The sequence below is a fragment of the Enterobacter cloacae complex sp. IR5403 genome (genome assembly GCF_049238705.1).
Classification (GTDB): domain Bacteria; phylum Pseudomonadota; class Gammaproteobacteria; order Enterobacterales; family Enterobacteriaceae; genus Enterobacter; species Enterobacter hormaechei_C.
On sequence record NZ_JBMKHP010000006.1, the window covers coordinates 229,515 to 286,755 of the forward strand.

At 56.0% G+C, this 57,241-nt stretch carries 55 protein-coding genes, 1 pseudogene and 1 riboswitch (2 of these 57 only partly in view); of the genes and pseudogenes, 31 read left to right on the forward strand and 25 right to left on the reverse strand.

Annotation, left to right across the window (positions count from 1 at the left end; genetic code table 11):
* Together prc and htpX are read left to right on the forward strand one after the other, a co-directional pair.
* On the forward strand, positions 1–655 hold the end of the coding sequence (gene prc, locus ACOTW6_RS11450; protein ID WP_015570296.1) for a carboxy terminal-processing peptidase. The gene continues 1,394 nt to the left of window position 1, outside the view; the window shows 655 of its 2,049 coding nt (coding positions 1,395–2,049); the start codon falls outside the window, past its left edge; it ends in the stop codon at positions 653–655.
* Between the two features lie 193 nt (positions 656–848).
* The gene (htpX, locus tag ACOTW6_RS11455; RefSeq protein ID WP_121478818.1) at positions 849–1,730 is read left to right on the forward strand and encodes a protease HtpX; all 882 of its coding nucleotides are present in this window, start codon (positions 849–851) and stop codon (positions 1,728–1,730) included.
* A gap of 51 nt (positions 1,731–1,781) precedes the next feature.
* Here the strand turns inward: htpX and ACOTW6_RS11460 are convergent, their stop codons facing one another.
* Positions 1,782–3,155, reverse strand: a complete 1,374-nt coding sequence (locus tag ACOTW6_RS11460) for an MFS transporter (protein ID WP_121478819.1) — start codon at positions 3,153–3,155, stop codon at positions 1,782–1,784.
* 178 nt (positions 3,156–3,333) lie between these two features.
* Here ACOTW6_RS11460 and kdgR point away from each other — a divergent pair, with 178 nt between their 5' ends.
* Positions 3,334–4,125 (forward strand): DNA-binding transcriptional regulator KdgR, encoded by a 792-nt coding sequence (gene kdgR, locus ACOTW6_RS11465; protein ID WP_003859903.1) that lies wholly within the window; start codon positions 3,334–3,336, stop codon positions 4,123–4,125.
* 63 nt (positions 4,126–4,188) lie between these two features.
* Here kdgR and ACOTW6_RS11470 read toward each other — a convergent pair whose 3' ends face one another.
* On the reverse strand, positions 4,189–4,428 hold the full coding sequence (locus ACOTW6_RS11470; RefSeq protein ID WP_003859905.1) for a YobH family protein: 240 nt from the start codon (positions 4,426–4,428) through the stop codon (positions 4,189–4,191).
* A gap of 160 nt (positions 4,429–4,588) precedes the next feature.
* Between ACOTW6_RS11470 and mgrB the strand changes: the two genes are divergently transcribed.
* The 6 genes and pseudogenes from mgrB to rlmA all read left to right on the forward strand — a co-directional run bounded on the left by mgrB (position 4,589) and on the right by rlmA (position 8,947).
* Positions 4,589–4,732, forward strand: coding sequence for a PhoP/PhoQ regulator MgrB (gene mgrB / locus ACOTW6_RS11475; protein ID WP_003859906.1), 144 nt, complete (start codon positions 4,589–4,591; stop codon positions 4,730–4,732).
* Positions 4,733–4,806: 74 nt separating this feature from the next.
* Complete coding sequence (locus ACOTW6_RS11480; protein ID WP_121478820.1) at positions 4,807–5,094, forward strand: YebO family protein; 288 nt, start codon at positions 4,807–4,809, stop codon at positions 5,092–5,094.
* A 669-nt stretch (positions 5,095–5,763) separates the two neighbouring features.
* Positions 5,764–5,908, forward strand: a pseudogene (locus ACOTW6_RS11485) (DUF2627 domain-containing protein).
* A gap of 12 nt (positions 5,909–5,920) precedes the next feature.
* Positions 5,921–6,130 carry a transcription antiterminator/RNA stability regulator CspE gene (gene cspE / locus ACOTW6_RS11490; protein WP_001062678.1) on the forward strand — a complete coding sequence of 70 codons (210 nt, stop codon included), beginning with the start codon at positions 5,921–5,923 and terminating at the stop codon, positions 6,128–6,130.
* Between the two features lie 216 nt (positions 6,131–6,346).
* Positions 6,347–8,092 (forward strand): peptidoglycan glycosyltransferase FtsI, encoded by a 1,746-nt coding sequence (gene ftsI / locus ACOTW6_RS11495; RefSeq protein WP_121478821.1) that lies wholly within the window; start codon positions 6,347–6,349, stop codon positions 8,090–8,092.
* A gap of 39 nt (positions 8,093–8,131) precedes the next feature.
* Positions 8,132–8,947, forward strand: a complete 816-nt coding sequence (rlmA, locus tag ACOTW6_RS11500) for a 23S rRNA (guanine(745)-N(1))-methyltransferase (protein WP_121478822.1) — start codon at positions 8,132–8,134, stop codon at positions 8,945–8,947.
* On the opposite strand, the gene mntP is transcribed toward rlmA, so the two are convergent.
* From mntP to manX, 5 genes are all read right to left on the reverse strand, one after another.
* Positions 8,944–9,510 (reverse strand): manganese efflux pump MntP, encoded by a 567-nt coding sequence (gene mntP / locus ACOTW6_RS11505; RefSeq protein ID WP_139157934.1) that lies wholly within the window; start codon positions 9,508–9,510, stop codon positions 8,944–8,946. The genes rlmA and mntP overlap by 4 nt on opposite strands.
* Before the next feature lies 1 nt (position 9,511).
* A riboswitch (yybP-ykoY riboswitch) is annotated at positions 9,512–9,711 on the reverse strand.
* Between the two features lie 198 nt (positions 9,712–9,909).
* On the reverse strand, positions 9,910–10,368 hold the full coding sequence (locus ACOTW6_RS11510) for a DUF986 family protein (RefSeq protein ID WP_121478824.1): 459 nt from the start codon (positions 10,366–10,368) through the stop codon (positions 9,910–9,912).
* Positions 10,369–10,422: 54 nt separating this feature from the next.
* Positions 10,423–11,274 (reverse strand): PTS mannose transporter subunit IID, encoded by an 852-nt coding sequence (locus ACOTW6_RS11515; RefSeq protein WP_006810994.1) that lies wholly within the window; start codon positions 11,272–11,274, stop codon positions 10,423–10,425.
* Positions 11,275–11,286: 12 nt separating this feature from the next.
* Complete coding sequence (manY, locus tag ACOTW6_RS11520; RefSeq protein WP_063868486.1) at positions 11,287–12,087, reverse strand: PTS mannose transporter subunit IIC; 801 nt, start codon at positions 12,085–12,087, stop codon at positions 11,287–11,289.
* A gap of 47 nt (positions 12,088–12,134) precedes the next feature.
* A complete protein-coding gene (manX, locus tag ACOTW6_RS11525) occupies positions 12,135–13,109 on the reverse strand; it encodes a PTS mannose transporter subunit IIAB (RefSeq protein ID WP_121478825.1) in 975 nt (324 codons plus the stop codon).
* Positions 13,110–13,425: 316 nt separating this feature from the next.
* Here manX and ACOTW6_RS11530 point away from each other — a divergent pair, with 316 nt between their 5' ends.
* Both ACOTW6_RS11530 and yoaE read left to right on the forward strand, forming a co-directional pair.
* Positions 13,426–13,584 carry a protein YoaL gene (locus tag ACOTW6_RS11530; RefSeq protein WP_370883315.1) on the forward strand — a complete coding sequence of 53 codons (159 nt, stop codon included), beginning with the start codon at positions 13,426–13,428 and terminating at the stop codon, positions 13,582–13,584.
* Positions 13,572–15,131 (forward strand): CNNM family cation transport protein YoaE, encoded by a 1,560-nt coding sequence (yoaE, locus tag ACOTW6_RS11535; protein WP_006810992.1) that lies wholly within the window; start codon positions 13,572–13,574, stop codon positions 15,129–15,131. Before ACOTW6_RS11530 ends, yoaE begins: the two co-directional genes overlap by 13 nt.
* Before the next feature lie 6 nt (positions 15,132–15,137).
* Here the strand turns inward: yoaE and ACOTW6_RS11540 are convergent, their stop codons facing one another.
* From ACOTW6_RS11540 to pabB, 4 genes are all read right to left on the reverse strand, one after another.
* Positions 15,138–16,736, reverse strand: a complete 1,599-nt coding sequence (locus tag ACOTW6_RS11540) for an EAL domain-containing protein (protein ID WP_421766255.1) — start codon at positions 16,734–16,736, stop codon at positions 15,138–15,140.
* A gap of 129 nt (positions 16,737–16,865) precedes the next feature.
* The gene (gene sdaA, locus ACOTW6_RS11545) at positions 16,866–18,230 is read right to left on the reverse strand and encodes an L-serine ammonia-lyase (protein ID WP_003859920.1); all 1,365 of its coding nucleotides are present in this window, start codon (positions 18,228–18,230) and stop codon (positions 16,866–16,868) included.
* A 184-nt stretch (positions 18,231–18,414) separates the two neighbouring features.
* Complete coding sequence (locus tag ACOTW6_RS11550; protein WP_032671651.1) at positions 18,415–18,993, reverse strand: CoA pyrophosphatase; 579 nt, start codon at positions 18,991–18,993, stop codon at positions 18,415–18,417.
* Positions 18,990–20,324: an aminodeoxychorismate synthase component 1 gene (pabB, locus tag ACOTW6_RS11555; RefSeq protein WP_219241165.1), complete on the reverse strand. Its 1,335-nt coding sequence runs from the start codon at positions 20,322–20,324 to the stop codon at positions 18,990–18,992. Before pabB ends, ACOTW6_RS11550 begins: the two co-directional genes overlap by 4 nt.
* A gap of 61 nt (positions 20,325–20,385) precedes the next feature.
* Here pabB and ACOTW6_RS11560 point away from each other — a divergent pair, with 61 nt between their 5' ends.
* Positions 20,386–20,568, forward strand: a complete 183-nt coding sequence (locus ACOTW6_RS11560; RefSeq protein WP_003859925.1) for a YoaH family protein — start codon at positions 20,386–20,388, stop codon at positions 20,566–20,568.
* 5 nt (positions 20,569–20,573) lie between these two features.
* Here ACOTW6_RS11560 and ACOTW6_RS11565 read toward each other — a convergent pair whose 3' ends face one another.
* Positions 20,574–20,918, reverse strand: a complete 345-nt coding sequence (locus ACOTW6_RS11565; protein ID WP_003859927.1) for a RidA family protein — start codon at positions 20,916–20,918, stop codon at positions 20,574–20,576.
* 133 nt (positions 20,919–21,051) lie between these two features.
* Here ACOTW6_RS11565 and ACOTW6_RS11570 point away from each other — a divergent pair, with 133 nt between their 5' ends.
* The 5 genes from ACOTW6_RS11570 (at position 21,052) to rnd (ending at position 27,432) form a co-directional block, all read left to right on the forward strand.
* A complete protein-coding gene (locus ACOTW6_RS11570; protein WP_023303884.1) occupies positions 21,052–22,962 on the forward strand; it encodes an ATP-dependent DNA helicase in 1,911 nt (636 codons plus the stop codon).
* 66 nt (positions 22,963–23,028) lie between these two features.
* Entirely contained in the window at positions 23,029–23,724 is a 696-nt protein-coding gene (tsaB, locus tag ACOTW6_RS11575; RefSeq protein WP_213789259.1) for a tRNA (adenosine(37)-N6)-threonylcarbamoyltransferase complex dimerization subunit type 1 TsaB, read from the forward strand.
* Between the two features lie 37 nt (positions 23,725–23,761).
* The gene (locus tag ACOTW6_RS11580) at positions 23,762–24,343 is read left to right on the forward strand and encodes a Slp family lipoprotein (protein WP_003859931.1); all 582 of its coding nucleotides are present in this window, start codon (positions 23,762–23,764) and stop codon (positions 24,341–24,343) included.
* 204 nt (positions 24,344–24,547) lie between these two features.
* Positions 24,548–26,233 carry a long-chain-fatty-acid--CoA ligase FadD gene (fadD, locus tag ACOTW6_RS11585; protein WP_003859933.1) on the forward strand — a complete coding sequence of 562 codons (1,686 nt, stop codon included), beginning with the start codon at positions 24,548–24,550 and terminating at the stop codon, positions 26,231–26,233.
* A gap of 83 nt (positions 26,234–26,316) precedes the next feature.
* Positions 26,317–27,432, forward strand: a complete 1,116-nt coding sequence (gene rnd, locus ACOTW6_RS11590) for a ribonuclease D (RefSeq protein ID WP_213789272.1) — start codon at positions 26,317–26,319, stop codon at positions 27,430–27,432.
* 86 nt (positions 27,433–27,518) lie between these two features.
* On the opposite strand, the gene minE is transcribed toward rnd, so the two are convergent.
* Genes minE through minC form a run of 3 tightly spaced genes read right to left on the reverse strand, consistent with a single transcriptional unit; the run spans position 27,519 to position 29,331 of the window.
* The gene (minE, locus tag ACOTW6_RS11595) at positions 27,519–27,785 is read right to left on the reverse strand and encodes a cell division topological specificity factor MinE (RefSeq protein WP_003859937.1); all 267 of its coding nucleotides are present in this window, start codon (positions 27,783–27,785) and stop codon (positions 27,519–27,521) included.
* A gap of 3 nt (positions 27,786–27,788) precedes the next feature.
* A complete protein-coding gene (minD, locus tag ACOTW6_RS11600) occupies positions 27,789–28,601 on the reverse strand; it encodes a septum site-determining protein MinD (RefSeq protein WP_003859938.1) in 813 nt (270 codons plus the stop codon).
* Between the two features lie 22 nt (positions 28,602–28,623).
* Entirely contained in the window at positions 28,624–29,331 is a 708-nt protein-coding gene (gene minC / locus ACOTW6_RS11605) for a septum site-determining protein MinC (protein WP_015570311.1), read from the reverse strand.
* Between the two features lie 123 nt (positions 29,332–29,454).
* Between minC and ACOTW6_RS11610 the strand changes: the two genes are divergently transcribed.
* From ACOTW6_RS11610 to ACOTW6_RS11620, 3 genes are all read left to right on the forward strand, one after another.
* Complete coding sequence (locus ACOTW6_RS11610; protein ID WP_015570312.1) at positions 29,455–29,730, forward strand: YcgL domain-containing protein; 276 nt, start codon at positions 29,455–29,457, stop codon at positions 29,728–29,730.
* Positions 29,731–29,777: 47 nt separating this feature from the next.
* Entirely contained in the window at positions 29,778–30,437 is a 660-nt protein-coding gene (locus ACOTW6_RS11615; RefSeq protein ID WP_196083532.1) for a fumarylacetoacetate hydrolase family protein, read from the forward strand.
* Positions 30,438–30,530: 93 nt separating this feature from the next.
* A complete protein-coding gene (locus ACOTW6_RS11620; RefSeq protein WP_015570314.1) occupies positions 30,531–30,971 on the forward strand; it encodes a YcgN family cysteine cluster protein in 441 nt (146 codons plus the stop codon).
* Between the two features lie 99 nt (positions 30,972–31,070).
* Here the strand turns inward: ACOTW6_RS11620 and dsbB are convergent, their stop codons facing one another.
* Entirely contained in the window at positions 31,071–31,601 is a 531-nt protein-coding gene (gene dsbB / locus ACOTW6_RS11625; RefSeq protein ID WP_032622423.1) for a disulfide bond formation protein DsbB, read from the reverse strand.
* 46 nt (positions 31,602–31,647) lie between these two features.
* Complete coding sequence (gene nhaB / locus ACOTW6_RS11630) at positions 31,648–33,186, reverse strand: Na(+)/H(+) antiporter NhaB (RefSeq protein WP_047051749.1); 1,539 nt, start codon at positions 33,184–33,186, stop codon at positions 31,648–31,650.
* A gap of 201 nt (positions 33,187–33,387) precedes the next feature.
* On the opposite strand from nhaB, the gene fadR reads away from it, so the two are divergent.
* Positions 33,388–34,107, forward strand: coding sequence for a fatty acid metabolism transcriptional regulator FadR (gene fadR / locus ACOTW6_RS11635; RefSeq protein ID WP_003859951.1), 720 nt, complete (start codon positions 33,388–33,390; stop codon positions 34,105–34,107).
* A gap of 109 nt (positions 34,108–34,216) precedes the next feature.
* Here fadR and ACOTW6_RS11640 read toward each other — a convergent pair whose 3' ends face one another.
* Positions 34,217–35,749, reverse strand: a complete 1,533-nt coding sequence (locus ACOTW6_RS11640; protein ID WP_006810976.1) for a SpoVR family protein — start codon at positions 35,747–35,749, stop codon at positions 34,217–34,219.
* A gap of 321 nt (positions 35,750–36,070) precedes the next feature.
* On the opposite strand from ACOTW6_RS11640, the gene ACOTW6_RS11645 reads away from it, so the two are divergent.
* Complete coding sequence (locus tag ACOTW6_RS11645) at positions 36,071–37,369, forward strand: D-amino acid dehydrogenase (protein WP_015570317.1); 1,299 nt, start codon at positions 36,071–36,073, stop codon at positions 37,367–37,369.
* A gap of 9 nt (positions 37,370–37,378) precedes the next feature.
* Positions 37,379–38,449, forward strand: a complete 1,071-nt coding sequence (gene dadX, locus ACOTW6_RS11650) for a catabolic alanine racemase DadX (protein WP_194302675.1) — start codon at positions 37,379–37,381, stop codon at positions 38,447–38,449.
* A gap of 99 nt (positions 38,450–38,548) precedes the next feature.
* Here dadX and ACOTW6_RS11655 read toward each other — a convergent pair whose 3' ends face one another.
* Positions 38,549–40,282: a potassium/proton antiporter gene (locus ACOTW6_RS11655; RefSeq protein ID WP_017693270.1), complete on the reverse strand. Its 1,734-nt coding sequence runs from the start codon at positions 40,280–40,282 to the stop codon at positions 38,549–38,551.
* 97 nt (positions 40,283–40,379) lie between these two features.
* Positions 40,380–41,294 (reverse strand): muramoyltetrapeptide carboxypeptidase, encoded by a 915-nt coding sequence (ldcA, locus tag ACOTW6_RS11660; RefSeq protein ID WP_062933496.1) that lies wholly within the window; start codon positions 41,292–41,294, stop codon positions 40,380–40,382.
* Positions 41,295–41,401: 107 nt separating this feature from the next.
* Between ldcA and emtA the strand changes: the two genes are divergently transcribed.
* On the forward strand, positions 41,402–42,013 hold the full coding sequence (gene emtA / locus ACOTW6_RS11665; protein ID WP_017384310.1) for a membrane-bound lytic murein transglycosylase EmtA: 612 nt from the start codon (positions 41,402–41,404) through the stop codon (positions 42,011–42,013).
* Positions 42,014–42,050: 37 nt separating this feature from the next.
* On the opposite strand, the gene ycgR is transcribed toward emtA, so the two are convergent.
* Positions 42,051–42,782 (reverse strand): flagellar brake protein YcgR, encoded by a 732-nt coding sequence (gene ycgR, locus ACOTW6_RS11670; protein WP_022651421.1) that lies wholly within the window; start codon positions 42,780–42,782, stop codon positions 42,051–42,053.
* A gap of 160 nt (positions 42,783–42,942) precedes the next feature.
* Here ycgR and ACOTW6_RS11675 point away from each other — a divergent pair, with 160 nt between their 5' ends.
* The gene (locus ACOTW6_RS11675; RefSeq protein WP_213789260.1) at positions 42,943–45,045 is read left to right on the forward strand and encodes a TonB-dependent siderophore receptor; all 2,103 of its coding nucleotides are present in this window, start codon (positions 42,943–42,945) and stop codon (positions 45,043–45,045) included.
* 85 nt (positions 45,046–45,130) lie between these two features.
* On the opposite strand, the gene ACOTW6_RS11680 is transcribed toward ACOTW6_RS11675, so the two are convergent.
* Positions 45,131–46,813: an alpha,alpha-trehalase gene (locus ACOTW6_RS11680; RefSeq protein WP_219240894.1), complete on the reverse strand. Its 1,683-nt coding sequence runs from the start codon at positions 46,811–46,813 to the stop codon at positions 45,131–45,133.
* 160 nt (positions 46,814–46,973) lie between these two features.
* Complete coding sequence (locus ACOTW6_RS11685) at positions 46,974–47,930, reverse strand: AraC family transcriptional regulator (protein WP_213789262.1); 957 nt, start codon at positions 47,928–47,930, stop codon at positions 46,974–46,976.
* 115 nt (positions 47,931–48,045) lie between these two features.
* Between ACOTW6_RS11685 and ACOTW6_RS11690 the strand changes: the two genes are divergently transcribed.
* Positions 48,046–49,233, forward strand: a complete 1,188-nt coding sequence (locus ACOTW6_RS11690) for an MFS transporter (RefSeq protein ID WP_047051742.1) — start codon at positions 48,046–48,048, stop codon at positions 49,231–49,233.
* Positions 49,234–49,274: 41 nt separating this feature from the next.
* On the opposite strand, the gene gap is transcribed toward ACOTW6_RS11690, so the two are convergent.
* The gene (gene gap, locus ACOTW6_RS11695; protein ID WP_213789263.1) at positions 49,275–50,285 is read right to left on the reverse strand and encodes a type I glyceraldehyde-3-phosphate dehydrogenase; all 1,011 of its coding nucleotides are present in this window, start codon (positions 50,283–50,285) and stop codon (positions 49,275–49,277) included.
* A 78-nt stretch (positions 50,286–50,363) separates the two neighbouring features.
* Positions 50,364–51,344: a GlxA family transcriptional regulator gene (locus tag ACOTW6_RS11700; protein ID WP_213789264.1), complete on the reverse strand. Its 981-nt coding sequence runs from the start codon at positions 51,342–51,344 to the stop codon at positions 50,364–50,366.
* Positions 51,345–52,191: 847 nt separating this feature from the next.
* Here ACOTW6_RS11700 and ACOTW6_RS11705 point away from each other — a divergent pair.
* The 5 genes in view from ACOTW6_RS11705 to tssM are tightly spaced (at most 28 nt apart) and all read left to right on the forward strand, a layout consistent with a single transcriptional unit that may run on beyond the window.
* Positions 52,192–52,686: a hypothetical protein gene (locus tag ACOTW6_RS11705; protein ID WP_047719471.1), complete on the forward strand. Its 495-nt coding sequence runs from the start codon at positions 52,192–52,194 to the stop codon at positions 52,684–52,686.
* A 23-nt stretch (positions 52,687–52,709) separates the two neighbouring features.
* Positions 52,710–53,213 carry a type VI secretion system lipoprotein TssJ gene (gene tssJ / locus ACOTW6_RS11710; protein WP_015570327.1) on the forward strand — a complete coding sequence of 168 codons (504 nt, stop codon included), beginning with the start codon at positions 52,710–52,712 and terminating at the stop codon, positions 53,211–53,213.
* A 28-nt stretch (positions 53,214–53,241) separates the two neighbouring features.
* Complete coding sequence (tssK, locus tag ACOTW6_RS11715) at positions 53,242–54,585, forward strand: type VI secretion system baseplate subunit TssK (RefSeq protein ID WP_048219899.1); 1,344 nt, start codon at positions 53,242–53,244, stop codon at positions 54,583–54,585.
* A 17-nt stretch (positions 54,586–54,602) separates the two neighbouring features.
* Positions 54,603–55,841 (forward strand): DotU family type VI secretion system protein, encoded by a 1,239-nt coding sequence (locus ACOTW6_RS11720; protein WP_121478836.1) that lies wholly within the window; start codon positions 54,603–54,605, stop codon positions 55,839–55,841.
* 2 nt (positions 55,842–55,843) lie between these two features.
* Positions 55,844–57,241: the start of a type VI secretion system membrane subunit TssM gene (tssM, locus tag ACOTW6_RS11725; protein ID WP_213789265.1), read on the forward strand. The gene runs 2,223 nt beyond the window's last position; the window shows 1,398 of its 3,621 coding nt (coding positions 1–1,398); it begins with the start codon at positions 55,844–55,846; its stop codon lies off the right edge, out of view.

A 57,241-nucleotide genomic window follows, 5' to 3' on the forward strand; every position in this document is an offset into this window, starting at 1 on the left:
CCGGGCGTTAATCGTCGGCGAACCGACGTTTGGCAAGGGCACCGTTCAGCAGTACCGCTCTCTGAACCGTATTTATGACCAGATGCTGCGCCCTGAATGGCCTGCGCTGGGCTCAGTACAGTACACCATTCAGAAGTTTTACCGCGTCAACGGCGGCAGTACGCAGCGCAAAGGCGTGACGCCGGATATCATGATGCCGACAGGTACCGAAGAGACGGAAACGGGCGAGAAGTTTGAAGATAACGCGCTGCCGTGGGATAGCATTGATGCCGCGACATTCGTGAAATCGGGTGATATGAAACAGTTCGGACCGGAACTGCTGAAAAATCACAACGATCGCATCGGGAAGGATCCGGAGTTCCAGTACATCATGAAGGACATCGCGCGTTTTAACGCTCTGAAAGCGAAACGGAACATTGTGTCTCTGAACTACGCTCAGCGTGAGAAAGAGAACAATGAAGATGACGCGACACGTCTGGCGCGTATCAACGATCGCTTCAAACGTGAAGGCAAGCCTCTGCTCAAAAAACTGGACGATCTGCCTAAGGATTACCAGGAGCCCGATCCGTATCTGGACGAGACGGTGCATATCGCGCTTGATCTCGCGAAGCTGGAAAAAGAGAAACCTGCCCTGCAACCTGCTCCGACAAAATAATCCCCCAACAGGCACAAGAAATTGTGCCTGTTTCTTTTTGTTCTTCTTCCTTCCGTCAGGCAGATTTCCAATTGTGTAAAGTTGTGTCTTTCTGGTGACTTACGCCGTCTGGATGCTTGAAAATAGCCGTAATACCCATACGATGTGGGTAATCGCATAGTGCGTTTTGTTAAACTGAGGTTAAAAGAATATTATGATGCGAATCGCGCTCTTCCTGCTCACCAACCTGGCGGTGATGGTGGTATTCGGGCTGGTGCTAAGCCTGACGGGAATTCAGTCGAGCAGCGTTCAGGGTCTGTTGATTATGGCGCTGCTGTTTGGTTTCGGTGGCTCTTTCATTTCACTGCTGATGTCGAAGTGGATGGCATTGAAATCTGTGGGCGGTGAAGTTATTGAGCAACCGCGTAACGATATGGAGCAGTGGCTGATTAGCACGGTTGCTCAGCAGTCGAAGCAGGCGGGCATTGCCATGCCGCAGGTAGCCATCTACCACGCGCCGGATATCAACGCGTTTGCTACTGGTGCGCGTCGTGACGCGTCCCTGGTGGCCGTCAGCACCGGTCTGCTGCAAAACATGAGCCGTGACGAAGCAGAAGCGGTTATTGCTCACGAGATCAGCCACATCGCTAACGGCGATATGGTCACCATGACCCTGATCCAGGGCGTGGTGAACACCTTCGTAATCTTTATTTCCCGTATTCTGGCGCAGATTGCTGCCGGGTTTATGGGTGGCAACCGTGATGAGGGTGAAGAGAGCAACGGCAACCCGCTGATCTATTTTGCTGTTTCAATGGTGCTGGAGCTGGTGTTCGGTATCCTGGCAAGCATCATTACCATGTGGTTCTCCCGTCATCGTGAGTTCCACGCGGATGCCGGTTCCGCGAAACTGGTGGGTCGTGAGAAGATGATTGCTGCGCTGCAACGTCTGAAAACCAGCTACGAGCCGCAGGAAGCAAACAGCATGATGGCCTTCTGCATCAACGGCAAGTCAAAGTCGCTGAGCGAGCTGTTTATGTCTCACCCGCCGCTGGATAAACGTATTGAAGCGCTGCGTAGCGGCGAATACCTGAAGTAACGTAATCGGGTTGAAAACAACCGGGCAGGAGTCCTTCTCCGCCCGGTTTTTTTATGCCTGTGCCTTTGGCTGGGTGACACGTAGACCGCTAATGACAGCCGCGAGGGTCGCCAGGGTCCCTGCGGTAATCAGCGCAACGTGTGTCGCATTCTGCCCGGCCAGGTTAAACATCAAGGCCACCAGTGCGGCCCCGGTGCTTTGCCCTAACAGTCTTGCCGTGCCCAGCATCCCGCTGGCGCCACCGCTGCGATGACGTGGAGCAGAGGTGATAATCGTGTGGTTATTAGGGGACTGGAACAGACCAAAACCGGCCCCACACAGGATCATGCGCCAGATAATATCCAGATCCCCCGGCGAGGCGGGCAGGAGCGCCAGTGCAAATAGGCCCACCGCCATGACGACCAGTCCAATCGCCCCCAGAAGCCCGGCGTGGACGCGCTCAATAAGGTAACCGGCCAGCGGGGCCATCACCATGGTTGCCAGAGGCCAGGGCGTGAGCAGCAAGCCTGTCTCCACTTCTGAACGGCCAATCACGCTCTGCAAAAAGAACGGCAGCGCAACCAGCGCCAGCATCTGGGCGCAGAACGAGCAAATGGAGGTACAAATGGATAGCGAAAACAGCGGAATACGCAGCAAATCCACCGGCAGTAACGGCACGGGCAGCGCCAGCTGACGTCGTACAAAGAAAAAGCCGATGATAAGCATGGCAACGATTTCTGCGGTAATGAGCGACAGAGACTGCCCCTGCGCAAATCCGCTCAGCGCGGTAATCAGCAGGCCAAAGGTCAGCGCGTTCATCACGGCGCTGGGCAGATCGAAACGTGGCATGGTGCTTTTCGGACCATTTTCCGGAAGATAGCGCAGGGCGAAGAAGATCGCCACAATGCCCAGCGGCACGTTAATGGCAAACAGCCACTGCCACGAGGCAACGGACAGGATGGCGGCGGCAATCGTCGGCCCGGCGGCGGACGACACGGCCACAATAAAGGAGTTAATGCCCATCCCGCGCCCCAGGTGGCGGTGAGGGTAGATAAGCCGTATCAGGGCCGTGTTCACGCTCATTAGCGCCGCCCCGCCAAAACCCTGGGCGATACGCGCCAGCGTAAGGGTGTGCAGTGAATCTGAAAGGGCACAGAAGAGCGAGGTGAGGGTAAAGACCACCAGCCCGCACTGGTAAACCCGGCGATAACCAAACATATCACCCAGGAAAGAGAGCGACAGAAGAGAAATCACAATCGCTATCTGGTACGCGTTGACAATCCAGATAGAGCTGGCCGGCGAAGCATTCAGGTCTTTGGCAATGGTCGGAAGAGCCACGTTGGCAATCGCACCGTCAAGGACAGCCATCGAAATACCGATGACAATAGTGGCAATTGCCCCGTACCGCTGCGGTAAGGGCAGGCCATCAGAAACGTTTTTTTGCATGGGAAAAGAATGACTCAGCGTGAAATTATTTTCAGAGTAACTATTTTAGCATCGTTATTTCGGTTTTATGTCGCAGATTTGTAACGAAGTAAACCCAGATAGATTGCAGCACGCATCACACGAATTTATAATAAAAACCGGTTCTGATTTTTATAAAACACTCTCCATGAGGTGATAAATGGCAATCGCAGATTTGGATAAGCAGCCAGATTCTGTTTCTTCCGTGCTGAAGGTGTTTGGCATCTTGCAGGCGCTCGGAGAAGAGCGTGAAATTGGTATTACAGAGTTGTCGCAGCGTGTGATGATGTCGAAAAGCACCGTTTATCGCTTTTTGCAGACGATGAAATCATTGGGTTATGTCGCGCAGGAGGGAGAATCAGAAAAATATTCTCTGACCCTGAAACTGTTTGAACTGGGTGCCCGCGCCTTGCAGAACGTGGATCTGATCCGCAGCGCTGACATTCAGATGCGTGAACTTTCACGACTGACGAAAGAGACAATTCACCTCGGTGCGCTGGATGAAGACAGCATTGTTTACATCCACAAAATTGACTCCATGTACAACCTGCGCATGTATTCACGCATCGGTCGTCGTAACCCGCTCTACAGCACCGCAATTGGTAAAGTACTGCTGGCCTGGCGCGATCGCGAAGAGGTGAAGCAGATCCTTGACGGGGTGGAGTACAAACGCAGCACCGACCGCACCATTACCAGTACGGATGAGCTGCTGAGCGTGCTGGATAACGTGCGTGAGCAGGGTTACGGGGAAGATAACGAAGAGCAGGAAGAGGGACTGCGTTGCATCGGTGTACCGGTATTTGACCGCTTCGGCGTTGTCATTGCGGGCCTGAGTATTTCGTTCCCAACGCTGCGTTTCTCTGAAGAGCGTCTTCATGAATATGTGGCGATCCTGCATACCGCAGCGCGCAAAATTTCAGAGCAGATGGGCTATAACGATTATCCGTTCTGATCGACGCTTCCAATAAAAACGCCGCAACAATGCGGCGTTTTTGTAAGCGAAATTCAGCGCTGATTAACCGTTATCAATCACATCAGACGATTTACGCAGCACGGGGCAGTTGGTTAACCCGATGATCCCGCTGTCGGAATGGATGTACTGAGCCGTGCTTACCCCCCGGGCGGTAAGATATTTACACTGGATACCCAGACCCGCGGCATTTTCTTTGCTCCCCATTAATACGCCGTACCCACTTAATAACAGGCCGATCCACACAATGGCCAGTACAATTACTGTACGAATAAGTAAACGCATCGCTGCCTCTTTTTTCTTTGTTGTCATGGAGTAAGCGTAACGGGTTTACGCAGTGAAACAAGTGCACGATTCCGAAAAGCGTCTGTTGAAGGTACAGTTAGCCCCTGTTTAAGATAACCGTGATAACCTGGCTGCATCAGGTCATAAGACGGAGTGTGGAGTGAAAAAAATACGCTGGGTAATTCTGATTATAGTGTTGATAGCATGCGTGGTGCTGTGGACGCAGACTATCAATGTGATGTGCGATCAGGATGTACAGTTCTTTAGCGGCATTTGTTCAATCAATAAGTTTATCCCCTGGTAGAGGCCATTTTTACGCTGAGTGATGTCCTTACGTGGCGGCAGTGGTAAAATGACCGTTTTTACTGAGGTGGTGAAATGGGTGAGTTACTGAATTCGGGGCTGCTGAGCATTGCATCCCTGGTAATGTCTTTGGTGGTGCTGGTCGTTGGGCTGGTGCTGTGGTTCTTCGTTAACCGCGCCAGCTCCCGCACAAACGAGCAGATTGAACTGCTGGAAGCATTGCTCGATCAGCATAAACGGCAGACTGCGTTGCTGCGTCGTCTGTGCGAAGCCAACGAGCCGGAGGAGAAAGCGGTACCGAAGGACGCTGTTGCTCAACAACAGGACGAGGAAGACTTCATTCGCCTGGTAGCCGAACGATAGTCTGCCCGGAAAGGGAGGTGGCCTGACGTACGGTGTAAATCCCCTCCCTTATCAAATGTGATCCACACCATCCCAACATATAATTAAGCAGCAGTTAACTATTGTTTCAGCATACTGAAAACTGGCGAATATTTATCCTTATTCAATAATTACCGTTTCGTTGAATAAAATGTGTGTTTTATCTTTCCTGAAGTGTTTTATTTTTATCGAAACGTTTTGCTTGCCTTGTTTTGAGGCAGAGTCATAAAAATTTCATTATTTTGGTGCAGAATAACGCTAATTAAATGGTGGATTTTAATACAATTAGCAAAATGTAATTAACATCGTATATTCCCCTGACACATGTCGGTGCGTTGCAATGTTTTCAGCATAACTTTTCACAAAATGTTCTAACTCAGTCATTCTTTTAAAGAAAATCAGGGATTGGGATGGACGCTTTGAAATGATTGAGCTATGTTTAAAAAGTCTTTGATTACAGGGCGCGGCAACGCACCCTGCGGGCAGTGAGGTCAGGTGGCGCTTCATTTGACAATTCGCATAACTGTGCAGATTGTTATGGAGTAACACCTGAATTTGTGCGGCGGATCGAGACACGTTTAAAAATGGCTTGCCATATTAAACGTTGTGTGTGATAACACGTTTTGGGTCAAACGAGGTACAGTTCTGTTTATGTGTGGCATTTTCAGTAAAGAAGTCCTGAGTAAACACGTTGTCGTTGAATACCGCTTCTCTGCCGAACCTTATATTAGTGCCTCAAGCAGTAATGTCTCAGTTTTATCTATGTCAAAGCCCGCGGGCTAAGAAAACACTCTAAGGAATTTTGCAAATGGCAAAGATTAAAGGTCAAGTTAAGTGGTTCAACGAGTCTAAAGGTTTTGGTTTCATTACTCCTGCTGACGGCAGCAAAGACGTGTTCGTACACTTCTCTGCAATCCAGGGTAACGGCTTCAAAACTCTGGCTGAAGGCCAGAACGTTGAGTTCGAAATTCAGGATGGCCAGAAAGGCCCAGCTGCGGTTAACGTAACTGCTATCTGATCGAATCACTGCTGACTGAAGCGCTCAGCGCTTCGATCTCAGACATAAGCCTCGCCGATGCGGGGCTTTTTTATTCGCTTATTTTTCAAAATATTACGTAATCCTCCGCTGTTATTATCTTGTTGCAAACCCGCGAGATTATTAGCATTGTTTTCCCGCCTTATTATCTGCTTTTCCCGTTAAATCAGGGCGTTGATCAACAGCCCTGGGGTTAAGGTGAAAAAAAAGACAATAACCACCACCGGAAACTTTACTCCGGCACGTTTTGCACTTCTGTGTCTCGCTATCTTTTGTAGTCTTGCGTTTCTGCTGGGCCGCGTGGCGTGGCTGCAAATTATCAAACCGGATAATCTGGTGAAGCAGGAGGATATGCGCTCCCTGCGCGAAGTGGCGATAGACGCCCCGCGTGGGATGATTGTGGACCGTGAAGGGCGACCCCTTGCGGTGAGCGTACCTGTCCAGGCCGTCTGGGCCGATCCCAAAACAGTGCTGGAAAAAGGGGGGATCGGTTATGACTCGCGCTGGCAGGCCCTGGCAAATGCCTTACACCTTTCTCTGAGCACGCTCGCATCGCGCATCAACAGTAACCCGCACGGGCGATTTATTTACCTTGCCCGTCAGGTTGATCCCGCCCAGGCAAAGTGGATCGATAAGCTGCGTCTTCCCGGTATCAACCTTCGCGATGAGTCCCGCCGCTTTTATCCTGCCGGGCACGTGGCGGCGAACCTGATTGGCTTCACCAATATTGATGGTCAGGGCATTGAGGGCGTCGAGAAAAGCTTCAATACGCAGCTTACCGGTAAGGCAGGTGTGCGGCTGGTCAGGAAAGATCGCTACGGACATGTGGTGGAGAACCTCACGGAGGTGGCTCCCGTACCGGCACATAATATCCAGCTGAGTATCGATGAACGCCTGCAAACTATCACCGAAGACGCGCTGGATAATGCCGTGGCGTGGAACAAAGCCGAATCAGGCGCGTCGGTGCTGATTAATATCCAGACGGGCGAAATTCTGGCAATGGCGAGCTTCCCCGACTTCAACCCCAACAACCGGGAAGGGGCAACGCTGGATGATTTTCGCAATCGCGCGATCAGCGACACCTTTGAACCTGGCTCGACCGTTAAGCCTCTGGTGCTGATGACGGCGCTACAGCAGGGGCTGGTACAGCCTGACAGCGTCATAGACACGCATCCCTACACCATTGATGGTCATCGTATTCGTGATGTGGGCTACTACCCCGAGCTGACGATGACCGGGATCCTGCAAAAATCCAGTGACACGGGCGTGTCGCGTCTTTCGCTGGCGATGCCCGTGCAACGGTTGCTGGATACCTATAAACACTTTGGTTTTGGCGAGAGTACCGGGCTTGGCTTAACGGGAGAAAGCGCAGGTTTACTGCCGCAGCGAAAATTCTGGAGCCAGTTAGACCGGGCGACCTTTGCCTTTGGGTATGGCCTGATGGTCACCCCCCTCCAGCTGGCGCATGTGTATGCCACCATCGGCAGCTATGGCATTGAACGTCCTCTGTCCATCACCCGAATCGACCCGCCGGTGATTGGCAAGCGGGTGATGCCCGAGGAAATTGTTCACGAGGTGGAGCACATGATGGAGAGCGTTGCGTTACCCGGCGGTGGCGGGATCAAAGCGGCGGTGCGCAACTATCGCGTGGCGATAAAAACCGGAACGGCCAAAAAAATCGATGAACACGGTAAGTATGTGGATAAATACGTCGCCTATACCGCAGGCGTTGCGCCTGCCAGCGATCCCCGTTTTGCGCTGGTGGTGGTGATCAACGATCCGCAAAACGGTGCCTATTACGGCGGGGCCGTTTCCGCGCCCGTGTTCAGCGAAATTATGGGTAACGTTCTGCGCCTGGAAAACGTGAAGCCAGACGGGCTGCCGGCAGATTCTGACCATCTGATCGTGATGCATCACCCAGCCGTTTATAACCCTGGCGAATAGCGGTACACTTCGCCTTTTGGTTTACGCCCTGGAGCTGTCATGTCTTTCAGTTGTCCCCTTTGCCACGCGCCGCTGACGCGCGCGGAGAAAACGTTTATCTGTCCACAGGGACATCAGTTTGACCGGGCGAAAGAGGGCTATGTAAATCTTCTGCCGGTACAGCACAAGCGCTCCCGGGACCCGGGTGACAGCGCGGAGATGATGCAGGCGCGCCGGGCGTTTCTCGATGCCGGGCACTATCAACCGCTCAGGGATGCCGTTGTCGCCTTACTCCGTCAACATCTGACAGAAGGCGCATCCGCCATGCTGGATATCGGCTGCGGCGAAGGTTACTACACCGCCACGTTTGCTGACGTGGCGGCTGAGAAGGGTGCCGAAACTTACGGGCTGGACGTGTCGAAAGTGGCTATCCGTGCGGCAGCCAAACGCTACTCAGCGGTAACGTTCTGCGTGGCCTCCAGCCACCGCCTGCCGTTTGAGGAAGCGAGTATGGACGCCGTGGTGCGTATCTATGCGCCGTGCAAGGCAGAGGAGCTGGCGCGCGTCGTTAAGCCCGGCGGCTGGGTTATCACCGTCACGCCAGGGCCGCGTCATCTGCTGGAGCTAAAAGGGCTGATCTATGATGAAGTTCTCCTGCATGCGCCGCACTCTGAACAGCTGGCGGGCTTTGCGTTGAAGCAGGCGCAGTCGGTCGCGTATGAAATGACGTTGCAGGGAAGTGAAGCGGTGGCGTTACTGCAAATGACGCCGTTTGCGTGGCGGACAAAATCAGAGGTGTGGGAAACGCTGGCAGCGCAGTCAGAATTTCGCTGCCAGACGGATTTCAGCATCCATTGCTGGCAGCGCGAAGGTTAACCCGCGAAATGTGCCCAAAGGATTTGGGCACCAATCCCGATCAACACAATACCGCCCAGAATTTCGGCGCGTTTGCCTAACAGCGGGCCAATGAACCGACCCACCATCATCCCCAGCGTTGACATGATCAGCGTGGCGCAGCCAATCGCCAGCGCGGTGGTGATAATATTGACCTGCAAAAATGCCAGACCAACACCCACGGCCATTGCATCCAGGCTGGTTGCGATGGCGGTTGTCACCAGAAGCCAGAAGCCATGGCGTTGCAGCGGCGCATCGTCTTCATCGCCGTTGCCTCGAAAACCTTCAATTACCATGCGTCCGCCGAGGAACACCAGCAGCACGAAAGCAATCCAGTGATTCCACTCCAGCACAAACTGGCTGGCGAGCATCCCCAGACCCCAGCCGATAAGCGGCGTCAGCGTTTCGATAGCGCCAAAGATGAGACCGGTACGCAGGGCTTCGGAAAATTTAGGTTTATGGAGGGTGGCGCCTTTACCAATAGAGGCGGCAAATGCGTCCATGGACATGCCAAAAGCCAGAAGGATCGTAGCGGAGATATTCATAAGAGCGTCCAGACCGGGGATATCCATATGACACATCACTGCCCCCAGTAAACAGCAGTTGATGTATCTATGGTCTCGCCTGATCGCTTTGGCACAGTAAGTGTGCTGAAAACAATCCGTACGCGCCACGTTTTTCAACGAGTATGTTGACACGTACATTTCCCGCAGGCAGGAAATCGGCTACTCCCCAACGACGGGCGCAACCTTAACATATTTTGAGAATATAAAACAACAACGAAGATGGCTTTATATAGCCACTATATTGATAACGATTTTCATTTAGATTTATGCGTGAAAATATCGTTAATAAATATAAGTTAATTAACAGAGGAGATATAGCACCGGCTATATTGCTGGTTCAAGAATAATGCAATATATAGCCGATGCTATAATGCTAACTCATTGAGTTTTGACGAGTAATTTGTATATCTTTTCCAGGTCATCAATATTTTTGACCTGGATGAGCAGGCGGCGTTGTTCTAATTGCATCACCAGAACGCCGTCTTCGGATAAATTCATCTCTTTAATGCGGTTATATTCTATCCAGACATTGGCGAAGAAGAATCCGTGTTTTTTAAAAATGAGTTTTGGCGAGCGGATCCAGAACAGGTAAATCGCCATTAATGCCAGCGCACATAATAACCATGTGGTTAATATTGCGCCGTGGCTGGTCACATTATTGTAAATCAGGATGACTACCAGACCGGCGAAGATAAACGCATCAATGCGTCCACGGCGTAAGAGGGGAAGGGTCAGCAGCGTCTCGCCGTGGCGGCGAGGCATAATGAACTCGTCATAGATCGCGTAAGCCAGAAGGGCAACAATAAACAAAACCAGTACGGTGTCCGTGACAGTCATTCATCCTCCAGATAAAAAGACCGGGGGCAAGCCCCCGGTCGGTAACGCAGTTTATTACAGACCCAGCAGGCCGACGGCGTAGCCCGCGATACCGATGACGAAGAAGCCAACGATGATCCACAGCGGGTTCACTTTCTTACGCAGCAGCCACATACAGGCGAAGGTTAACAGCAGCGGTACCAGGCCCGGCATCAGCTGGTCCAGAATGGTCTGCACGGTGGTAACGCGTGTCTGACCATCCTGACCGGTGATCGTCGATACCACCAGCGGGATGTTCACGTGCGTCCACTTGTTAACCAGCGCCCCCATTACAAACAGGCCGAGGATTGACGCCCCCTCAGTCAGTTTTTGCAGGAAGCCGCCGCCCATATCCTTAACGATATCCACCCCTTTACGGTAACCGTACGCCACGCCGTAGTAACGGGTCAGCAGACGCACCGCGTTGAACAGGATGAAGAACAGTAGAGGACCGAGCAGGCTGCCGCTCATGGCGATCCCGGCGCCCAGCGCCGCAAAGACCGGACGCACGGTACCCCAGAAGATCGGGTCGCCCACGCCTGCCAGCGGCCCCATCAGACCAACTTTGATACCGTTGATAGCACCATCGTCGATCTCAGCTCCGTTCGCACGCTGCTCTTCCATCGCCAGCGTCACGCCCAGAACCGGCGCCGCAACATAAGGATGGGTGTTGAAGAATTCCAGGTGACGCTTAATTGCCTGACGGCGTGCTTCGTTGTTTTCCGGATACAGGCGTTTGATGGCCGGCACCATGGAGAAGCAGAAGCCGAGCGCCTGCATACGTTCGAAGTTCCATGAACCCTGAAACAGGTTAGAACGGATGAACACGCCACGAATATCACCCGGAGTGAGTTTTTTCTCAGTGGTAGTTTTTGTCATATCAACCATTTCGCTCACCTGTTAGTCCAGTTCGTTATCGAGATCGTTGTTACCAGCAGCCTGCGCAGGGGCACCCGCGACACGGTTGTATTTCGGGCTGAGCTGGATATAAAGAATCGCCATCACCGCACCAATCACACCCAGCGCAACCAGGTTGAAGTTGGTGAACGCAGCGGTAACAAAGCCGAGGTAGAAGAATGGCATCAGGTAGCCCGCGCGCATCATGTTGATGACCATCGCATAACCGACCACCACGATCATACCCCCGGCGATATTCAGACCGCTGGTGACCACTTCAGGGATCGCATTCAGCATGCTCTGAACTTCGCTGGTACCGACAGAGATCGCCACGATAACCGCAGGGATCGCGATACGCATCGCTTGCAGGAACAGGGAAGAAACGTGGATCCAGGAGAGCGCGGTGAGGTTGCCGTTTTCGGCCGCCTTATCCGCCGCGTGCTGGAAGGCAACGGTGATAGTACGGACGATAATGGTCAGCACCTGACCCGCTGCGGCCAGCGGGATGGCCAGCGCGATACCGGCACCAATACTCTGATGACCAGCGATAACCAGAACGGTTGAAATAATGGACGCCAGCGCAGCATCTGGCGCAACTGCCGCACCGATGTTCATCCAGCCGAGGGCGATCATTTCCAGGGTACCACCGATGATGATACCGGTTTTCATGTCACCGAGAACGGCGCCAATCAACGTACAGGCCACCAGAGGGCGGTGGAACTGAAATTCATCAAGTACGGACTCCATACCCGCAATACATGCGACGATGAACACCAGCACAATCTGAAGAGTAGTAATCTCCATTGCACTTCTCCTATTACATAAGCTCTATATGAAAAACCGGCCCGGGCTTATTTCCCCACTTTGCCGATCAAATCCATCATTTTCAGTTTCTGATCCGTGGAAACCTTACGGGCTTCCAGTTCGATACCGCGTGCATTCAGTTTGTTGAAGGCCTCGATATCTTTCGCATCCACTGAAATCGCGTTGTTGACCTGCGTTTTGCCCTGACGGAATGCCATACCGCCAATGTTAACGGAGGTGATTTTCACGCCGCCTTCAACAATGCGTTCGACGTCTGTCGGGTTGGTGAAGAGAAGCATCACGCGCTCACCCGCATATTTCGGGTTGTTGTAAACGCGGATCATTTTGGCGACATCCACGACGTGCGCGGTGACGCCCGGCGGTGCAACCTGGGTAAGAAGGGTTTTACGGACAGTGTCGGCGGCCACTTCGTCACTGACCACGATAATGCGTTGTACGTTGGTCTCTTTGGTCCAGCGTGTCGCCACCTGGCCGTGGATCAAACGGTCATCAATACGCGCAAGGCCGATAACCATGTAATCGTTCGGACCCATTGGCTTCGCCGGTGCTGCCGCCCTTGGCGCAGCAGGGGCGGGGGCAGGGGCAGGGGCAGGTTTTTCAACCGGCTGCGCTTTCAGCGCCTTCACGCCTTCGCGACCGGTTTCCACCGCCAGCGCCACCAGTTCATCAAAACCTGGATTGTCGTCACGCGCCATCAAGGTTTCCACCAACATCGGAATATTCACCCCGGCGACGACTTCATAATGCTCTTTATCGACGACAATGCGGCTGGCAGCGTTGAACGGGCTGCCGCCCCATGTATCCACGAGAAACAGCACGCCTTTGCTGGTATCCAGCTTCTCAAGCTGAGCAGTGTATTTTTCAATCAGCGTCTCGGCATTTTCACCGGGAACGAAATCGATCCAGCCGACGTTTTCCTGCTCGCCCAACAGCATTTCTGCCGTTTTGAGTAACTGCTCCGCAGCCCAACCATGTGTGCCTATGACAATAGCAATGGTCACTTGCTACCTCCTTTTATTATCATTTATACGTCTGCCAGGCAGGCGTACTGAGAATCGTATTGGCGAACCGAATCGATTCAGATAAGGGTTAGAGTTCAAAAAACTAAGACTTCCGCGAATTATTTTAGATAGTGAAAAAATAATTTATGTGATGAAGATCCGTAATTTAGCCACGCCTTACAGATTTTTCTCTAAGATAATCCGCGTGTGTTACAGAAGTTTGCAAAGGAACGTAAATCTTTGCTAAAAACCAATTGTCTCTGATATGTTTAGCGTCCGTTTAATTATTCAGGAGTATAGGGCTACAGCCCACTATATGGACCGTCACCGACGTCAGTCATCTTCCAGGCCATTCCGCGCCTTAATCACCGGCGATCTTCGCCACGCATCGACTCTCATTCCCTTTGAAATGCCCGACATTAGCGGGGCACCGTTTTGTCATTCCTTTAGCAGGAGCGTGTCATGGAATTCTTAATGGACCCGTCAATCTGGGTAGGCTTGCTTACGCTGGTCGTGCTGGAGATCGTTCTCGGTATTGATAACCTGGTGTTTATCGCCATCCTCGCGGATAAGCTGCCGCCGAAACAGCGTGATAAAGCCCGTCTGATCGGCCTCTCGCTGGCGCTGATCATGCGTCTGGGCTTGCTGTCTGTGATCTCGTGGATGGTCACCCTGACGAAGCCCCTGTTCACCGTCATGGATTTTACCTTCTCCGGCCGCGATTTAATCATGCTGGTGGGGGGACTGTTCCTGCTGTTCAAAGCCACAACAGAGCTGCATGAACGGCTGGAGAACCGGCAGCATGATGATGGCCACGGTAAGGGTTACGCCAGCTTCTGGGTGGTTGTTCTCCAGATTGTGGTGCTTGATGCGGTCTTCTCACTGGATGCGGTGATTACGGCGGTCGGCATGGTAAACCATCTGCCGGTGATGATGGCGGCGGTGGTGATTGCGATGGCGGTAATGCTGCTGGCCTCGAAGCCGCTGACGCGTTTCGTCAACCAGCACCCGACGGTAGTGGTGCTGTGTCTGAGCTTCCTGCTGATGATTGGTCTGAGCCTGGTGGCAGAAGGTTTTGGCTTCCATATTCCGAAAGGCTACCTGTACGCCGCGATTGGCTTCTCGATTCTGATCGAGCTGTTTAACCAGATTGCGCGCCGTAATTTTATTAAGCAGCAGTCGAATCAGCCGCTGCGCGCCCGTACCGCCGATGCGATCCTGCGCCTGATGGGCGGCCGTCGCCAGGTGAACGTGCAGGCTGATAACGAGAACCGCAACCCGGTTCCGGTGCCGGAAGGCGCGTTTGTGGAAGAAGAACGCTATATGATCAATGGCGTGCTTTCGCTGGCTTCCCGCTCCCTGCGCGGCATTATGACGCCGCGCGGCGAAATCAGCTGGGTGGACGCCAACCTGAGCGTCGACGAAATTCGTCAGCAGCTGCTCTCTTCGCCGCACAGCCTGTTCCCGGTCTGCCGGGGTGAGCTGGATGAGATCATCGGTGTGGTACGCGCGAAAGAGATGCTGGTGGCGCTGGAAGAGGGCGTTAACGTCGAGGCCGTAGCGGCCGCGTCGCCCGCTATCGTGGTGCCTGAAACGCTGGATCCGATCAACCTGCTGGGCGTATTGCGTCGTGCCCGCGGGAGCTTTGTTATCGTCACCAACGAATTTGGTGTAGTACAGGGCCTGGTGACGCCGCTGGACGTGCTGGAAGCCATTGCCGGTGAATTCCCTGATGCGGATGAAACGCCGGAAATCGTTGCCGACGGTGACGGCTGGCTGGTGAAAGGCACCACCGACCTGCATGCGCTCTCGCACACGCTGGGCGTCGAAAACGTGGTCAATGATGATGAAGACATTGCCACCGTGGCGGGGCTGGTGATTGCCGTTAACGGGCAGATCCCGCGTATTGGTGATGTGCTGGAGCTGCCGCCGCTGCAAATTACCATCGTCGAAGCCAACGACTATCGCGTTGATATGGTGCGTATTGTTAAAGAGCACTCTGCACACGACGAAGAAGAGTAACGCTATCTAGCGTAACGGCAGTAAGGGCACGATGTGTCCGTTGTGACGGGCTGGCGGAGAGTGACTTTCCGCCAGCCATTTCGGAGACTCGCGCAGCGGCATTGGCCGCGCATACAAGTACCCCTGCAAAATATGTACGCTGTGACGGCGCAGGTAGCGTGACTGCTCCTCGGTTTCCACCCCTTCCGCAACCAGTTCAATATTCAGCCGCTGACCCAGCGCAATAATAATATCCGTTACCGTTGAGTTCACGGCGTCGGTGCCGATCGCGGTGGTGAAGGATTTATCGATTTTCAGCACATCCGGATGCAGTTTTTCTAGCCATGAAAGTGAACTGTTGCCGGTCCCAAAATCATCAATCGCAAGTTTCACCCCTTTGCGGTGCAGCTCACGCACGATGCGGTAATCTACATCCAGCAACGCATCGCGTTCGGTTAACTCGACGATCAACTGTTGTACAGGGTTGGCGTTAAACCAGATGCGGTTGAGATCCCGGATCAGCGTCGCGCGGCGAAAATGGCTGGCGGCCACGTTAATGCCGATATGGAAATCGCGCGAGGCCGGGAAATAGCCTATCTGCCGCACCGTTTCGCTGATGACGTAGCGGGTAAGCGGAACAATCAGGTTATGTTCTTCGGCCAGAGGGATAAAGACATCGGGCGAAATCCATCCCTGACGCGGGTTGTTCCAGCGCAGGAGGATCTCGACGCCGACGCATTCCCGGGTGCGGGCATTCACCAGCGGCTGGCAGAAGAGCTCAAACTCCCGGGCCGCAATTCCCATATTGATTTCCCAGGTGAAACTGATGCGCCGCGCGGTGGCGAGCCAGGCGATATAGCCCATCAGTAAGCTGAGCATCAACGCCAGCGGCAACTGGGTGGGCAGATTTTTCAACGCCATTTCGCCAGGCCCGGGGCCGCTCACCGTGACGCTGAAAGGGTAATGCTGTGACGATTGTTCCAGCAGGGAGGCGTTTTCATCGAAGGTCGGCGTAGTCGTCACCTGTTGCCCGTCGCGCAGGAAGTTATTTCCCACTCTCAGGACAACGTCGGTGATCTGCGGCCGCTGTGGCTCGAGAATCATTTTAGTGATGAGATCGATATTCACCACCTCCATCACTCCGTTGTTGCCATCGCCCGCAACGGGAGACCACTGAATCAGTACCGGGCTGCCTTTTACCAGCCACCGGTCGGTCAACAGCAGCAGCCTGGATTCACTGACTGGCAGCTCCGGCACAAACTCACTGACGGGCACATTACGGCTGCCAAAGACGCTTGAGCAATACAGTATTCCGTCTTGAATGAGGGCGATGGAGCGTACGGTCTGGAGGATCGCCGCCTGTTTTCGCAGGATCAGATTTGCTTCGGAACAGGGTATGCCAACCAGTGAAAGTAGCGTTTCCCGCTGGGCCTCTAACGAAAGAAGCACCTTATCAAGCGCACGCACGGTGTGGTGGGTAAAGTCGTGGATCCGATCCTGATTTATGTTGCGCTGTGAAATAAAGCGAATACCCAGCGTCAGGACGAGCGTAACGAGCGCAACCGTGACACAGACGATAACGCGTTTTCGGCGATAGTCTTTAATGATCGTTTGTGCAGTTTGCATGAACGGTCGCCTGTTAAGCACCGGCCGGAAAAGCCAGACGCAACAGTGACAGTGTAGTGGGGAATACGGGAAGCGACGAGACGAGAGGGGAAAATTCGCCCATCCGTTGCAGATGGGCGAAAGGAAGGCTTAGTCGCACTGCACCTTAATGGCCAGACCGCCGCGCGAGGTCTCACGGTACTTCGCGTTCATGTCCTTGCCGGTTTCGTACATGGTTTCAATAACCTTATCCAGCGACACGCGTGGCTCGCTGGTACGGCGCATCGCCATACGTGAGGCGTTGATCGCTTTGACGGAGGCGATGGCGTTACGCTCAATGCACGGCACCTGCACCTGACCGGCAACCGGGTCACAGGTCAAGCCGAGGTTGTGTTCCATGCCGATTTCCGCCGCCACGCAGACCTGCTCAGGGCTTGCGCCCAGCAGTTCTGCCAGACCCGCTGCCGCCATGGAGCAGGCCACGCCCACTTCACCCTGACAGCCTACTTCGGCACCAGAGATGGACGCATTCATTTTGTACAGTGCGCCGATAGCGCCTGCCGCGAGGAAATAACGGATATAGATGTCCGGCGTCACGGGCTCAATAAAGTGATCGTAATAGGCCAGCACCGCCGGAACGATACCGCACGCGCCGTTGGTTGGCGCCGTCACCACGCGACCACCCGCGGCGTTCTCTTCGTTAACCGCGAGGGCAAACATGTTCACCCAGTCGACCACGTTCATTGGGTCATTGGAGAACTTGTCGGTAGTGACCAGCATGCGGCGCAGAGCAGAGGCACGACGCGGCACGCGCAGTGGCCCAGGCAGAACACCCTCGGTGTTCATCCCGCGGTCAATACAGGCGCGCATGGTTTGCCACACGTTAGCAAAATAGTCTTCAATCTCTTTCTTGCTGTGCAGCGCCAGTTCGTTCTGCATCACCATGCCGGACAGGGACAGACCGGTCTCTTTGCAGTAGCCCAGCATCTCGGTGGCCGATTTAAACGGATAGGGCACATTGACGTCGCCCGCACTCTCTTTACCAAAGTGTTCTTCGTCAACGATAAAGCCGCCGCCGATAGAGTAGTAAGTTTTGCTGTAGATCTCTTTTTCGCCACTCCAGGCGTGGATGGTCATGCCGTTTTCATGCAGCGGCAGGTTGTCGCTACGAAAACGCATCCCGTCATCCTGCGGGAAGTCCACTTCGTGCTGACCGTTAGCCAGCAGCAGGCGTCCGCGCGTTTCCACGTCGCGGATAAATGCCGGAATGGCATCAATATCAACAGTGTCCGGCATATTGCCTGCCAGACCCATAATAATGGCGATATCGGTGTGGTGGCCTTTACCCGTTAATGACAGTGAACCGTAAACGTCTACGGCGACACGGGTAACGCTTTCCAGTAATCCTTTTTCGACCAGATCATCGACGAACTGTTTACCGGCCTTCATCGGCCCTACAGTGTGGGAAGAGGAAGGACCAATCCCCACTTTGAACATGTCGAATATACTAATCACTTTCACACTCCTGACAGGGTTACTGGGGTTCCAGTAACGATGTTATAACTGCGCATAGTGTAAGAGGGAACACCAACCTCGGCTTAACTATTCACATGAATTAAACTAATGGTTAACGATGGTTTTGCTAATAGCGCGACGCCGATCGCAAACCTGCCAGAAAAGGGTGGAATGTAAAGTATAGTCAAGGCTTCAGGCCGATTTGCAGGGCCAGCTCACGAATGATGCCTGCCGTCATGCCCCAGACAAAATAATGCTGATACCACGACAGCCAGACCCGATGATCGTGTCCGCGGCGGTGAATATCCAGCGGGTGATAGCGGCCCAGACGAAGGGCCTCTTCCAGCGGCATTTCGAACACCGCTGAAACTTCATCGACGCTGGCGTGATACTGAAGATCGGGCGGAATAATGCCAACGACCGGCGTGACCTGAAAACCGGTTACGCTGTCCACTGGCGGCAGCACGCCGATCACCTCGACCGTCTCCGGGGGGATCGCCACTTCCTCATGCGCTTCGCGCAGCGCGGCGGCAATCAGGGATGCATCGGTGCTGTCCACCGCGCCGCCCGGGAACGCAACCTGACCGGCGTGTTTTCGCATATGCGGTGAGCGCTGGGTAAGCAACAGACCCGGCTGCTCACGACGCACGACCGGGATCAGCACCGCCGCCTGACGTTGATTCAGCGTGGCGCGGTTAACCTGGGGCCGCAGAAGCTGAAAGCGCGACAGAAAATCATCCAGCGTCAGGTTGTCTTTCTTCACCGTGAGTTCTCCAGTTGTTTCAGGATACGATTCACTTTATCAAAGGTTTCCTGAAATTCCGCCTCCGCCTGGCTGTCGGCCACAATGCCACCGCCTGCGGAACAGTACAGGTTACCGTCGCAGGCCGTCAGGGTGCGAATAGTGATGCTGGTATCCATGGTGCCGCAGAGGCTCACATAGCCGATGCTGCCGCACCAGGCGTTGCGCCGATGCGGTTCCAGTTCGTCGATGATCTCCATCGCCCGGACCTTCGGCGCGCCGGTGATGGAGCCGCCCGGAAACGCGGCGCGGAGCAGATCGCAGGCGGTTCGTGAGGCTGGCAGGCGTGCGGTGATGGTGCTGACCAGATGATGCACCGCCGGGAATGGCTCCACGACGAACAGCTCCGGCACGCGCACGCTGCCCGGCTCGGCGACGCGGCCAATATCATTGCGCATCAGATCGACAATCATCAGGTTTTCAGCGCGATCTTTCGGCGAAGCTGCCAGCGTCTTCGCCTGCTGGCGGTCGGCGTCGGGGTTGGCAAGGCGCGGCAGGGTGCCCTTTATCGGGCGGGTCTGAATCATACCGTCAGCCAGGTGAATAAAACGCTCAGGCGAAAGGCTGAGGATGGCGCCGTGTTCAAGGCGTAAAAATGCGCTGAACGGGGCCTTATTGCTGGCATTGAGGCGGGTAAAAGCCTGCCATTCGTCTCCCTCGTACGCCGCCTGGAAACGCTGGGCAAGGTTGACCTGATAACAGTCGCCGCTGTGAAGATACGCCTGCACGCGGGAGAATTTTTCCGCGTATTCCTCCGCGCTCATGTTCGAGCGCCAGCCGGAGGTCAGCATAAAGCGTTCCGGGGTGGCGGGCCGTTGCGCCTCAAGCCAGGCCAGACGCGCCTGCACGTCCCGGTGGCTCAGCAGGGAAACCGTCTGCTTACGGTGATCCACGATCAGCGCCCAGTCATACAGCCCCACCGCCATATCCGGCAGGGAAATATCCGCCTGCGCATGCTCGGGCAGCGTTTCGAAACGGCGACCCAGATCGTAACCAAACAGGCCCAGCGCGCCCCCCTGGAAAGGCAGATCCGGATCCGGTGTGGCAGATAAGCCCAGAGCCTGGATCTCGTTCTGAAGCCGCATCAGCGGATCGTCCGTTGGCGACAGCGCATCGGTCGTCAGCGTTTTAACCGGGTCGGCCACCAGAATATCAAAGCGGCTGTAGGGGTGATTCGCATGGCCGGAGTGCAGCAGCATGGCAAAAGGAAGGTGGCTCAGACGGGCAAACCAGAACTCGGCGGCGTCTGCACGCCAGGGCAAGGTCATAACAGTGGGGAAGCGCATGTTCATGTATGGCATACTACCGGGCAGCGTGAAATAATTAGCGCGAATAATTTAGCAGGAGTTAACGATGTTTGCAGGTTTACCTTCTCTCAGCCATGACCAACAGCAGAAAGCCGTTGAACGTATTCAGGAGCTGATGTCCCAGGGGATGAGCAGCGGACAGGCAATTTCTCAGGTTGCGGAAGAACTTCGCGCCACCCATACCGGCGAGCGGATCGTGGCGCGCTTTGAGGATGAAGATGAAGAATAACCGGCTTACACTGCCGCGATAATCTTGATCTCAACCTTATATTCCGGTTTCATCAGCGTGGCCTGTACGGTGCAGCGTACAGGCGCGTGCCCCGCCACCACCCACGCATCCCAGGCTTTATTCATCGCCGCAAAATCGTCTTTATTCGCCAGAAAAATTGTCGCATCCAGAATGCGGGATTTATCGCTGCCCTGTTTTTCCAGTACGGCGTCGATCTGCGCCAGGGTGTTCGCGGTCTGCTCGAAGGCGTCAGCGTCCAGGTTGGCAGGGACGCCGGTGTAGTACAGCGTCTGGTTGTGGATCACCACATCAGACCAGCGGGCTTCGGCATCAATGCGCGTAATTGTCATAAACGTATCCTCGTTATCTTTCGTCGTCAGGCGGCAAGACTGCCATAATGTTCCGCCGTCGTCACTATTTGGGGTGGCACCGGAGAGAAGGGGCTGACATAATCCCTGTGCAAAAATACAGTGAGAGAACACCGTGGCAGACGATTTTTCCCCAGAAGGTCAGTTAGCACAGGCTATTCCCGGCTTTAAACCGCGCGAACCCCAACGTCAGATGGCGCATGCCGTTGCGCACGCTATCGACAAGGCGCAGCCGTTGGTCGTGGAGGCCGGTACCGGTACGGGGAAAACCTACGCTTACCTCGCTCCTGCGCTGCGGGCGAAAAAAAAGGTGATCATCTCTACGGGATCAAAAGCGCTCCAGGATCAGCTCTACAGCCGCGACTTACCCACGGTGGCGAAAGCGCTGAAATACAAAGGGCGTCTGGCCTTGCTGAAAGGGCGTTCTAACTACCTGTGTCTGGAGCGTCTTGAACAGCAGGCGCTGGCGGGCGGCGACCTGCCGGTACAAACCCTGAGCGATGTGATCGTCCTGCGCGCCTGGGCCAACCAGACGGAGGAGGGGGACATCAGCACCTGCGCGAGCGTGCCGGAAGACTCCCCAGCCTGGCCGCTGGTGACCAGCACCAATGACAACTGCCTCGGCAGCGACTGCCCGCTGTATAAAGACTGTTTTGTAGTGAAAGCGCGTAAAACCGCGATGGACGCCGACGTGGTGGTGGTGAACCATCACCTGTTTCTTGCGGATATGGTGGTCAAGGACAGTGGTTTCGGCGAGCTAATCCCGGAGGCGGAGGTGATGATCTTCGATGAAGCCCATCAGCTACCGGACATCGCCAGCCAGTATTTTGGTCAGTCGCTCTCCAGCCGTCAGCTTCAGGATCTGGCGAAAGATATTACCATCGCCTATCGCACCGAACTCAAAGATACCCAGCAGTTGCAGAAGTGCGCGGACCGCCTGGCGCAATGCGCACAGGACTTCCGCTTACAGCTTGGCGAGCCGGGCTATCGCGGCAACCTGCGCGAACTGCTCGCAGACAAAAATATCCAGCGCGCGCTGCTGCTGCTCGACGATGCCCTTGAACTCTGTTACGACGTAGCGAAGCTGTCCCTCGGACGTTCAGCGCTGCTGGACGCCGCCTTCGAGCGCGCCACGCTCTACCGTGGGCGGCTGAAGCGGCTGAAAGAGATCAACCAGCCGGGCTATAGCTACTGGTACGAATGTACCTCGCGCCACTTCACCCTGGCGCTCACGCCGCTGACCGTTGCCGATAAATTCAAAGAGGTGATGGCGCAAAAGCCCGGCACCTGGGTCTTTACCTCGGCCACGCTGTCGGTCAATGACGATCTGCACCACTTTACCGAGCGCCTCGGCATTGAGCAGGCGGAATCCCTGCTTCTGCCGAGCCCGTTCGACTATGAGAAACAGGCGCTGCTGTGCGTGCCGCGCAATCTGCCGCTGCCTAACCAGCCGGGCGCGGCGCGCCATCTGGCGGCCATGCTGAAGCCGATGATCGAGGCCAACAACGGGCGCTGCTTTATGCTCTGCACCTCACACGCCATGATGCGCGATCTGGCCGAGCAGTTCCGCGCCACCATGACACTACCGGTGCTGTTGCAGGGGGAAACCAGCAAAGGCCAGCTGCTCCAGCAGTTTGTCAGCGCCGGTAATGCCCTGCTGGTGGCGACCAGCAGCTTCTGGGAAGGGGTGGACGTGCGCGGCGATACGCTCTCGCTGGTGATTATCGATAAGCTGCCGTTCACATCGCCGGACGATCCGCTCCTGAAAGCGCGCATGGAGGATTGCCGTCTGCGCGGGGGCGATCCGTTCGACGACGTCCAGCTGCCGGACGCGGTCATCACGCTTAAACAGGGAGTAGGGCGACTGATCCGCGACGTCACCGACCGCGGGGTGCTGGTGATCTGCGACAACCGCCTGGTGATGCGTCCCTACGGCGCGACCTTCCTCGCCAGCCTGCCGCCCGCGCCGCGCACGCGGGATATTAAACGCGCGGTCCGCTTCCTGGCGAACCCGACGGCGGAGTAATTCTTCCCGGAGTGTGTTAAGATGCGCGCCATTTTGTGACTGACCATTGCGAGAGCGCGACGACTGATGCGAATTCTGGCTATTGATACCGCGACAGAGGCCTGTTCCGTTGCCCTGTGGAACGACGGTACGACTTTTGCTCATTTCGAAGAGTGCCCACGGGAACACACCCAACGTATTCTGCCCCTGGTAAAAACCATTTTAACCGAGGGCAACACCGCCCTGACTGACCTCGACGCGCTGGCCTACGGCCGTGGCCCGGGCAGCTTTACGGGCGTACGTATCGGGATAGGCATTGCGCAGGGGCTGGCGCTGGGCGCTGACCTGCCGATGATCGGCGTCTCAACGCTTGCGACCATGGCTCAGGGCGCCTGGCGCATGACCGGTGCCACCCGCGTGCTGGCTGCGATTGATGCCCGCATGGGGGAAGTCTACTGGGCGGAGTACACCCGTGACGAAAACGGCGTCTGGCACGGCGAAGAGACGGAAGCGGTGCTTAAACCTGACGCCGTCACCGGGCGCCTGAAACAGCTCTCCGGTGAGTGGGCGACGGTCGGAACCGGTTGGCCGGCATGGCCTGAGATGGCGAAGGACACCGGCCTTACGCTGGTGGACGGTAACATGCTCCTGCCCGCTGCAGAAGATATGCTGCCGATTGCCTGTCAGCTACTTGCCGCAGGAAAAACCGTGGCGGTTGAACACGCGGAACCGGTTTATTTACGAAACACCGTCGCGTGGAAGAAACTTCCTGGCCGCGCGTGAATCTCAGTAACAGGAACTGAGAAAAAGGAGTCGCATCATGGCGGTTCAGACTAAAGTTGTACGCTTTTTTATGGCAGGCGCGGTTGCCATAGCACTGAGCGGGTGCGTCACCGTTCCTGATGCGATCAAGGGCACCAGCCCGACGCCACAGCAGGATCTGGTACGCGTGATGAATGCCCCGGAGCTGTATGTCGGGCAGGAAGCGCGGTTTGGCGGCAAGGTGGTTGAAGTGCTAAACCAGCAGGGGAAAACCCGGCTGGAGATTGCCACCGTTCCGCTGGACGACGGCGCGCGGCCTGTTCTGGGTGAAGCCTCGCGCGGGCGGATCTACGCTGACGTCAGCGGCTTCCTCGATCCGGTAGATTTCCGCGGGCAGCTGGTGACCGTCGTCGGGCCGATTACCGGTTCGGTGGCGGGGAAAATCGGCAATACGCCATACAAATTTATGACCATGCAGGTGAACGGCTACAAACGCTGGCGTATCGCCCAGCAGGTGGTGATGCCGCCACAGCCTATCGATCCGTGGATGTGGGGTCCGCATCCGTATCGTTACGGCTACGGTGGCTGGGGTTGGTACAATCCAGGCCCTGCACAGGTTCAAACAATCGTAACTGAGTAACTTACTGTTATTGTTAGGAAAGAGACAGCGGCTCAGCCGCTGTCTCTGTTTTTTTACGGATAAAACGAAAAAAAAAGAGTGACGCGCTTCGCAACCTGCAATCTGAACAATTAATAAACTGGTACGCTGAGTTAATATAATGTTAACAAACTGTTTATTATCGGGGCTGTGATGACGACGAACACTCATTTCAGAGGTGATGCATTGAAAAAGGTTTGGCTTAACCGTTATCCCGCGGATGTCCCTGCGGAGATCAATCCTGACCGTTATCAATCCCTGATTGAATTATTTGAACACTCGGTACGGCGCTACGCTGACCAGCCCGCATTTGTGAATATGGGCGAAGTGATGACCTTCCGTAAGCTGGAAGAGCGCAGCCGGGCGTTTGCAGCCTATTTACAGGAAGGGTTGGGCTTGCAGAAAGGGGATCGCGTCGCGCTGATGATGCCAAACCTGCTGCAATACCCGGTGGCGCTGTTCGGGATCCTCAGGGCAGGGATGATCGTGGTTAACGTTAACCCGCTCTATACCCCGCGCGAGCTGGAACATCAGTTGAATGACAGCGGTGCGGCGGCGATTGTGATTGTCTCCAACTTTGCCCACACGCTGGAAAAAGTGGTTGAAAAAACCCAGGTTAAGCACGTCATCCTGACGCGCATGGGCGACCAGCTCTCTACCGCGAAAGGTACGCTGGTCAACTTTGTCGTTAAATACGTTAAGCGGCTGGTGCCGAAATACCACCTGCCGGATGCCATCTCCTTCCGCCGTGCCCTGCATGCGGGCTACCGGATGCAGTACGTGAAGCCGGAGATCGTGTCTGAGGATCTGGCCTTCCTGCAATACACGGGCGGCACCACCGGCGTGGCGAAAGGGGCGATGCTGACCCACCGTAACATGCTGGCGAACCTTGAGCAGGTTAATGCCACCTACGGACCGCTGCTGCATCCAGGCAAGGAGCTGGTGATCACCGCGCTTCCGCTGTATCACATTTTTGCGCTGACCATGAACTGCCTGCTGTTTATCGAGCTTGGCGGTCAAAACGTATTGATCACCAACCCGCGCGACATTCCGGGGCTGGTCAAAGAGCTGGCGAAATACCCGTTCACCGCCATGACCGGCGTGAACACCCTTTTTAACGCGCTGCTTAACAATAAAGAGTTCCAGCAGCTCGATTTCTCCACGCTGCACCTCTCTGCGGGCGGCGGGATGCCGGTTCAGCAGGCGGTGGCCGAGCGCTGGGTGAAACTCACCGGGCAGTATCTGCTGGAAGGCTATGGTCTGACGGAGTGCGCCCCGCTGGTCAGCGTTAACCCGCATGATATCGACTACCACAGCGGCAGTATCGGTCTGCCGGTCCCGTCGACGGAAGCAAAACTGGTGGATGATGAGGATAACGAAGTGCCTCACGGCGAGCCAGGAGAGCTGTGCGTCAGAGGGCCGCAGGTGATGCTGGGCTACTGGCAACGTCCGGATGCCACGGATGAGATCATCAAAGACGGCTGGCTGCACACGGGCGACATCGCGGTGATGGATGACGAAGGCTTCCTGCGCATCGTCGATCGCAAGAAAGACATGATTCTGGTGTCAGGTTTCAACGTCTATCCGAACGAAATCGAAGACGTGGTGATGCAGCACAGCGGCGTGCTGGAAGTGGCGGCGGTGGGGGTTCCTTCCGGCAGCAGCGGTGAAGCGGTGAAGATATTTGTGGTCAAGAAAGATCCTTCGCTTACCGAGGATGCGCTGATAACGTTTTGTCGCCGTCAGCTGACGGGCTATAAAGTGCCGAAGCTGGTGGAATTTCGGGATGAGCTGCCGAAATCCAACGTCGGGAAGATATTACGACGAGAATTACGTGACGAAGCCCGTGCCAAAGTGGACAATAAGGCCTGAGCTTCACGTTAATCGCCCAGACGCCGGTTAAGCCGGCGTTTTTTATGGGCGCAAACAAAAGAGAGTCCGATTTGAATTACCAGATGATCACTACCAACGACGAGCTGGCTTCGCTGTGCGAGGTGACGCGTGAATTTCCCGCTATCGCCCTGGATACGGAATTTGTCCGCACCCGAACGTACTATCCGCAGCTGGGTCTGATTCAGATGTATGACGGCAAACACGTGTCGTTGATTGACCCCCTCGGCATTACTGACTGGGCGCCAATGCGCGAGCTGTTGCTGGATACCGCCGTGACCAAATATCTGCACGCGGGCAGTGAAGATCTGGAAGTCTTTCTCAACACCTTTGGCATTATGCCGCAGCCGCTGATTGATACCCAGATCCTCGCGGCGTTCAGCGGTCGTCCGCTCTCCTGGGGTTTTGCGGCGATGGTGGAAGAGTACACCGGTCTGACGCTGGATAAGACCGAATCGCGTACCGACTGGCTCGCACGTCCGCTAACGGCGCGTCAGCTTGAATACGCCGCGGCAGACGTCTTTTACCTTCTTCCAATTGCCGGCCAGCTCATGAAAGAGGCTGAGGCGTCCGGTTGGCTGTCTGCCGCACTGGACGAGTGCCGCATGACGCAGCAGCGTCGCCAGGAAGTGGTTGATCCGAAAGAAGCCTGGCGTGACATCACCAACGCCTGGCAGCTGCGCACCCGCCAGCTGGCCTGTCTGCAACTGCTGGCTGACTGGCGTCTGCGTAAAGCGCGTGAGCGCGATCTGGCGGTTAACTTCGTGGTGCGTGAAGAACACCTGTGGGCGGTGGCGCGCTATATGCCGGGTAGCCTTGGCGAACTGGATAGCATTGGCCTTTCCGGAAGTGAGATCCGTTTCCACGGTAAAACGCTGCTCGCGCTGGTAGAGAAAGCGCAGCAGCTGCCGGAGGACGCACTGCCAGAACCGCTGCTTAACCTGATGGATATGCCGGGCTACCGCAAGGCGTTCAAAGATATCAAAGCGCTGGTGCAGACGGTGGCGGGGGAAAGCAAACTGAGTGCCGAACTGCTGGCTTCACGTCGTCAGATTAACCAGCTGCTGAACTGGCACTGGAAGTTGAAACCGCAAAATGGTTTACCGGAGCTGGTCGCCGGATGGCGGGGGGAACTGATGGCCGAACGCCTGAATACCCTGCTGGAAGGGTATCCGCGCTAAAGAATTGTAGCCCCGGTAAGCGCAGCGCCACCGGGGGAATTACCGGGCGGCGCGATGCTTGCCCGGCCTACAAAACCACAAACGGATTAACGCGACTCTTCCGCTTCCGGAAGCGTCACGTTCAGCTCCAGAATCGAAATATCCCCGTCTTTTTGCTCCAGCTGAACGGTGACCATCTCCGGGTCAATCTGCACGTATTTGCAGATCACTTCCAGAATGTCTTTGCGCAGCTGCGGCAGGTAGTGCGGTTCGGCGTCGCTACGACGACGTTCCGCCACAATGATTTGCAGACGTTCTTTTGCGATGTTGGCGGTGCTTTTTTTCCGCGAGAGAAAAAAGTCCAGTAATGCCATAACTTATCCTCCGAACAGGCGTTTGAGGAAACCTTTCTTCTCTTCTTCAATGAAGCGGAAAGGACGTTCTTCTCCCAGCAGACGGTCAACGGTATCCGCATACGCTTTACCCGCGTCTGCCTGTGTATCCAGGATCACGGGCTCGCCCTGGTTAGAGGCGCGCAACACGGACTGATCTTCCGGGATCACGCCAACCAGTTTGATGCGCAGGATCTCCAGCACGTCTTCCATGCTCAGCATGTCACCTTTGTTCACCCGGCCCGGGTTGTAGCGGGTCAGCAGCAGGTGCTCTTTGATTGGCTCCTGGCCATTTTCCGCGCGACGGGATTTCGAGGCCAGAATGCCGAGAATACGGTCGGAGTCACGTACTGACGAGACTTCCGGGTTGGTGGTGATGATGGCTTCATCCGCGAAGTAGAGCGCCATCAAAGCCCCGGTTTCGATACCGGCCGGGGAGTCGCAGACCACGAAGTCGAACTCCATCTTTTTCAGATCGTCGAGCACCTTTTCCACGCCTTCGCGGGTCAGGGCGTCTTTATCACGGGTCTGGGACGCCGGAAGAATGTAGAGGTTCTCGGTACGCTTATCTTTAATCAGCGCCTGGTTAAGGGTGGCATCGCCCTGAATGACGTTCACGAAGTCATACACCACGCGACGCTCGCAACCCATGATCAGGTCCAGGTTACGCAGACCGATATCGAAGTCGATTACGACGGTTTTCTTTCCCTTCTGGGCCAAACCAGTAGCGATGGCCGCGCTGGAGGTGGTCTTGCCAACGCCTCCTTTACCCGAAGTCACAACAATAATGCGTGCCATAGAAATTCCTTGTTAAAAGGGATCAATTTAACGGTTGAACGGTCAAAGCGTTATCTGCCAGTTGCAGACGGGCCGCTTTGCCATAAAATTCGGCTGGGATTTTATCGCTCAGCCAATATTCACCTGCGATAGACACCAGTTCTGCCGTCAGGTGAGTACAAAAAATTTGTGCTTCTCGATCGCCGCTGGCGCCCGCAAGCGCACGCCCACGCATCATACCGTAAACGTGAATATTGCCATCTGCAATCAGTTCTGCGCCCGCACTGACGTGGCTTGTAACAATCAGATCACAGTTTGGCGCATAAATGCGCTGACCGGAACGAACCGGCAGATCAATCAATCGCGTTTTTGTGACTGGGGCTACATTTTGCGCCGGAGGCGGGGGAGCGGGAACGGTTGCAGGCGTTGCACGCGGGGCTTTTTCTTTGCCCTCGTTCAACAAGGGCAAACCCGCGCGTTCAATTTCGGCTTTTAACTCTGCGTCTTTGCAGCCGCTAATACCCACGATGCGCAACCCCGTGGAGACGACGGCCTGCTGGAGTCGCTTCCAGTTAACCGGCCCCTCAAGGTCGCTTACATTGACGACGACAGGAGCATGCTTAAGAAAAGCGGGAGCCTGCGCGATTTTGTCTTCTAACGCCTGACGAATAACCTCGGGTTTTGCATCATGCAAATGAACCACTGATAAGGTGAAGCTACTGCCTTTAAGCTCGATGGGCGTATTTGACATCCTGGCCTTACTCAATTTGCTATTAACCGCAACACATCGCCGCGATATTCCGAAGAGTATCAGGCATGTTATAGTCAGGAGTATATTGAGGCAAGCAACCACCCATTAATTCAGAGTAAAAACATGTTTTGTGTGATCTACAGAAGTACCAGCCGCGACCAGACCTACCTTTATGTCGAAAAGAAAGACGATTTTTCCCGCGTGCCTGAAGAATTAATGAAAAGCTTTGGCCGACCGCAGCTGGCGATGCTGCTGCCGCTGGACGGCCGTAAGAAGCTGGTGAACGCCGATCTTGAGAAAGTCAAAAAGGCGTTAATCGAGCAGGGCTATTATTTACAGCTTCCGCCGCCACCGGAGAATTTATTAAAACAGCACCTTGAGCTGAGCGGAAAGAAATAAGCCCGGGTCCTTCCGGGAACAACTCATCAACCGATTAGGGGTCGACCATGTATCAACATCATAACTGGCAAGGTGCATTACTGGATTATCCCGTCAGCAAAGTGGTCTGCGTAGGCAGCAACTATGCAAAACATATTCAGGAGATGGGCAGCGCCGTGCCGGAAGAGCCGGTTCTGTTTATTAAGCCAGAAACCGCACTGTGCGATATTCGCCAGCCGCTGGTTCTGCCGCAGGGACTGGGCTCGGTGCATCATGAAGTGGAGCTGGCGGTGCTGATCGGCGCGACGCTGCGCCAGGCAACTGAAGAGCATGTAGAGAAGGCGATTGCGGGTTACGGTGTCGCGCTCGACCTCACGCTGCGTGACGTCCAGGGCAAAATGAAGAAAGCGGGGCAGCCGTGGGAAAAAGCCAAGGGTTTTGATAATTCATGCCCGATTTCCGGTTTCGTTCCGGTGAGTGAATTTACCGACGATCCGCAGAACACGCCCCTCAGCCTGAAGGTCAATGGCGAGATCCGCCAGCAGGGAAAGACCGCTGACATGATCCATAAGATTGTTCCGCTGATTGCCTACATGAGCCGCTTCTTCACCCTGAAACCCGGCGACGTGATCCTCACCGGCACCCCGGAAGGTGTGGGGCCGCTGCACAGTGGCGACGAGCTGGACGTCAGTTTTAACGGCCTGTCACTGAAAACCCGCGTACTGTAAAAGCACCTTGCCGCCTGAAAAGGGCGGCAAAACTTGCATCAACGTGCCAGACTCGTTATAAGGTGCGCTCTATTTTGACGTGTGGACATCCCGATGAACGACATTCCTTTCTGGCAAAGCAAAACTCTCGACGACATGACCGACGCGGAGTGGGAATCGTTGTGTGACGGCTGCGGGCAGTGCTGCCTGCATAAGCTGATGGATGAAGATTCGGACGAGATCTATTTCACCAACGTTGCCTGCAAGCAGTTAAACATCAAAACCTGCCAGTGCCGCAACTACGAGCGCCGTTTCGAATATGAGCCGGACTGCATCAAGTTAACCCGTGAAAATCTGCCGACCTTTGAGTGGCTGCCGCATACCTGCGCGTATCGCCTGCTGGCGGAAGGGAAAGATCTGCCGACATGGCATCCGCTGTTGACGGGGTCGAAAGCGGCGATGCACGGCGAACGTATTTCCGTGCGCCACATTGCGGTGAAAGAGTCCGAGGTGCGGGACTGGGAAGACCACATTATGAATCACCCTAATCGGTGACAATAAAAAACCCGCCTCGGCGGGTTTTTTATTGTTCACAATTGTGTCGGGTGGCGCTGTGCTTACCCGACCTGCAAAACTGACGTTGCCGTTTTGCTTTTACCGTCCAAAAAGATCGCGTTTCTTTGGTTTGAACGGCTGGGCAATCAGCACCAGCAGCGCCACCACAAAGTAGGCGACAAAAATGCCCACTAGCCACTGCGGCATCTCCAGCGTCAGAAATTCCCACTGGCGTACAGAGCAGTCACCGGAAGCCACAAATACCTGCGGCAGCCATTTATCCAGCGGCAGCCAGCTCGGGAAGCGGGCGGCAAAATCGCAGGTCATAAACGGCGACGGGTGAAGCTGCATCTGGGTGTGCTCCCAGGCAAGCGCAATGCCTTTCCCGGCGCTGTACAGCCAGATGGCAATGGCCGCATAGCGTAACGGTGTTTTGGGTGCAATCGCACCTACCAGACCCGCGCCCATAATGCCGAACAGCGCACAACGCTCATAAATACACAGTACGCAAGGTTTCAGCCCCATCACATGCTGAAACCACAGCGCAACCATTTCCAGCGCAAAGGCGGTCAGGGCCATCAACAACCACGCTCCGCGACCGCGTGAGCACTGGTTCAAAAATCGCAACATAATCATTTCCCTGGAACATGCTTAGACAGCGCAGTGTAAACGAATTTTAATGCGCCGCAAGTATACCTGCTTGCAACAACCATTGCGTACAGGGAACGAGAGTAATTTTGATGCACAACAAACCAACCAGGGTAAGCACCAGCGTATACGGCAGCGCCATCCAGACCATTCTTCCATAAGAAAGTCGTATGAGTGGCGCCAGCGCCGAGGTCAGCAGGAAGAGGAATGCCGCCTGACCGTTCGGGGTTGCCACGGAGGGGAGATTGGTTCCGGTGTTGATCGCCACCGCCAGCAGCTCGAACTGTTCACTGCTGACAATCCCTTGCTCCATCGCGGCTTTGGCCTCATTGATGTATACCGTACCGACAAAGACGTTATCGGATATAGAGGACAACAGACCGTTAAACAAATAGAACAGCGTTAGCTGCGAATCTGGCGTGGCCTGAAGCACAAACGCGATGATCGGCGCGAACAGATGTTGGTCAATAATCACCGCCACGACGGCGAAAAACACCGCCAGCAGGGCGGTAAACGGCAGCGCTTCGGTAAAGGCTTTTCCGATAGCATGTTCGTCCGTAACGCCGCTCAGGCTGGTTGCAAGGATAATTACCGACAGGCCAATCAGCCCCACCTCGGCAAGGTGGAAGGCCAGCGCAGCGATAAGCCACACGCCGATGAAACCCTGTGCAATCAGGCGCAGCGTCTCCTGGCGCGTGCGCTGTTTGCGGCTCTGCTCGTCAAACTTATGCAGCTCCTGGCGGACCTGATCGGGCAACTTCGCGCCATACCCAAAGAGGTTGAATTTTTCGACCAGCACACAGGTTGCTAACCCGCAGACCAGCACGGGCACGCTGACCGGCGCCATGCGCAGGAAAAATTCGCCAAAATGCCACTCAGCCGCTTTGGCGATAATCAGGTTTTGCGGCTCCCCGACCATGGTCATCACGCCGCCCAGCGCCGTCCCCACGCCCGCATGCATCATCAGGCTGCGCAGAAACGCGCGGAACTGTTCCAGCACATCGCGGTTGTGCGCCTCAACGTGGCTGTCGTCCTGCAAGTTATCGCCAGGACGAGACGAGGCCACCCGGTGGTAAATCCCGTAAAAGCCGACGGCGACGCTGATCACCACCGCAACCACCGTCAGCGCATCGAGGAAGGCAGAGAGGAAGGCCGCGGCGAGGCAAAACGCCAGCGAGAGCAGCGTTTTCGACGGAATGCTCAGCAGCAAACGGGTGAAGATAAACAGCAGAAGCTGCTTCATAAAGTAGATCCCCGCCACCATGAAGATCAGCAGCAGCAGGACTTCAAGATTCGACGCAATCTCGTTTTTAACATGCTCCGCGCTGGTCATGCCGATGACCACGGCTTCCAGCGCCAGCAGCCCGCCGGGCAACAGCGGATAGCACTTCAGCGCCATCGCCAGGGTAAAGATAAACTCGGCGACCAACATCCACCCGGCAACGAAGGGATCCAGCAAAAAGATAACGGGATTAACGACCAGGAATACCAGTAAAGTGAGTTTGTACCAGTCAGGTGACTGACCTAAAAAGTTGCGCCACAGCGCGCGCCCAAATGAAATTTCCACGACAGACGTCCTTTCCCCGTCAAATAAGACAAGACATCAGTATACGCAAAAATGGCAGCAGAGCGGGGGATTAAGCCATTTGTAAATTTCATAAAAATGAAACGGCGATCCCTCTTTTCTGTCTCTGCTGCGCTACCTGCCTCTGCACGCCTCTGGTATGATGAGTGCAATTTGCTAAAGCTGTGTAATGGAAATCTCACTATGGTCATTAAGGCGCAGAGCCCGGCGGGTTTCGCGGAAGAGTACATCATTGAAAGCATCTGGAATAATCGTTTCCCTGCGGGATCAATTCTACCTGCTGAACGCGAACTCTCTGAACTGATTGGCGTCACCCGTACCACGCTGCGAGAAGTGCTCCAGCGTCTGGCGCGCGATGGCTGGTTGACGATACAGCATGGCAAACCCACTAAGGTGAACAACTTCTGGGAAACGTCCGGGCTGAACATTCTGGAAACGCTGGCGCGCCTCGACCACGAAAGCGTACCGCAGCTGATTGATAATCTGCTTTCCGTGCGCACCAACATCGCCACCATTTTCATCCGCACCGCGTTTCGCCAGCACCCTGAAGATGCGCTGAAGGTGCTTGCCACCGCTAATGAGGTGGAAGACCACGCGGATGCCTTTGCGACCCTGGATTACAACGTGTTCCGCGGCCTGGCGTTTGCTTCCGGCAATCCGGTTTACGGTCTGATCCTGAATGGAATGAAGGGGTTATATACGCGCATTGGTCGTCACTACTTTGCTAACCCTGAAGCCCGCAGCCTGGCGCTCGGCTTCTACCATAAACTGAGCAAACTCTGCACCGAAGGGCTGCACGATCAGGTCTATGAAACGGTGCGTCGTTACGGCCACGACTCCGGTGAAATCTGGCACCGAATGCAGAAAACGCTGCCGGGTGATTTAGCGATTCAGGGCCGGTAAAAGAAAAAACCTCTCGATTGAGAGGTTTTTTTTCGCCCGGTGGCGCTTCGCTTACCGGGCCTACAAAACCCGTAGGCCGGGTAAGGCGTAGCCGCCACCCGGCAACAAACTACAGCGTATTCATCCGCGCCGGACACCGCTCCAGCAGCTCCACACTGCCATCTTCGTTCTGCTGCTCCAGCAACACGTCAAATCCCCACAGGCGATGCACATGCTTCAGCACTTCCTTACGCCCCTTATCCAGCGGCGCGCGGTTGTGCGGAATATAGCGCAACGTCAGGGAGCGATCGCCGCGCAGATCCACGTTCCAGACCTGAATATTCGGTTCAAGATTACTCAGGTTGTACTGGGACGACAGGCGCGAGCGGATCTCGCGATAGCCCTCTTCGTTGTGGATCGCGGAGATCTCCAGGTAGTTGTTGCGGTCATCATCCAGTACGGTAAAGAAGCGGAAATCACGCATGATCTTCGGCGACATGAACTGGCTGATAAAGCTCTCATCCTTAAAATCACGCATCGCGAAGTGCAGCGTTTCCAGCCAGTCGGAACCGGCAATATCCGGGAACCAGTATTTGTCCTCTTCGGTGGGCGACTGACAAATACGCTTGATATCCTGGAACATGGCAAAGCCGAGCGCGTACGGATTAATGCCGCTGTACCACGGGCTGTTATATGCCGGCTGGAACACCACGTTGGTGTGGCTGTGCAGAAACTCCATCATAAACCGCTCGGTGACTTTTCCTTCGTCGTACAGGTGGTTAAGAATGGTGTAGTGCCAGAAGGTCGCCCAGCCTTCGTTCATCACCTGGGTCTGCTTCTGCGGATAGAAATACTGGCTCACCTTGCGCACGATGCGCAGGATCTCACGCTGCCACGGCTCCAGCAGCGGGGCGTTTTTCTCCATAAAGTAGAGCAGGTTTTCCTGCGGCTCGGAAGGGTAGCGACGCGCCTCGGCGACGGTTTTCTCCTCTTCACGTTTTGGCAGGGTGCGCCACAGCATATTCACCTGGCTTTGCAGATACTCCTCGCGGCTCTTCTGCCGGGCTTTCTCTTCCTGCAATGAGATCTTCTGCGGACGCTTATAGCGGTCAACGCCGTAGTTCATCAGCGCGTGGCAGGAATCCAGCAGCTTCTCCACCTCGTCCACGCCGTAGCGCTCTTCGCAGTCGGTAATGTATTTGCGGGCGAAGATTAGATAATCGACGATGGAGCTGGCGTCCGTCCAGCTGCGGAACAGGTAGTTATTTTTGAAGAACGAGTTATGTCCATAGCAGGCGTGCGCCATCACCAGCGCCTGCATGGTAATGGTGTTCTCCTCCATCAGATAGGCAATACACGGGTTAGAGTTAATGACGATTTCATACGCCAGTCCCTGCTGCCCGTGCTTATACAGCCGCTCTGTCTCAATGAATTTTTTGCCAAACGACCAGTGCGGATAGTTAATCGGCATCCCGACGCTGGAGTAAGCGTCCATCATCTGTTCCGAGGTGATGACTTCAATCTGATGGGGGTAGGTATCCAGACGATAGAGTTTGGCCACCCGGTCGATCTCCGCCAGGTAGACATCCAGCAACTCGAAGGTCCAGTCGGGTCCATCGCTCAGACGGGTGCTGTCCCTGGACATGGAATCTAGTGTAGCCATTAGCGCGCCCTCGTTGTTGGTCGCTCTCTCTGACTGGAGAGCCTCCTTTCAAGCATAGATCACCCCATTCAAATACGCGGGGCGCAGAAATTTTTTCTTTGCGATTTCGCGTTTTCGATACGGCAAAAAAAGCGGTGCTCACAGAATTTTCTACTGGTTAAAAATAACGCGCAGCAGGAGATCCCAAATAAGCGCCATCCCCTTATACAGCGGGATATGTGAGTTGAGTCACCATAAAAAAGTCATATGTTGAATAATATTTTCAACTAGGTTATCAATCTGTAATTAGATGATTGTTCTTTTGCTCATAATGGAGTGGCTATGCGTGTTGTCATACTGGGAAGTGGTGTCGTTGGCGTAACCAGCGCCTGGTATTTAAGTCAGGCGGGACATGAGGTTACCGTTATCGATCGCGAATCCGGTCCGGCGCTGGAAACCAGTGCGGCGAATGCGGGGCAAATCTCCCCGGGCTACGCTGCGCCGTGGGCGGCCCCGGGCGTTCCGCTGAAGGCGATCAAATGGATGTTTCAGCGACATGCGCCGCTGGCGATAAGTCTTGACGGCACGCAGTTCCAGCTTAAGTGGATGTGGCAGATGCTGCGCAACTGCGACACCCGCCACTACATGGAAAACAAAGGGCGCATGGTGCGGCTGGCGGAATACAGCCGTGATTGCCTGAAAGCGCTGCGTGCCTCAACGGGCATTGAATATGAAGGGCGTCAGGGCGGCACGCTTCAGCTGTTCCGTACCGCGCAACAGTACGAAAACGCGACCCGCGATATCGCCGTGCTTGAAGATGCGGGCGTACCGTATCAGCTGCTGGAAGCCAGCCAGCTGGCGCAGGTGGAACCAGCGCTTGCCGAGGTCGCGCATAAGCTGACGGGCGGTCTGCGTTTACCGAACGATGAAACCGGCGACTGCCAGCTTTTCACCCAGCGTCTGGCGCGCATGTGTGAACAGGCCGGGGTGAAATTCCGCTTCAATACTTCTGTCGACAAACTGCTGTCGGAAGGGGAGAAGATTTACGGCGTGAAGTGTGGGGAAGAGGTAATTAAAGCCGATGCCTACGTGATGGCGTTTGGTTCCTACTCAACCGCGATGCTGAAAGGCATCCTGGATATCCCGGTCTATCCGCTGAAAGGCTACTCCCTGACCATTCCTGTGAAAGAGGACAGCGGCGCGCCGGTCTCGACCATTCTTGATGAAACCTACAAAATCGCCATCACCCGCTTCGATAACCGGATCCGCGTCGGCGGCATGGCGGAAATCGTGGGCTTCAATACCGAGCTGCTCAAACCGCGTCGTGAAACGCTGGAGATGGTCGTGGGCGATCTCTTCCCGCGCGGCGGCTTCATTGAGCAGGCAACGTTCTGGACCGGCCTGCGCCCAATGACCCCGGACGGCACGCCGATTGTGGGCCGTACGCCATACAAAAATCTGTGGACCAACACCGGCCACGGCACGCTTGGCTGGACCATGGCCTGCGGTTCGGGCCAGCTGCTGAGCGACCTGATCTCCGGGCGGACGCCGGCAATTCCGTTTGACGATTTGAGCGCCGCACGCTATCAATCAGGATTTACCCCATCGCGTCCACAACACCTGCACGGCGCGCATAATTAAGGAGTCGCAATGTCCCGTCCTATTCTGGCCCAGCTGGATTTGCAGGCGCTGAAGGATAACCTGCAAATTGTTCGCCGTGCTGCGCCGGGTTCTCGTATCTGGTCGGTGGTGAAAGCCAACGCTTACGGTCATGGTATCGACCGTATCTGGAGTGCGCTCGGTGCCACCGATGGTTTTGCCTTGCTGAATCTGGAAGAGGCCATCCTGCTGCGCGAGCGCGGCTGGAAAGGACCGATCCTGCTGCTGGAAGGATTCTTTCATGCGCAGGATCTGCCTCTGCTGGATAAGTACCGCCTGACGACCAGCGTTCACAGTAACTGGCAGATCAAGGCCATCCAGGACGCGAAGCTGCATGCCCCGCTGGATATCTATCTCAAAGTGAACAGTGGGATGAACCGTCTGGGCTTCCAGCCTGAACGGGTGCACACGGTCTGGCAGCAGCTTCGTGCGCTGAAAAATGTCGGTGAGATGACGCTGATGGCGCATTTCGCCGATGCGGAAAAGCCGGACGGCATTGCCGATGCCATGGTCCGCATTGAGCAGGCGGCAGAAGGGCTGGACTGTCCGCGCTCGCTGTCGAACTCGGCGGCAACGCTCTGGCATCCTGAAGCGCACTACAACTGGGTACGTCCGGGGATCGTTCTGTACGGCGCGTCACCCTCAGGTCAGTGGCAGGATATCGCCAACAGCGGCCTGAAGCCGGTGATGACGTTACGAAGCGAGATTATCGGCGTGCAGACGTTAAAAGCGGGCGATACGGTGGGTTATGGCAGCCGCTATCGGGCAGCGGGCGAGCAGCGCATCGGTATCGTGGCAGGGGGCTATGCAGATGGTTATCCGCGCATCGCCCCGAGCGGCACGCCGGTGTGGGTCGATGGCGTGCGCACCGGCACGGTAGGCACCGTCTCAATGGACATGCTGGCCATTGATTTAACGCCGTGTCCCCAGGCGGGGATCGGGTCACCGGTTGAGCTGTGGGGCAACGAGGTTAAAATTGATGATGTGGCCGCTGCGGCGGGCACCGTCGGGTATGAACTGATGTGCGCGCTGGCGCCAAGAGTGCCTGTTGTGACGGTGTAACTTGTGTGTGTGTGTGCCGGGTGACGCTAACGCTTACCCGGCCTACAAAAGCCCGAATGTAGGCCGGGTAAGCGTTAGCGTCACCCGGCAAAAAAGCAGCTACTCCGCCTCCTCCTCCATCGGCCTGACGCCGACTTTACGCACCGCGTTATCTTCTTTCTCCGCTACCGTCCAGATCATCCCGGCAAACTCCACCTGGTCACCGACGACCGGCGCAGCCCCTAATAATTGCTGAATAATTTCACCCAGGGTTTGCTGGTTATCGCGATTCTCCAGTCCACCTTCCAGGCCATAAATCAGCGCCACATCCGCAAAGCGGGCGCTGGCTTCGAGGATAAAATCGCCGAAGAAACGCTGATCCAGGGCCACCGGGGGCGACTGGCTGAACAGCTTGCCGAGGGCAGGCAGGTCGCGCTCGCGGCCAATCACGCAGAGAATATCGTTCTCACGCAGCCGCGTGCTGCCGGTCGGGTGCAGCAGGGCGTTATCCCGGAACAGGGCGGCAATGCGCGTTTCAGCGGGCATATGCAGATCGCGCAGGGACGCCCCCACGCACCACTTATCGGCGCTTAGCTGGTAGACAAACTGTTCCCAGGGGTTCTCAGGGTGAATATCCAGCCCCACGCGGGAGACCGGCCAGCCAATGGGCGGTACCACCACTTTGGCTTTTTTCGCCGCCCAGCCCAGCGACGTCCCCTGGAACAGCAGCGACACCAGCACCACGAAGAAGGCGACGTTGAAGAACAGGCGGGCGTTGTCCAGCCCGGCCATCATCGGGAACACGGCCAGAATAATCGGCACCGCGCCGCGCAGCCCCACCCAACTGATAAATATCCGCTCACGCAGGTTAAACCCGCGGAAAGGCAGCAGCCCGGCAAACACCGACAGCGGACGGGCGAAGAAGATCATCCAGGCCGACAAAAGCAGCGCCGGTACGGCGATAGGCAGCAGGTCCGACGGCGTCACCAGCAGGCCCAGCACCAGGAACATGGCGATCTGCGCCAGCCAGGCCAGACCGTCGAAGTTCTGCAAAATGGCGTGACGGTTGCGAATCGGTCGGTTGCCCAACAGGAAACCACAAAGGTAAACCGCCAGAATACCGCTGCCGTCCAGCGCGGTGGTGACGGCAAAGATCAGGATCCCACCGCTCAGGGCCAGCAGCGGGTAAAGGCCGGAAGGCAGCGTAATACGGTTGATCGTCTGCTGTAACAGGTAACCGCCGCCGAGACCAATGATAATCCCGAGGCCAAACTGCTGGAGGATGTGCCAGGCGAACATCCAGCTCAGGCCGGTTTCGTGCTGCTGGATCATCTCAATCAGGGTGATGGTCAGGAACACCGCCATCGGATCGTTGCTGCCGGATTCAATCTCCAGCGTGGAGCCAACGCGTTCGTTCAGCCCCTTGCCGCCGAGCAGGGAGAAAACCGCCGCCGCATCGGTAGAGCCGACAATCGCGCCAATCAGCAGGCCTTCCATTATATCGAGGTTAAACAGCCAGGCCGCCATCATACCGGTCAGGCCGGAGGTGATCAGCACGCCGACGGTCGCCAGAGACAGCGCCGGACCTAAGGCAACGCGAAACGAACTTGCCTGGGTGCGCATGCCGCCGTCCAGCAGAATCACCGCCAGCGCGAGGTTACTCACCATATAGGCGAAAGGGTAATTATCGAAGGGGATACCGCCGATACCGTCGATCCCGGCAAGCATGCCGATAGCCAGGAAAATGACAAGAATAGGTATGCCAAGACGCGATGAAAATGAACTTAATAAAATGCTGAAGGTTACCAGGATGGAACCCAGAATGAAAAGACTGATTATCGCTGTGGCACCCAATGTTGTCTTACTCCCACCTCAATGTGAACGCTGTTATTAAAACCCTAACATATTAACAACGTTAACAGCGTTTTATTGAGGGGGAATAACGGCTTTTTTATGCCTTTAAGACCGGATGACCGCTGATTGTTAACCGACTGCCTGCATTATCGTGTACAAGGTGCGCCCGGGCACCCAGCGGCAGCGTAACGGTTTGCTGCTCATGGCCGAAATCCAGACCGGCGATCACCGGGATATCCAGTCGGGAACGAATGAAATCAATCATCGTCTCCAGGGAATAGCCCGCATCGTAATCGTTAGGGGCTGAACCGCTAAAACTGCCCAGCACAATGGCCGACTGCCGATCCAGGATCCCGGCGTGATACAGCTGCAACAGCATACGTTCGACGCGGAACGGGTGTTCATTGATATCTTCCAGCACCAGTATGCCGTCCGCGATCTGCGGCAGCCACGGCGTGCCAATCAGCGACACCAGCATCGCGAGGTTGCCGCCCCACAGCTGTCCTTCACATTCCCAGTACGGTCCATTGCCTTGCCACTCGACGGTGAACGTCGGGTTTAGCATGGCGCGCCAGAAATGGTCCTGGGTAAACGCATCCAGATCCGGCGCACCAAAGTTGCCGGCCAGCATCGGGCCGCTAAAGGTAATGACGTTATGCAACGCCAGCAGGCCGAGCTGGATCGCCGTGAAATCGCTGTGTCCGCAGATTAACAGAGGATCCTGCTGCTGGCGCGCGGCCAGCCCTGCCCAGTCGATGCTCTCCAGCAACCGGCTTGCGCCATAGCCGCCGCGCACGGCCAGCACAATGGTGTTTTCACCTTCCAGCGTCGCCAGGCTGTTGATATCGCTCAGTCTCTGCGCCTCCGTACCGGCAAAACGCTGCATGCGGCGGGGGATAATTGTCTGATTTTCTACCTGATGGCCCATTTCCAGCAGGCGCTGAACGCCCCGCTGTGCCGCCTCCTGGTTGATGCAGTAGCCTGACGGTGCGATGAGATGAAACTGAGGCATGGCAATTCCTTGCTGAATGAGAATCTAATTGTCTATATCATGCCGCTTATACGCCGCCTGCTTCAAGGGGCGACGTACCGCGATGACCGGCTATAAGGATAGATGACGTGAAATTGAGATGGTTTGCTTTTTTGATTGTGCTGCTCGCTGGCTGTAGTTCAAAACATGATTATCAAAATCCCCCCTGGAACCCTGAAGTGCCGGTAAAGCGGGCCATGCAGTGGATGCCGATCAGCGAACAAGCCGGGAAGGCCTGGGGCGTGAGCCCGCGTCTGATCACGGCGATCATTGCCGTGGAGTCCGGCGGCAACCCGACGCTGGTGAGTAAATCGAATGCGGTGGGGCTGATGCAGTTAAAAGCCTCGACGGCGGGAAGAGAGGTCTATCGCTACATGGGCTGGAAGGGTCAGCCATCCACCAGCGAGCTGAAAAACCCGGAGCGTAACATCTCTATGGGAACCGCTTACCTGAGCATTCTCGAGCATGGCATTCTGAAGGGGATTGACGATCCGGAAGTGATGCAATATGCGCTGGTGGTGTCGTACGTTAACGGAGCCGGTGCGCTGCTCCGAACCTTCTCATCCGATCGCAAAGAGGCGATAGAAGAGATTAACGATATGGATAAAGATGAATTCTTCGAGCACGTGGTGAAGAATCATCCGTCAGCACAGGCTCCACGTTATATCTGGAAAGTACAGAAAGCGATGGACGCCATGTAACGCCTTTGTCGGGCGGCTGCACGCTGCCCGACGCCTTTCAGCGCACTTTATTCGCGCGTTCCCGCGCTTCACGCTCCAGTGAGAAGATGATGCGCTGGAGCTCGCGTTCGGCGCCTGGCCCGACATTCAGAAAGCGAAAGCTCAGTCGCGGCGTGGTAATGGTTTCGTTTTTGCTGTCCACCACCTTGCGCTCGCTGATGGCAATCAGCTGGGCGTCAAACCAGAAGCGTCCCCATCCGCCCATATCCAGCTCAATCTGACTAAAACGCATGCCTTCCACCAGTCCTTCCGGCTTCGGCGTATCCATTAACGCGCCCATCCCGCCCAGTGACAGGTCGAAGAGACGAAAGCGGATCTCTTTTTTATCCGGCATTTTTGCCTTACAGAAATAGGCCGGGTGAAGCGGGGCGCTGATGCGAAAAAACTCGCGGCGTTGCACGAACCAGAGGTTAGCGGGCAGGGGAGCGATAAACGCAGGCAAACCCTGGTACGCGATCGTGGTCAGGCGAGGCAGCACAAACTCGACTTTCGCCCCCTGCGTTTCAGCCATCACCGAGAGGTTTTCTGCCTGTAGCGCGGCACGGTTTTCATCGCTCTGGCTACCCAGATCGACGATCAGGTGTTCTGCCGTCACGTCCAGGATCTTGCTGATAAACTGGCTGGTTGACCAGTTGATGCGCAGCGGCACCTCGCCTTTTTTCAGGTCGCGTAACACCCCTAATACAGCCAGCGGATTTTGTTTCAGGAACTGCTCACTGTAGCTACTCACGCCAGATGGCTCCTCGATAGATGACAGACTGTCTCTGGGTTATCGGCACGCTGGCATGAAACTTAATACAAACGATCTGTTTTTCTCCGCTGATATTGATTTGCTAATGGAAATGATAATAATTGTCGTTCCTAATACCATCTAATAACAAGACGACACTATGAGCACTTCACGTTTTGCGTTATGCGCGTTGGCAGGCGCCGTCACGCTGGCATTGCAAACACAGGCTTTCGCAGAAGAATCCACCATCGTGGTGACAGGCACAGAGCAGGGCAGCGCGCTCCCTGCCTGGACCAACAGCGCCACGAAATCAGCCGTCGCGGAAAGTAAAACGCCGCAGGTGATCAACACCATTGCCGCTAAAGAGATTGAGCAGCGGCACGCCAGTTCGGTAAACGAGATCCTGCGCTATGCGCCGGGCGTTTCCACGGAGGTGCGCGGGAGCACCTCTTACATGAGCGAGTACAAAATCCGCGGGTTCAACGTCGATCAGGAGTTCTACAACGGCCTGCAACTTCCCTATAACGTCACCGGGAACACTAAAGCGCGAATCGATCCGCTGCTGATTGAGAGCGTCGATATCCTGAAGGGGCCGTCATCCGTGCTGTATGGCGGCGGCTCCCCGGGCGGGCTGGTCAATATCCAGAGTAAAAAGCCGCAGAAAGAGGCGAAAACGGAACTGGGCTTTAATACCGGAAACCGCAATCTGAAAGAGGGATACCTGGACTCCACGGGGCAAATCGCGACCAGCGACTGGAACTATCGCCTGCTGGGTAAAGCGACAGAGAGTGACGAACAGGCGCACACCACGCGCTATGAAAACTATCTGGTGGCCCCCTCCGTGACCTGGCAGCCGGATGACAAAACGCGCCTGACCATTGACGCGTTGGCGCAAAATACGCCGAGCCTGACGCCGTCTGATCCGATGCCGCTTAGCTATCTGCGGTCTAAATACGCCGATCGTCGTGACTATGCCGGGGATGAGTGGAGCGGCTTTAAGCAGCGCCAGTGGATGCTGGGCTACAGCTTTGAGCATGAGTTTGACAGTGGCTGGGGCTTTAACCAGAAAGCGCGCTACTTTGACGTGGACACCCACCAGCGCAGCGCCTATTCCACCGGGACGGGCAGCGAGGTCTACCAGCTAAACCGCTTTGCCTATACCACGGATGAAGATTTGCAGAGCTTCAATATTGATAACCAGGTCACCCGAACCGTCGCGCTGGGTGACTGGAAACATCATCTGCTGGCGGGCTTTGACTACCAGAAGCTGAACTCTCACTTCCATTATCGTTACGCCTCGTCCACACCGGGTATCGATATGCGTCATCCGGATCACTCGCAGATCGATAACGATGCGCTGGGGCTTTACACCGCGCAGAAAAACCGTCTCAGCTATCAGCAGAATGGCTATTACTTCCAGGATCAGATTGCGTTTGGCGGGCTGAACGTGCTGGCCAGCCTGCGCTATGACGACTACCGTTCCGTCACTACCAACTATCTGCAAAACGGTGACAAAGCCTGGGTATCGCAGGATCGCCTCACCAAGCGACTGGGCGCGCTTTATGCCTTCGACAATGGCCTCTCGCCGTTTATCAGCTATTCGGAAGGGTTCGCCCCGGTATCGCCGCAGGGCACGCTGACCGCGAAAGACGTCAAGCCCACCACCAGCAAGCAGGTGGAGGGTGGGGTGAAATACCTGCTGGCGGAATACGCAACCACCTTCACCGCCTCGGTGTTTAACATTCGTCAGAAAAATGTGGTGACCAGCGATCCGGGCTTCCTCAACTATCGCCAGACCGGGGAAGTGGAATCGAAAGGCGCGGAGCTTTCCGCGATGAGTCGTCCAACGGATAACCTGACGCTGATTGCCAACTACGCCTATACCCACGCCATCAATACCGAAGATGACAAGTACCAGGGCAAACGACCGACGCAGGTCCCTGAGAACGCCTTTAATCTGTGGGGGGATTACACCTTTGACAGCACGCCGCTGAGAGGGTTAACGCTGGGGGCAGGGGCACGCTACACCGGGCCGATGGAGATCTCGCCAGCCAACGATGCAGGCAAGCTGGGCGGTACGACGCAGTACGATCTGGCGGCATCCTACCGCATGGGCGAACTGGCGCCATCGCTGGAGGGGCTGACGCTGAAAGCGAGCGCGCAGAACGTCACCAACAAAGAGACGCTCACCTGCTATGACGCGACCAACTGCTGGATAGGCCGCGACCGGACGTTCCAGGTCGGGGCAAGCTACAGCTTCTGAAAAAAGCCCGGTAACGCTACCGGGCCACTTTATTGCACGGAACCGTCCCCTCGCCCCACCGGGGAGAGGGTCAGTGTTAGGGGCGCTACTGCGCCGCCTGTTTTGCAGGCGCGACATCATCGTTTGCCGCAGGCTGATTCTCCGGTACGCTGTCGCACGGCTTCTCTTTCGGGCAGACCATGTCCAGCATCCTGAGCGTCACGCCGTTACTCCAGCCGAAACCGTCCTGCAACGGATACTCACCGCCGCCACCGCCGGTACCGGTCGAAGAGACATCGTACTTCTCAACCAGTTTCTTCTCGCGATCGTAGGTATGCTGAACGTTTTTCAGGAAACGCCAGGTTACGTCCATCGCCACTTTCTGCTGACCATAGTTCTGCAACCCTTCCACCGCGACCCACTGCAACGGCGCCCAGCCGTTCGGCGCATCCCACTGCTGCCCGCTGTTGATGGTGGTGGTAGAAATACCGCCCGGTTTCAGCAGGCGTGACGACGCGGCTGCGGCCACTTTATCGGCGCGATCCTGTGATGCGGCCTTCACATACAGCGGGAAGAGGGCTGCGGCCGTCAGCTGATTACGTACCTTCCTGGTTTTCAGATCGTAATCCGCATACCAGCCCTCTTTATCGTTCCACAGGTGGCTCTCCATGGCTTTCTGGCGTGCGGAGGCCAGCGCATCGTATTTACTTGCGCTGGCGGTATCGCCGTCTTCCTGGCTGGCGCGGGCCAGCAGTTTTTCCATCTTAAACATCAGCGCATTCAGATCCACCGGCACGATGCTGGTGGTGCGGATGGTACCCAGCTTCTGTGGATCGTCCATCCAGCGGGAGCTGAAATCCCAGCCCGAGGCCGCGGCAGAGCGCAGATCGCGGTAAATCTCGGTGGCCGGACGGTTAGGGTTATTTTTGGCGGTGGTCACGTCATCCAGCCACGACTCAGGGCGCGGCGTGTCCCGATCGTCCCAGTAGCGGTTGAGGATCGAGCCATCATCCAGCTTCACCACGCGTTTGTTCGCCTGACCAGGCTGGAGCCCATCAGCCCCCTCCATCCAGTAAGCGTACTCTTTCTCCATCTGCCGACGGTATTTCTTCAACGCGTCGCTGTCATGCGTGGCCAGCAATTCCACCATCAGCGATAAGAACGGCGGCTGAGAGCGGCTCAGGTAGTAGCTGCGGTTACCGTTAGGGATATGGCCCCAGGTATCAAGCTCGTAAGCGAAGTTGTCTACCATGTCGCCGATCTTATCCCAGTGACCGCTCTCGGCCAGCCCCAGCATGGTGAAATAGCTGTCCCAGTAATAGACTTCGCGGAAGCGTCCTCCCGGCACGACATAGGGTTTTGGCAGGGGCAGGAGGGAGTCCCATTTGTTCGCTTTGTCGGTGGTGCGGGTCAGTACAGGCCACAGATCGTCTATGTGTTCGCGCAGGCTCTGGCCCTCAGGGGGAACGTATTTCTCACCCTCCTTTGGCAGGATAAAGTTCATCTCCACGAAGTGGCGCAGGTCAAAACCGGACTGGGTATGCTGCATCCGGTAATCCGCCAGGATGGTTAGCGGGTCGCTTTTGGGAACGGCATCCGCAAAGGTTTTCTGATCCGGGAACAGTCTGGCGCTCTGTACTTCGTTAAAGAGGGGGCCAAGAAGAATATCAGGTGAGCTTTGCTGGCTCGTTGGCTGGTCTTCAGCATAACCAAATGCGGTAACACCGAGTAGTGCGCCTGCCAACGCAAGGGGTAAAAAAGCGGGGCGTCGTGCGCGAGGTCTTATCATCGGTTCGTCTCCTGTCTTCACTGAGCAGCGTGACCGCTGTTGTCAATTACCTGAAAACCTTAGACGAATATCGTTAACTTCGCGTGTTGTATATCCCATTTTTCACATAACCAGATAATTCGGGTGCGCTTTAACGCTCTCTTTTGCTGTCGCAGGAAGGTCAGATCGCTTCCGGGGGCTGGCTGGCCTCCTTCAGCGCGCCCGGCGCATGCCCGACAATACGCTTAAACGCCCGACTAAACGCCGCCAGCGATCCATATCCCAGACGTAACGCCACCGTTTCAATCGCCTGATTTTCATGGCGAATATACTGTATGGCCAGGCGCATCCTCAGCTCAGTCAGGTACCTGGCTGGCGTGGTGCCCGTGGCGGACAGAAAACGTTCGGCGAAGACGGAGCGTGATGTACCGGCTTCTTTTGCCAGATCCGCCACGCTCCAGTTCTGGCCCGGTTGCTGGTGCATGGCGTAAATTGCCCGGCTGAGTCGCGGGTCGCGCAGAACCTGTACCCAGCCCGTGGCTTTACCGCATCCCGCCTCCACCCAGCCGCGTACAATCAATGCGGCAACCACATCGGCAAGGCGAGCAAGGATCCCGGCGAACCCGACCTGGCGCGTCATTGACTCCCGTTCCATCGCCGCCAGCAGCGGATGGATCTCCGGCCAGGTTGACATCAGTCGGCTTACCATCATCACTTCCGGCATGGCCTTTATCAGGGGCTGCATGCCCCCCAGTTCAAAATCCATGCATCCGCTGAAGATGATGGTGTTCTCTTTTTCCGGGCAGGATTCGCAGGTAATGGAGCATACCGAATGGCAAAGGGGTTCGCTCGGGAAAGCGCTGACCGGGGTGATATCCGCGTGTTCATCTGAGAGCAGAACATGGGCATTACCGTTTGGGATAAACAGCGCATCGCCACCGTTCAGTTCGAACGTCGCGCCGCTCTCCATTCGCAGCAGGGCAGTGCCGTGGCTGACAAAGTGGAACTGCGCCTTGCCCGGCGCCTGATGAAAGGCCACGCCAAACGGCGCGCTGGCTTCAATCCGGCGGTATTTCACGCCCGACAGGCGCATACCGCGCAATAATTCGCTGATCAAATCAGGGGACTGAACGGACATGGCGCAACTCCGGACGAATAATCAATAAGTGGAGATTATATGTCATAGATCGTCCAGGGTGAACCCACTATGCTTTTGCGACATTAGTCACATTTATATAATAGGAGTCCAACAAATGAATACCTGTGTCACGGCGAGAGAGGCTGTCGCGCCTGCAAAGCCCGCCTGGCGGGCTGTCTATTCACTGGGGTTGGGAGTTTTCGGTTTGATTACGGCGGAGTTTCTCCCCGCCAGTCTGCTTACCCCGATGGCGGCGAGCCTGGGCGTCACCGAGGGGATGGCCGGACAAGCCGTGACCGCAACGGCGCTGGTGGCGCTGGTCACGGGCTTGCTCATCACCTCTGCCACGAAAAGTATCGACCGCCGCTGGGTACTGATGTTTTTCTCGGTGCTGCAAATCATTTCGAGCCTGCTGGTTGCGTTTGCGCCTACTTTGCACGTTTTGCTGATGGGTCGCCTGCTGCTGGGCATTGCTATCGGAGGATTTTGGGCGATGTCGACCGCCACGGCGATGCGTCTGGTCCCTGCCGATAAGGTCCCGAAAGCGCTGGCGGTGATCTTCTCCAGCGTATCGATTGCTACGGTGGTTGCGGCCCCGCTGGGGAGCTATCTCGGGAGTCTGATCGGCTGGCGTAACGTGTTTATTCTCTGCATTCTGCCGAGCATGCTGGCGCTGCTGTGGCAGCTCTGGGTCCTGCCATCCATGAAGCCGGAGAGTAGCGGTAGCCTGAGTACGTTGTTCCGCGTGCTGCGTCGTCCGGGGATGATTGGCGGGATGCTGGCGACGATCCTTATTTTCAGCGGTCATTTTGCTTTCTTCACCTATCTGCGTCCGTTCCTTGAAACGGTTGGGCAGGTGAGCGTGGAGAGCATCTCGCTGATCCTGCTGGGCTTCGGTATTGCCAACTTTATTGGCACTTCCGTCGCCGGACATCTGCTGGCGCGCAATCTGCGCCTGACGCTGGCGCTTGTCCCGTTCGCGATGGGGATGCTGGCACTCGCTATGGTGCTATTTGGGCATCTGGCGATGGTTGACGGATTGCTGGTAGCGATGTGGGGCTTTGCCTTTGGCCTGGTGCCGGTGGGCTGGTCAACGTGGCTTGCAACCACCGTCCCGGATGAAGCGGAAAGTGCAGGGGGATTGCTGGTGGCATCCATCCAGTTTGCTATCAGCGCGGGGGCGGCCGGTGGCGGGGCGGTATTTGATCTTAACGGTGCCAGCGGGGTCTTTGCCGGAAGTGGTTTCCTGCTGGTCACGGCGATGGTGATTGTGTTTATGGGTGTGAAGGTTAAAGCGGAGTGATGCACTGGCCGGGCGGACGCAAGCGCCGCCCGGCTTAAGCCCTACAACCCTTTCTTATCCATCAGCACCGCCAGATCCACCAGACGGTTCGAGAAGCCCCACTCGTTGTCATACCACGACAGGATCTTCACCATATTCCCGCCAATCACCAGCGTTGAAAGCCCGTCGATGATGGATGAGCGCGGGTCGCCCTGATAATCACGGGAGACCAGCGGTTCATCGCTGTAGCCCAGGATGCCTTTCAGCGGCCCGCTGGCGGCAGCCTGACGGAACGCCTCATTCACCTCTTCGGCGGTCACGTTGCGGCTCAGCGTCACCGTCAGATCGACAATCGACACCACCGGAACCGGCACGCGCAGGGAATACCCGGTGAGTTTACCGTCAAGCTCTGGGATCACTTTCCCGAGCGCTTTTGCCGCGCCGCTGGAGTAAGGCACAATGGATAATGCTGCCGCGCGCGCGCCGCGCAGATCTTTTTCCGGCTGGTCATGCAGCGCCTGGCTGTTGGTGTAGGCATGCGTGGTGTTCATCAGCCCGTGCTCAATGCCAAACTGCTGGTGCAGCACCTGCGCCGCTGGCGCCAGACCATTAGTGGTGCAACTCCCGTTGCTGACCACAAAATGCTGGGCCGGATCGTACAGCGTGTGGTTCACACCCATCACCACCGTCAGATCGTCATTTTTAGCCGGGGCGGAAATAATGACGCGTTTTGCGCCGCCGCTCGTGATATGCACCGCCGCTTTTTCACGTTCGGTGAAGAAGCCGGTGGCTTCGATTACCACCTCAACGCCTGCGTCTTTCCACACAATGTTTGCCGGGTCACGTTCACTGAATACGGTGATGCGTTGCCCGTCAACCTGTAGCGCGCCGTCCGCCGCTTCCACAGGCACCGGCAGCGTGCCGAGCAGGGAGTCATATTTCAGCAGATGGGCGAGGGTTTTACTGTCCGTCAGATCGTTAATGGCCACAATCTGGAGATCCGGGTTGCCCAGCGCCGCGCGCAGGACATTACGTCCGATACGGCCGAAACCGTTAATACCGACCTTAACCATGATGCACTCCTTATCTGTGTTGTCTGGAGTTACTGTAGGCGTCAGGTCGGATGGCGTAAATGACAAAAAAGGATCAGATTACGCCATTCTGCGGCAGTGGAAGCGCTGGCGATATTCGCCCGGCGTGAGATGAAGCTGCTTTTCAAAAACGCGGCGCAGGTTGATGCTGGTACCAAACCCGCTTTTTTGGGCAATGACCTCAAGCGGATCCTGGGTCTGCTCCAGAAGCTGTCGGGCGGCGGCCAGGCGCGCTTCGGTGACATAACGGGCCGGAGGCACGCCCACGTCACGCGTAAACACGCGGGTAAAATTGCGCGGGCTCATGGCGACCCGTTCGGCCAGCCTTTCGACGCACAAATCTGCGGTGAGGTTTTGCAGGATCCAGCTTTGCAGTTCGCTGACCGGTCCGCTCGCGCCGGACTGCTCCAGATTATAGCGGCTGAACTGTAACTGGCCGCCAGGCCGACGCAGGTACATCACCATATCCTGCGCCACGTTGCGGGCGAGGGTGAAACCGTAATCATCTTCCACCAGCGCCAGCGTCAGATCAAACCCGGAGCTGACGCCGCCGGACGTCCAGACGGGGCCATCCTGAACATAGAGCGGGCCGCCCTCAACGTTGACCTCAGGATAGCGGGTTTTCAGGGTTTCCAGCAGCCGCCAGTGGGTCGTTGCCCGGCGCCCGTCGAGCAGCCCGGCCTGTGCCAGCAGCAGGGCCCCGCCGCAGACAGAGGCGACGCGGCGCGCATGGGGCGCGGCCAGGTGCAGCCAGTCCACCACGGCGGTGCTCTCCTGCTCATTCATGCCGCGACCGGTAATGATGATCGTGTCCAGCGGCTCGCGCGGATCCAGCTCCGGCAGGCGATAGTCCGCCAGCAGGTTTAAGCCGGACTGGCCGTGGATCACCAGGTGAGGCTGGGTAGTGGCGATAATGATGCGGTAGCGGGGCTGCTCAAGGCCGTCCGGGTGCAACCGGTTGGCCTGCATCAGAATGTCGGCGATACCGGCGGCCTCAAACAACATGCCACCGTCAGGTACGATAATCAGGATCTTCTTCATGTCCTGAAAAGTACCTTTATCACAAAATAAGTCAAGCGGCAGACGAACACCGTCGCAGAGATAAATGAGGCGTGCCGGGCGAAAGCGTGGAACGGAAGATGTTGGGAAGAAGTAAAAGAAATATGTAGTAACGGTAAAACTTCTTGCGTGTGGTTCACTGTCAATGCCGCTGAAACCCCCAGTTTATGGGCTGCAAGGGAGCGCGCTGAACAATAAAAGAACAAAAAGATGTAGCCAGGCTTAATTATTAAGGCACAAAAAATAAACCCTGAGGATAATTTCGGGTAGGTTATTTCGGGTCGCGAAATTAAATCCCTGCCATTTTCTTCGCCGCCATTTGTTAATGCAGGACGCTCACACCCAATAAAAGTTATCTTCTGAATGCAACAATGAAAATATCCCAGATATATCCCACAGCGCACAGAAAAAATGAAATTCTACTAATTATGGTAGTGGCGATAATAAGGGGTTACGTTAATGATAGTTGTTCTCTTTTTCCTGTTTAGCCATTAATTTTCATACAGTTACGGACTTAATTCGTCTAAGAAAAAGACGATTTTAGCTAAGTGCGCATTTTTTATGAGATTAATCCTATAATGCATTGGGCGTATCATTAAACGCCATTAAGCAGGCGGGAAATATTGAATTGATGACAAGCTCATGTAAACTTGTCTACCGTTTGTCAAAATATGTCAGGAGCATGCTGGGCCCATTTCTGTCGGGCTCGTGCGGTAGCTATGCCTTAAAATAGTTACCTGCTGAAAATATCCCGACTATTTTAACAATAGCACCTAAGTCAAATTTTATCCCCTCTCTTCATCCTCTAAATATCGCTACGGAAAAGCATATGAAACTGCGCGTATTGTTATCACTTCTGTTTGTTATGGCGGTGGCGGGCTGTAAGGCGCCGCAGAAACCAGCGATCACCGATGATACGATTGTGACCAGCCAGGTGAATGGCGTCACGCTGACGCACCGTCACGCTGTTACCCCTCCGGCGGAGTTCACTCAGGTGAATGAACCGTACCGTGCCATGTACCCGGCATCCCTGATGAGCCGTCCTGACTACGGCGGAAAAGTGATCCGTACGCTTGAGACCGGTAAAACTTACGTTGTGCTGGGGCAGGTTGAACATTTCTGGATGGCGCTGGCCGATGAAGGGAGTGAACAGCTGATTGGTTATGTGCCGATGCGTGCCGTAATCAAGGCTGACCAGTACGAAGCGACCGTACGTAAACAGGCACTGCGCCCGAAAGCGCGCAAGAAAACCACCTGTGTTGATGTCGATGGCAACAGCAAAGCCTGCAAAGACAGCGCGAACGGTACCTGGATCCTGAACTAAACGGGTTTCACGAGCATATTTTTATGAATAATAAAAATTTTCATCGGATGTGGTTCCCTTTTTTTGCGTTGATTTTCGCGCTGATCGGTGGTTGTACGTCGTCTTCACACAGCGACCCCTCCCGCTACAATCTTCAGTTTCAGGCTCATCCTCAAATCAATGATTCTGCGCCGCTTAAGGTCAGAGTGTTGCTGCTGAAATCCGATGCGGATTTCATGTCCAGTGACTTCTACTCCTTACAGAACAACGCGTCAGCCACGCTTGGCGCGAATCTGCTGAACAGCGATGTGTTCTTCCTGATGCCGGGCCAGCTTTCGAAAACCCTGAGCGGACAAAGCTCACCGGAAGCGCGCTATATCGGCGTGATGGCGGAATACCAGGCGCTGGACGGCAAAAAATGGCGCGTCTCACTTCCTTTGCCTGTTCCCGGCGAAAACGCGATTTACCAGTTCTGGAAATGGTCCGCAGATGAACTCCAGGCCAGCGTCTTCCTCGACGTAAATGGTATCCGGGTCATCAGCCAGTAACGCCCTTCATAACAGGAAAGAGATCATCATGACGAAAGCAGAAAAGGTCGTCTGGACCGAGGGCATGTTCCTGCGTCCCCACCATTTCCAGCGGACAGAAAGTTACCTCCTCAACCACGTTCGTGAGTGGGGGGCCTTGCAGCGATCGTATCTCTGGGGCTTTCTCGACCTTGAGCTGGATGAAGCGATGCTACGCCAGGGGTGTATTGCCCTCAGCTACTGTAGCGGTTTGCTGCCTGACGGCACCTTTTTCCAGGTTCGCAGCGACCGCAATGGTCCGGCCCCGCTAAAAATCCCCGATAATCTCACCAACGAAAAGGTGGTGCTTGCGCTGCCGGTTCGTCGCGGTGGCCGTGAAGAGGTGATTTTCAGCGAGGAGCCGTCTTCTCTGGCGCGTTTTATTACCTTTGAACAAGAGGTGGAAGACGACAACGCCATGTCGGTCGGGGAGGCGACGGTCCAGTTTGGCCGCCTGCGTCTGACCCTGATGCTGGAGAAAGATCTGACGGCAGAATGGACCGCCATCGGCGTGGCGTACGTCACCGAAAAGCGCAACGACAACCACGTGCGGCTGGATAACAGCTACATCCCGCCAATGCTGAACGCCAATAACAGCCCGCAGCTGTACGGCATGATCAATGACCTGCACGGCTTGCTGGTGCAGCGTAGCCAGCAGATCGGCGGTCGACTGCGCCAGCCGGGGCGTTTCAATACGTCTGAAATGGTTGAGTTCACGCTTCTCTCGCTGATCAACCGCCACCTTGGCGACGTCTCACATTTAAAAACGCTGCCGCTGCTTCACCCGGAAGCGCTCTGGCGCAGCTGGCTGCCGTTCGCCACGGAGCTCGCCACCTGGACGCCGCAGCGTACCGCAGAGAGCATATTGCCGGTATACGACCATGACGATCTCGCCGTTTGCTTCAGCAAACTGATGCTGATGCTGCGTCAGGGGCTGTCGCTGGTCATGGAAGATCATGCCATCCAGCTGCCGCTGCACGAACGCTCCCACGGGCTGAACATCGCCACCGTGCCGGAGACCAGCATGGTCCGCGAATTTGGCTTCGTGCTGGCGGTAAAAGCCAATGTCCCCGGCGAACACCTGCAAACCCATTTCCCTGCCCAGATGAAGGTTGCGCCAGTGTCGAAAATTCGCGATCTGGTTCAGCTCCAGCTGCCGGGCATCATGCTTCGGGCAATGCCCGTCGCGCCGCCGCAGATCCCGTGGCATGCAGGCTACAGCTATTTCGAACTCGAGAGGGGCAGCGAACTGTGGCACGAGATGGACAAGTCCGGGGCATTCGCGCTGCATCTCGCAGGGGAATTCCCGGGTCTCGATATGGAGTTCTGGGCCATCCGTAGCCCGACAGAATAATAAAGCGAGCGCTTAATATGCAGGAACGACAGGATACCGGCAGTGATGCCGTGTTTACCGGAGCCAGTGGGAACAATCAGCTGGTGGCGGCCGCCAATCCGCTGCTCAATGCGATTCCGCAAATCCGTCATTCGGTTTCCCACGACGATCAGGTCGGGCTGCGCCAGCGCCTGATTGACGAAATTCGCCGTTTCGAGGTGCGATGCCAGCAGGCGGGCTTACCGTATGAAGTGATTGTCGGCGCGCGCTACTGCCTCTGCACGGCGCTGGACGAAGCCGCCGCGCTGACCCCCTGGGGAAGCAGCGGCGTCTGGTCAAGCAATGGTCTGCTGGTGACGTTTCATAACGAAACCTGGGGCGGTGAGAAGTTTTTCCAGCTGCTGGCGCGTCTGTCGCAGAATCCGCGCGAACACATTCTGCTGCTGGAGATGATCAACTACTGTCTGCTGCTCGGCTTTGAAGGTCGCTACCGCGTGCTGGACAATGGCCGGACCCAGCTTGAAACCATCAAACAGCGCCTGTGGCAGATGATCCGTGGCGTGCGCGGCAACTACCCGCCGCCGCTCTCGCCGCACCCGGAAGATCGCCCCGTTCTGCGCAAGCTCTGGCGGCCGATGATCCCTCTTTGGGCGTGCGTGGCGCTGGTCGGCTTTATCGCCTGCCTGTTCTATATCGTGCTGAACTGGCGTCTGGGTGATAACACCAGCCCGGTGCTGGCGAAAATTTACCAGTCCCAACTGCCGGAAACCACCATCCAGCAGCCTGCGCGTCAGCTGCCGGCGGTGCTGAACCTGCGCGGCTTCCTGAAACCGGAAATTGATGCCGGTCTGGTGGCCGTTAAGGATGAGGCGGATCGCAGCGTGGTGATCCTGAAAGGGGACGGACTCTTTGCTTCGGCCTCAACGGTGGTGCGCGATCGCTATGAGCCGGTCATCGACCGCATCGCCCAGGCGATGAATAACGTCAGCGGCAAAATCCTGGTGGTGGGATACAGCGACAACGTGCCGATCCGCAGCGCACGCTTCGCCTCTAACTATGAACTCTCGCTTGAACGCGCCCGTTCGGTGCAAAAACAGCTCCAGGGTAGCCTCTCACAGCCTGAGCGCGTCAAAGCCGAAGGGCGGGGCGAGATCAACCCGGTAGCGCCTAACACCACGCCTGAAAATCGCGCCCGTAACCGCCGCGTAGAGATTACGCTGCTGGTATCGCCTGACAATACCCAGGCCGAGCTGAACGGATTGCCGCAAGGAAACTAAGGATGCTGACAACTCTACTTTCTATACTGACCAATCGCATTCTGTGGAGCTTCCTGGGCGTAACGGCGCTCGCGGCGGTCATCTGGATGATTGGCCCGCTGTTGTCCATCGTGGATACCCGGCCCCTTGAATCAGAGCAGAACCGCGTCATCAGCATTGCGGTGGTCTACCTGATTTGGGCCCAGAGCCACATTCTGCCGCGGCTGTATAACGCCTGGCTGAACCGTAAGCTGATGGACAAGCTCAACGAAAATACCACCAGCCCGGAGGCGGCCGATCCGCAGAAACGTCTGAACAGCGAGGAGCAGATCCTTGCCGGGCGTTTCGATGAAGCCGCCCAGATGCTGAAAAAAGCCCACTTCAGCAAAGCGGGACATGGCGCGCAGTGGACGCAGCGCTTCAGCACACAGTACCTCTATCAGCTGCCGTGGTACGTCATTATTGGCGCGCCGGGTTCAGGTAAAACCACCGCGCTGGCCAACTCCGGGCTGCAATTCCCGCTGGCGGATCGCTTCGGTAAAACCGCGCTACGCGGCATTGGCGGCACGCGCAACTGTGACTGGTGGTTTACCAACGAGGCGGTTCTGCTGGATACCGCGGGGCGCTACACCACTCAGGAGAGCGAGCAGGTTCAGGACGCCGGAGAGTGGCTGGAATTTATCAACCTGCTGCGTAAATACCGCCGTCGCCAGCCCATCAACGGCGTGATTATCACCATCAGCATTTCCGACCTGCTTTCGCAGTCCGCTGAGGCCTCGCGCCAGCAGGCGGTCAACCTGCGCCAGCGTCTCTCCGAGCTGCATGAACAGCTGGGTATTCGCTTCCCGGTGTATGTGATGGTGACCAAAGCGGACCTGCTTAAAGGCTTCCGCGCCTGGTTTGCGGATTACGACAAAGCCCAGCGCGACCAGATCTGGGGCTTCACGCTGCCGTGGGAGCAGACCAAACACGCCGATTACGACCTGATGGGCAACTTCCAGCAGGAGTTTTCCCTGCTGCAACAGCGTCTGGATGCCGGCCTGCCGGAAACCATGCTCAAAGAGCATGACGCCAAAACCCGTGCGGAAGCCTATCTCTTCCCGCAGGAGTTCGCCGCGCTGCGTCCGCTGCTGGCTGACTACCTGAGCACGGTCTTTGCCCGTTCAAACTTCGAAACCGAATTTTCGCCGCGCGGCATCTACTTTGCCAGCGGCACTCAGGAAGGGATGCCGTTTGACCGCGTGATGGGCGAGCTGAACCGCGCGCTCTCCTTACCTGAAGGGGAGGAAAGCACGCGCTGGGATTCGGTGAGCAAAGAGGCGCCGATCCCGGGCGCGAAGGGCCAAAGCTTCTTCATTAAAAACCTGCTGCAAAACGTCATTTTCCAGGAAGCGGGCATCGCCGGGGAAAACCGCTGGTGG

Coding starts and splice junctions, on each gene's coding strand:
- htpX (WP_121478818.1), top strand. CDS start 849: ATGATGCGAATCGCGCTCTTCCTGCTCACCAACCTGGCGGTGATGGTG.
- ACOTW6_RS11460 (WP_121478819.1), bottom strand. CDS start 3,155: ATGCAAAAAAACGTTTCTGATGGCCTGCCCTTACCGCAGCGGTACGGG.
- kdgR (WP_003859903.1), top strand. CDS start 3,334: ATGGCAATCGCAGATTTGGATAAGCAGCCAGATTCTGTTTCTTCCGTG.
- ACOTW6_RS11470 (WP_003859905.1), bottom strand. CDS start 4,428: ATGCGTTTACTTATTCGTACAGTAATTGTACTGGCCATTGTGTGGATC.
- ACOTW6_RS11480 (WP_121478820.1), top strand. CDS start 4,807: ATGGGTGAGTTACTGAATTCGGGGCTGCTGAGCATTGCATCCCTGGTA.
- cspE (WP_001062678.1), top strand. CDS start 5,921: ATGGCAAAGATTAAAGGTCAAGTTAAGTGGTTCAACGAGTCTAAAGGT.
- rlmA (WP_121478822.1), top strand. CDS start 8,132: ATGTCTTTCAGTTGTCCCCTTTGCCACGCGCCGCTGACGCGCGCGGAG.
- mntP (WP_139157934.1), bottom strand. CDS start 9,510: ATGAATATCTCCGCTACGATCCTTCTGGCTTTTGGCATGTCCATGGAC.
- ACOTW6_RS11510 (WP_121478824.1), bottom strand. CDS start 10,368: ATGACTGTCACGGACACCGTACTGGTTTTGTTTATTGTTGCCCTTCTG.
- ACOTW6_RS11515 (WP_006810994.1), bottom strand. CDS start 11,274: ATGGTTGATATGACAAAAACTACCACTGAGAAAAAACTCACTCCGGGT.
- manY (WP_063868486.1), bottom strand. CDS start 12,087: ATGGAGATTACTACTCTTCAGATTGTGCTGGTGTTCATCGTCGCATGT.
- ACOTW6_RS11530 (WP_370883315.1), top strand. CDS start 13,426: ATGGACCGTCACCGACGTCAGTCATCTTCCAGGCCATTCCGCGCCTTA.
- yoaE (WP_006810992.1), top strand. CDS start 13,572: ATGGAATTCTTAATGGACCCGTCAATCTGGGTAGGCTTGCTTACGCTG.
- ACOTW6_RS11540 (WP_421766255.1), bottom strand. CDS start 16,736: ATGCAAACTGCACAAACGATCATTAAAGACTATCGCCGAAAACGCGTT.
- pabB (WP_219241165.1), bottom strand. CDS start 20,324: ATGAACATGCGCTTCCCCACTGTTATGACCTTGCCCTGGCGTGCAGAC.
- ACOTW6_RS11560 (WP_003859925.1), top strand. CDS start 20,386: ATGTTTGCAGGTTTACCTTCTCTCAGCCATGACCAACAGCAGAAAGCC.
- ACOTW6_RS11565 (WP_003859927.1), bottom strand. CDS start 20,918: ATGACAATTACGCGCATTGATGCCGAAGCCCGCTGGTCTGATGTGGTG.
- tsaB (WP_213789259.1), top strand. CDS start 23,029: ATGCGAATTCTGGCTATTGATACCGCGACAGAGGCCTGTTCCGTTGCC.
- ACOTW6_RS11580 (WP_003859931.1), top strand. CDS start 23,762: ATGGCGGTTCAGACTAAAGTTGTACGCTTTTTTATGGCAGGCGCGGTT.
- rnd (WP_213789272.1), top strand. CDS start 26,317: ATGATCACTACCAACGACGAGCTGGCTTCGCTGTGCGAGGTGACGCGT.
- minE (WP_003859937.1), bottom strand. CDS start 27,785: ATGGCATTACTGGACTTTTTTCTCTCGCGGAAAAAAAGCACCGCCAAC.
- minD (WP_003859938.1), bottom strand. CDS start 28,601: ATGGCACGCATTATTGTTGTGACTTCGGGTAAAGGAGGCGTTGGCAAG.
- minC (WP_015570311.1), bottom strand. CDS start 29,331: ATGTCAAATACGCCCATCGAGCTTAAAGGCAGTAGCTTCACCTTATCA.
- ACOTW6_RS11610 (WP_015570312.1), top strand. CDS start 29,455: ATGTTTTGTGTGATCTACAGAAGTACCAGCCGCGACCAGACCTACCTT.
- ACOTW6_RS11615 (WP_196083532.1), top strand. CDS start 29,778: ATGTATCAACATCATAACTGGCAAGGTGCATTACTGGATTATCCCGTC.
- ACOTW6_RS11620 (WP_015570314.1), top strand. CDS start 30,531: ATGAACGACATTCCTTTCTGGCAAAGCAAAACTCTCGACGACATGACC.
- dsbB (WP_032622423.1), bottom strand. CDS start 31,601: ATGTTGCGATTTTTGAACCAGTGCTCACGCGGTCGCGGAGCGTGGTTG.
- fadR (WP_003859951.1), top strand. CDS start 33,388: ATGGTCATTAAGGCGCAGAGCCCGGCGGGTTTCGCGGAAGAGTACATC.
- ACOTW6_RS11640 (WP_006810976.1), bottom strand. CDS start 35,749: ATGGCTACACTAGATTCCATGTCCAGGGACAGCACCCGTCTGAGCGAT.
- ACOTW6_RS11645 (WP_015570317.1), top strand. CDS start 36,071: ATGCGTGTTGTCATACTGGGAAGTGGTGTCGTTGGCGTAACCAGCGCC.
- dadX (WP_194302675.1), top strand. CDS start 37,379: ATGTCCCGTCCTATTCTGGCCCAGCTGGATTTGCAGGCGCTGAAGGAT.
- ldcA (WP_062933496.1), bottom strand. CDS start 41,294: ATGCCTCAGTTTCATCTCATCGCACCGTCAGGCTACTGCATCAACCAG.
- ACOTW6_RS11675 (WP_213789260.1), top strand. CDS start 42,943: ATGAGCACTTCACGTTTTGCGTTATGCGCGTTGGCAGGCGCCGTCACG.
- ACOTW6_RS11680 (WP_219240894.1), bottom strand. CDS start 46,813: ATGATAAGACCTCGCGCACGACGCCCCGCTTTTTTACCCCTTGCGTTG.
- ACOTW6_RS11685 (WP_213789262.1), bottom strand. CDS start 47,930: ATGTCCGTTCAGTCCCCTGATTTGATCAGCGAATTATTGCGCGGTATG.
- ACOTW6_RS11690 (WP_047051742.1), top strand. CDS start 48,046: ATGAATACCTGTGTCACGGCGAGAGAGGCTGTCGCGCCTGCAAAGCCC.
- gap (WP_213789263.1), bottom strand. CDS start 50,285: ATGGTTAAGGTCGGTATTAACGGTTTCGGCCGTATCGGACGTAATGTC.
- ACOTW6_RS11700 (WP_213789264.1), bottom strand. CDS start 51,344: ATGAAGAAGATCCTGATTATCGTACCTGACGGTGGCATGTTGTTTGAG.
- ACOTW6_RS11705 (WP_047719471.1), top strand. CDS start 52,192: ATGAAACTGCGCGTATTGTTATCACTTCTGTTTGTTATGGCGGTGGCG.
- tssJ (WP_015570327.1), top strand. CDS start 52,710: ATGAATAATAAAAATTTTCATCGGATGTGGTTCCCTTTTTTTGCGTTG.
- tssK (WP_048219899.1), top strand. CDS start 53,242: ATGACGAAAGCAGAAAAGGTCGTCTGGACCGAGGGCATGTTCCTGCGT.
- ACOTW6_RS11720 (WP_121478836.1), top strand. CDS start 54,603: ATGCAGGAACGACAGGATACCGGCAGTGATGCCGTGTTTACCGGAGCC.